We start from the raw sequence: 57,671 nt of genomic DNA, 5'->3' as shown, positions 1-57,671 counted from the left end.
GATATGATAATTACTTTAGCGCTGCTATCGGCTTTGGCTATTTCAGTGGCCAGCATGCCGCCAAACGATAGGCCTACCACTATTGGCGAAGCTTCTGGTATCAGTGCTTTCAACCGCAACGCATAAGCTTCTAGCGATTCTTTCTCCTTTGGCTCAAGCCACTGAATAAATATAGGCTCGCAGAACGACAAATCCAGAAAAGAAAAAGCCCTTTCATCAGCACCTAAACCAGATATAAAATAAACTTTCTGCATAATAAATGCTTTTTACCACATAGGCATATAGGCACATAGAATTATCCTATAAATCCATTTAATCATTCAAAATCACAGTTCAGACGATACCACTACCAAATAGTAATTTTTCTTCCCTTTCTGCAACAATATGTATTTGCCTTGTAATAAATCTTCGCTCGTTAGTGTCGCTTTTTCTGCACCCACTTTTACTTTATTAATACTCAAGCCACCAGCTTGCAACATTTTCTTGGCTTCGCCTTTACTAGGAAAAACCGCCGATTCTGCTAGAAAGCTTACAAAATCATACCCTGCTTCGATTTGTCCTTTGCTAATGTTCACGGTTGGAACGCCATCCATTACCTGTAGTAATTGACTTTCATTCAGCGATTGTAATATTTCAGCGGTATCGTTATTGAATAATATTTCACTCGCTTTTACGGCAAACTCATAATCCACGAGCGAATGAACAAAACAAGTCACTTCTTTTGCTAATCTTGATTGCAAAATGCGTAAATGTGGCGCTGCTTCATGCTGTGCCGTTAAGTCTTCTATGGTGGCTTTATCTAGTAGTGTAAATAATTTGATCCAGTTTTTGGCATCTTCATCGCTGGCATTTAGCCAAAACTGGTAAAACTGGTAAGGACTTGTTTTATTGGCATCTAGCCACACATTGCCTTTCTCGCTTTTGCCAAACTTACCGCCATCTGCTTTTTTTACCAGTGGACAAGTAAAGGCAAATGCTTCGCCACCTGCTTTTCTACGAATCAATTCTGTACCTGTGGTAATATTGCCCCATTGGTCGCTACCGCCCATTTGTAGCTTACAGTTTTTGTTTTGGTACAGCCAGTAAAAGTCGTAGCCCTGTATTAGCTGATACGTAAATTCAGTAAAACTCATCCCACTATCACCTTCAAGGCGCTTCTTCACGCTGTCCTTGGCCATCATATAGTTGACGGTAATGTGCTTGCCAGCGTCTCGTATAAATTTTAAGAACGATATTTCTTTAAACCAATCGTAGTTGTTTACCATTTCGGCCTTGTTGGGCAAGCTATCATCAAAGTTTAAAAAGCGTGCTAATTGTTGTTTGATGCCCGCTTGATTATGGGCTAAAATTTCTGCACTCAACAAATTACGTTCTTCACTTTTACCGCTAGGGTCGCCTATCATACCAGTAGCACCGCCTACCAATGCATACGGTTTATGCCCGGCTTTTTGCAAGTGTACGAGCAATAAAATAGGTACCAAACTACCTATGTGCAAGCTGTCACTCGTAGGGTCAAAACCAATATAGGCACTCGTCATTTCCTTCGCCAATTGTTCTTCTGTGCCCGGCATTATATCTTGAATCATGCCCCGCCAACGTAGTTCTTCTATAAAAGTCATTACAAAAAATTTGTGGCAAAAGTAAGGATAGGATGGGAACGCTGATGATGCAGATTTTATTGATTGTTGCTGATGCGTGTGGTAGTTTTTATGTAGCCAGTCCCGATAACTATCGGGATTGTAATACTATGACGCTTCGGTTGTGTCACTCTACCGATAGCTATCGGTATGTACGTTCAGTGCGCTGTAGGGCTGTATCTCAGCGTAGGCATTCTCACAATGGAACAAAGAAAACAAAGTACACAACGTTTGTCATGCTGAGGCAAGAAGCATCTAACGAGCTTTAGTCGTTCACTAACACAGCCGCTGTTCTGTCTTTGACCAACAGCAGAAATTGATGTTGTTGGTATGCTAGCCCACATTTACCAGCCCTACATACCAACAACGGCGAAAAATTTGCTTGATTTATCTGGCTTTTTACACAGTTCGTTTTGTTGGCAGTATTTCTTTGTCAATACTTTTTATTTTCTTCAATTAGCAATTCTTCAACGTCGTTTAAATTTTTTAGTCTAGGTGATTTTAATTTATAATCTCTAATGTCTTGTAAAGCACCACGTAAAGAATTTTTTGGATTACTATCATTCTTTAAGTCTGCTATTGCTGATACATACTCATCTATAGCCTCATCTTTCTCTTGAATTAAGTGTACTAATGCAATATTGAATTTCACAAAGCATAAGTTTGGATTATAGGTAAGTGCTTTTTTGCTAAGTTCAACACACTTATCTAACTCACCTCTCTCAAACGCTTTCCAAGCAAGGTTTCCATAAAGCATCCCTTTGTCATTTTCAGCAGTTGTTTCTTCAACAACTGCAACAACTTCAATCATAATATTGATTCCACTCATTGCTGATGGGTTACGAAGTCCTAAATAAAATGAATTACCATAATTATTGTCAATAGATTGTACAGCTTGTTTTGCATTTTGGAGACTTACATCTTGGTAAAGTCTCCACTTACTATCTTCTTTATTTACAAATGCGTCTCTATACTCAGTTGGAAGTACGATAACATCAACAGAACCTGAACCAGAAGGAACATCTATTGCAGATGCTGCTGCTGCTGCTAAACCACCAGAAGCAACTGCTGCACCGACTTGTAGCCCAAGTTTTAATAACTTAGTTCCGTCAGTCCCTGGTGATGTGGTAAAACTATAATACCATCTTCTTGTATTTTTGGGTAAGTCTATTTTAATTGTAGTTCTTGAAACTCCACCCATATACGACCTCGCTCCACCATTTAGTGCATAAGCTCTTTGTTCAATTAGAGTAACAGTTTTCAAGTTTTGTGAAAAGCAGTTACAAGTCAAGAATAGTAAAACCTGTAACAATAAAATCTTTCTCATATAGTTTTATTTTTTATTTTTTCAATATTGCCCACAACACAAAAATAGACGCTACCATCAATAATATCAACTAAAATTTTGCTATTCATTATTAAGGTATTAACGTTATACTTCTGTATTGTAGGTTACTTACAGCGCACTATTTCCCTCAAAAAACCACTTCTCTATTTTCAGCCTCCCGTTGAACCTATACAACAGCCTTCCGCATGTTGCAAGAAGCCGTTGTACCTATTCAATAGTCAGTTTCAAGTTGCAGGAAGCCGTTGTACCTGTACAACAGGCTTTTTAAAGTTGCAAGAAAGTATTGTAGGGATACAACGCGCTGCCGCTAATTGTGGGAAGTAATTGTACCGATACAACAGGCTGCCAATATTTGTGCGCTTGTTGTATAAAGACATTGTTCGTACTGCTTAATGACTAGCCACATATTTCGTGGCTCTTTGGCATTTATTGCTTTGTAATGGCTGCTTTAAATACCTTTTCAAGGTTGTCGAAACCTTTAATGGCATGGCTCGGTAGTTTTTCACCTTTATCGCCAAACACATAAAGGGCTGTTTCTTTTTCTATAGTTATGCCGCTTTCGTCAATATTGCCGTTGGCATTTGTAATAGCATTGAGGTTTAGCTGTAAATATTTTGCCATAAAGTGGTACACAGCTATGCGTTTGTTAATGCCAAAATCGTGTTTCTCATTGGGCAAATGCACATTTTCTACCAAGTTTGTTTTGCCATACAAACCATACATTTTTTGGAGATAAGGGAAGTCGTGTTCGGGGGTTTTATCGGTCCAGTCGCCGCCGTCGCTTACTAATAGTTGCGGTCTTGGCGCAGCCATCGCAGCAATTTCTACATTGTCGGTTCTGCCACCACAATCATGTATAGGCATGCCGCTCTCGCAAGGGCAACCTCCATAAAAGTAGGAGCTAATGGCCACTACAGGAGCCGATACTTTAATGCGATTGTCAAGGGCAGTCATTAACACCGTGTGGCTCCCTGCACCACTACCGCCCGTAATGGCTACGCGGTTGGTATCGGCATCTTTTAGCGAGAGGAGATAATCTAGTATGCGAATGCTGCCAAGGGCTTGTATAGTGAGTGATAAACTTCTGCGGTGGTCTTCTAGTTTAAATTGTAATTGCGATTCGCCCCAGGCAAAAAGATCGTAGCTAAAAGCCATGGCACCCATTTTGGCTAATGCTGCACAGCGGTATTGACAATCTGGTCGGTAGCGTTGTTTTTCCCAATGACCATCGGGGTTTAGAATCACTGGTATTTTACCTATATAGTTAACAGGTTTGTACAAAGAGCCATTGATAAATAGACCTGGTAAAATTTCTATGGCAATATTCTGAACGGTATAGCCGTTGAAAGTTCTAATGTCTGTAACAATCGGTTTGCTATTTGGCGCTGCGGGCAATGGAGAAAGCTGAATGGCTTTCCATAAATCTGCTTTGAGTATTTGCTTGCGTTGTTCCCATTCTGCTAGGTTGTGGTATTGCGCTGCAATGCGGTCTAGTTCGGCCCAGCCTTCTTCTGGCAGCCAGCGGTAGTACTCGTAGTTGCTAAGCTTGTATACCTTGTCTTTTTCTTTTTTCACCTTCATATCTAAAGGTGCGAGCACGTTACTCAAAGTGGTTTCTACATCGTTTCGGTAGCGCCATTCGGCATAAGCCACATATTTACCTGCCACAAGCGAATCGGCGTATTTAATTTTTACACCAAAGCGTTGCTCAATTGTCGTTAATACTTCTTTTAAGGGCTTTTTATAGGCGCCGTCGGTATTGTATTGGGCATGTAATAATTGGGTAGTAAGCGCCAAGATGAGCAGACTTAGTGAACGAACAAGTAGGTTCTTTATGACCTTAGAATAAACTCGCATCGGAAACATCATAGTAGTAAAATTGGTGGTTACATAAACATATCTGTACGATATATTGTAGCCAAATGTATCGCACTTGGTGTATGATTGACACGCATCATTTTTAAATGGCTATCGCCCAAAAAGGCGGCTCAAGAAACTGCTATTTGTAGTTGTTTCTGATTTTGTGCGAATAAAGTCTTTAAATTCAGCAATATTGGTGGCAAAAGTCCAGTCTTTAATGCCTTCGTACCATACTTTGTCGGTGCTTTTAAGGCCTTTTAATTGTATTTCTTGCAATGTATATGGACCTTTAATGAACTTGTCTCTTTTAAGCACATAAATCTTCTCCATAATCTGGACTATCTAATAAGCAGTTGTGAAATAGGGGGTTACAACGACTGCTAATATAGACATTATCTTAACAATTCTATAGCTTTTTTCACTGCATCATCATTGGCATTACTCGCTTGGTAATAACCTTCACCTCTAAAAAGTTGTCGGGCCACTAGGGCTTTAAAGCGATGTAAAATATCAGCTTTAGCCTTGGCATCGAGGGTATTTAACGCAATGGTATCTTTGGCCACATAGCGCGCAATGGCCTGAAAATCTTTATCGGTAGGTATAAAGTTTTGGCTTACATCTGTGCTATTGCTATACTTGCTTAAAGCCGCTTTATTATTGATAAAATAGTGATAAGCATAATTAGCCAATGAATTTTTATAATACATTTTAATAATTGGGGCTGGCAATTTTGCGGTATCGTAAGGTATAAACACATCGGGTGTAATACCGCCACCGCCATACACAATATGGCCTTTTGGTGTTTTGTAAGCTTTACCTTGTTGTTTAGTAGAATCTTCTTTTACCACTTCACCATCTTCAAAACGTTTGAATAGTTCAGCATCGTAATCATGTTTGCTTTTATTACTATAAGGCTTCTGTAAGCAGCGGCCAAGCGGCGTGTAATAACGAGCAATGGTTAGGCGAACAGCGCTACCGTCGCTAAGGCCAAATTGTTGTTGTACCAAGCCTTTACCAAAGGTTCTACGGCCTACTATGGTGGCTCTGTCCCAATCTTGCAAAGCACCACTTAATACTTCACTAGCACTCGCACTTGTTTCGTCTACCAATACTATTAATTTACCTTTTTCAAACAAGCCATCTCGCTTGCACTTGTACTCAAAGCGCGGTGTATTATTGCCTTGCGTATACACAATAAGTTTGTCTTCGCTTAAAAATTCGTCGGCTATAGCTGTGGCTTCGCTTAATAAACCGCCACCGTTACCTCGTAAGTCCAATATCAAACCCGATAAGCTATCTTTTTGTAGCTTTTCTAGGTTTTGCATAAATTCTTCATACGTTCTATCGGCAAATTTATTGATACGAATGTAACCCGTATGTGGTGCAATAATATAAGCCGCATCGATTGAAGGGACAGCAATACTGCCTCGTTTAATGGTAATAACTTTGGTGACTTTGTCACGCAAGACGGTTATGTTTACTGGCGAGCCTGCTTCGCCACGGAGTTGCTTGCGGATAAAATCGGGTGTTACATTTTTACCTACTAAAACAGCGGTATCGTTCGCTTTGAGAATTTTATCGCCTACCAAAAGGCCTGCTTTATCACTAGGGCCATCTTTAATAACATTGGTAACATTTACCGTATCATCAAACTGTTGAAACTCAACACCAATACCTTGAAAGTTGCCAGCTAATTGTTCGTTTACTTGCGATAAATTGGTTGCAGGAATATAGGTTGAGTGTGGGTCTAAATGGGCCAATACATCTTCAATAACGGCTTGGTTAATGCTATCGAATTTTACATCGTCTACATATTTGGCTTTCACCAAATCCATCACTTCTTGAACACTCGATTTTTTAGAAAGTTGAAATAAGTCTCTACCACTGGTTTTACTTTTCAATTCGTAGCCAATCATCATACCTACAATCATCACCACCGCTAATAAAAGCGGTAACCACACCTGTAATTTTTTACTTGCCATAAATATTGCCTTTGTATTTAGCTATACAAGCCACGAATATATTAAGTTTGGAGTTCAGAGTTTGAAGTTTAAGATGAAGAGATTAAGCGCTCAAGGTTCAAGCAACTATTCATTGAATGCTTTAAACTCTTTAACGTCATTGAACTATCTAACCTTTTTGCCATATATCAAATGAAAAATTTCAAATTATAAACCTATCTTATGATACAATTAATAGCAGACAGTGGTTCTACCAAATGTGAGTGGTGCATACTAGATAAGGGTAAAAAGAAAATGATTAGTACGCAAGGTATTAGTCCCTACTTTTTAAATGCAGACCAAATTGTGGCCTTGTTGCAAAAAGAATTGTTGCCTAAACTGAAAAAAGTTAAGATAGAATTGGTGCATTTTTATGGTACAGGGTTAAGCAATACGGCAAATGTGAAAATTGTAAAGAAAGCATTAAGTCAACTATTTGTTGACGCTGAAATTAATATAGAACACGATTTACTAGCCGCGGCAAGAGCACTTTGTGGTAGCAATAAAGGCATTGCTTGTATATTGGGTACAGGCTCTAATTCTTGCTATTATAATGGCAAAAAAATCATGAAAAATAGTCCAGGTTTGGGCTATATACTAGGTGACGAAGGCAGTGGCGCTTATTTGGGTAAAAAAGTAGTACAATATTATTTGTATAACACTTTTGATGAAGACTTGAAAGCGCGGTTTGACAAGCGTTTTAACATAACGAAAGATGCTATTTTAGATAATGTGTATAAGCAGCCGTTGGCCAATAGATATTTGGCTGGTTTTGCCATTTTTTTGGCAGAAAATAGAGGCCACTATATGATTGAAAATATTATTGAAGATGGGCTGAATGATTTCTTTTTTAATCATTTATACAAGTATGGCGAAAGTTGGACACAGCCTATCAATTTTGTAGGTAGTATTGCATTTGGTTTTAAAGATGTATTGAAAGATTTGTGCAATACGTATGAGCTAGAATTGGGCACCATTCTTAAACAACCAATGGACGGATTAATTCAATTTCATTCTTAACTTGCTAATTAAAGTACATAATGCGGTTTGTTGCCGTTTGTAGATAATATTTTATTTTATCCATGCAAATTGCTGCAAATTTGTGATACTGATTCATGAAATACGCATAATTAGTTGAGTAAGTATGAAAAAATTTATAAAAGTAACGGAACAATCATCGAACTACCATCATCTAGAAAAGATGAGCGTTGAAGAGCTATTGATTAATATAAATAAAGAAGATCAAACAGTACCATTGGCGGTAGAAAAAGCCATTCCACAAATAGAAAAGTTGGCTTCTGTGATAAGTGATAAAATGCTGAGTGGGGGTAGATTGTTTTATATAGGTGCTGGTACAAGCGGTCGTTTGGGTATTGTAGACGCTAGTGAATGTCCACCAACCTATGGTGTACCTTATGGCTTGGTAATAGGTATTATTGCGGGCGGCGAAAAAGCCATTACACAAGCGGTGGAATTTGCAGAAGATAGTACCAAACAAGGGTGGGCCGATTTGCAAAAACATTTTGTAAACGATAAAGACGTTGTGATTGGCTTGGCTGCAAGCGGTACTACACCATATGTTATCAGTGCATTGGAAGAATGCAGAAAGCGGGGTATTATTACTGGTAGTATTAGCTGTAACCCCAATTCGCCAGTAAGTGATGCGGCAGATTATCCTGTAGAAGTAGTTGTGGGACCAGAATTTGTAACCGGTAGCACACGCATGAAAAGTGGTACTGCACAGAAATTAGTACTGAACATGATTTCTACCAGCGTCATGATACAACTTGGTAGGGTAGAAGATAATAAGATGGTGAACATGCAATTAAGCAACGTAAAGCTTGTAGATAGAGGCGTAAAAATGCTGATGGAACAACTGGGTTTAGGCGATTATGAAACTGCCAAAGATTTATTATTAAAACATGGTACAGTAAAAAAAGCTGTAGATGAATACAAAGCCAATTAGCTAATTGGATAATGTGATATTGGTAAAAGTTGAATTTATTTTTTTCTTCATTACAAGATTACATCTTCTAATTATCAAATTATTACATAGAGACAATGCATTATTTAGAACCTTTTTTCAACTGGCGTCACATATATAATTCTGAGGAAGATAAATTATCGCCTTTTTTTGGTGTGGTTCATAGTGAGTTTGAATTTTCCCAAACGGTTTATAACTATTATATCCATCCACAGTGGGATGATTTTGGTAGTAATACCTTGTATTTACGGATTATTTATGTTGATTATGAACTGCATTTTGCAGTCATTGAGATGATTGGAGAGTGGAACGACGCTATTGAGAACGATATCATGCAACTTAAACGAGAAGTGATTGATAAATTAAGCGAACAAGCCATCACGAAGTTTGTGCTGATAGCAGAAAATATCCTCAATTTTCACAGTGGTGATAAAGATTATTACGAAGAATGGTTTGAAAATGTAACAGATGAAAATGGTTGGATTGTAGCCGTAAATATGCCTGAGCAAAGCCAATATGATTTTAAAAAACGCAAATTAAATTACTACATAGAATTAATGGATTTACCAGAATGGCGCACTTTTAAGCCCTATCACTTATACAAGAAAATAGATGATATGTTAATGCGGCGCTTAGATTGAGCTAAAAATAATTAGTATTTGGTGGTAACAAATAATTTCTAGTTACTAGTTTATTTCTTCTAAAGGTATTTCTACGGTAACCTTGCAGCCTTTGCCCATCGATGAAACTACCTCAAATTTGCCCAAGAAAAGTTCTGTTCTGCGCTTCATATTGGCCATACCAATACCTGTTGAAGATTGATGTATGTTAAAGCCCATGCCATTGTCAATGATTTCCATTCTTAGTTTCTCGTTTTTAATTGTACCCACAATTTCTATTACGGTAGCTTCGGCATATTTAAAAATATTTTTAAGCTGCTCTTGTACGATTCTATATAAATTAATTTGAAACTCTTGTTTACTAGGTTGCGCTTTAAACTTATCGTCAAATAGAATATGAATTTGGTACTTTTCTTCTATGTTAAATGTTTGCACCAAGGTCGTTATAGCGAGTTCCAAAGTAGTATCATTAAAAAATGAGGGCGCCAATCTGTGTGATAGATTACGAATTTCTCTCGACGCGAGCGTAATAGCTTCTACGCCATTATCATACCAAACTAGCTCTTTAGGGCCAAGTGCCTTTTTAAGCATTTTTAAGGATAGTTGGCTTGATGTTAATATTTGGCAAACATTATCGTGTAGTTCGCCGCCAATTTCGTAACGTTCATTTTCTTGGGCCTTAATGATGGCTTTTGTAAGGTTTTGTTCTTCTAATATTTTTTCAGTAACATCTCTCTGAATAGCTACCCAGTGTGTGTGCCATCCATTTTCATCCGCTACAGGGCTAATATTGATATTCACCCAAAATTCAGTGCCATCTTTGCGATAATTCAATAAAGTCGCTTCGCATGCTTCCCATTTTTTTAAAGATGCTTTGAGCTTATCTAATTCTTTCCTATCAGATTTTGGACCTTGCAAAATTCTTGGATTTTTACCCAACATTTCACTTGCCGTATAGCCTGTCATTTTTGTAAAAGCATCGTTTACATATACAATTCTTGGATCAGACGATGTCAATGATTCAGTTTCTGAAACCACTACAGCATCGTTTGTATTTGTAATTACCGATTCAAGAAGCTTTAAGCGCAGTTCTTCTTGCTTACGTAAAGTAATATCCCGTGTAGCACCTACCATTCTTATGGCTCTACCTGCTTTGTTTCTTATCACGAAGCCTTTACTGACGACGTATGCGTATTCGCCATTTGCTTTTTTTAATCGATACTGCTCTTCCCAATTTGTTTGGTCACTTTTAACTATTGTGTAATAACTACTTCTTAGTTTTTCTAGGTCATCGGGGTGCGTGTTAGAAAGTTTAAATGCGATATTTTTTTCAATTGTTTTAGTATCAAAACCAAAAATACTTTGCCAGCCTTCACCCCAAATCATATATCCAGTCGCTAAATCCCAGTCCCAAATAGCATCTGAGGTAGCTTTGGTGGCTAAGTTGTAACGTTCGTTACTTTCTTTTAATGCTTGTGTACGTTCGTAGCTTTCTAGTATAATTTTTAAAATATTACTTGCTCTGTTGATGGTATTTTCTTCAAGTGCGCTTGGCGTTTTTACCTGTTGATAATAAGCAGCAAACGTGGCAATGACCGCTTCTTTTTGGTTAAAAATTGGATGGCTCCAACAGGCTTTCAAACCATGTTCTTCTGCCAAAACTTTATAATTAATCCATCGAGGATCATTTGCGATATCTGATACAATCACATTTTTCTTGGTAAAAGCAGCAGTACCACAAGAGCCTGTATTTTCGCCTATAGTTACCCCATTGATAGCGTTAATATAAGCTTCTGGTAAACTAGGTGTAGATAGATTAAAAAGTTGATTACCCCTAAGTTGTAAGATAGAGCAAGTCATACCAGGATGAAGCACTTCAATACCTAATAAATAAATACTCAAAACTTCTTCTAATGATTTGTCACCTGCTTCGTTAATAGCCAATATATTACGCTCTAGTTTTTCTAATTCACTATAATATTGATATTGGCTAATATCTCTTTTTGCACCCACCATTCTAGTGGCTTTACCATATTTATCTCTTATTATATATGCTCTATTTATAATCTGAATATAGGTTTTATCTGCTTTTAAAAATCGATAACTTTCTTCCCAAAAGTTTTCTTCGCTTGAAATAGTATCGAGTACTTTTTTATTAACACGATCAACATCTCTTGGGTGCACAAGCGCCATATTGAGTTGGTAGGTAGGTATAATACTTTTATTATCGTATCCTAGTATCGTTTTAAAACCGTCACCCCAAAATATTTCACCTGTAATTAAATTCCAATCCCATATGGCTTCAGATGTAGCTTTGGTTACATGGTTAAAGCGTTCATTACTTTCACGCAATTGTTCTTGATTTTTAATCCGTTCTGTAATATCTCTTACGATTAAAGCATTTAAATCATTACCATTGGCATCGGTGAAAGTTGAAGAAGATACTTCTGCTTCAAACTTATTGCCGTCTTTACGTATATGTGTTAAAATACTTTTGGCATAGCCAAGTTTTTCTCGTTCTTTTAAAAAAATATCTAGTCTTGTATCCGATATATCTACAGTACCTTTTCTACCTGCTTTGCATACTTCTGCTTTTGTCATTTGTAACATTTTACAACCACTTGGGTTAACATCTATAATGCCACCAGTTTTTTTGGTAATAAAAATGCCATCTACGCTATTTTCGAAAAGCGATCGATATTTTGCTTCGCTCTCGGCAATAGCTTTCTGAATTTTGATTTTTTCGGTAACATCATTAATGAGGACCAATGATGATTTTTTACCTTTATAGTTAAGATTATGTGCGGTAATATCGACTAGAATAATCTCGCTATTTTTCTTTTTGTGCTTCACACCTTGTACAATATAGTAGCCTTTATTATCTTGTATTTTAAAGGTGGATTTTGCTAAGGTAATGTCTTCATTTGGTATTAAATCAAGAATACTTAATTCTAATAATTCTTTATGCGTATAGCCAAAAAGCTTGCCTGATTGGATATTAGCATCAGTAATTTTCCATGTTTCAAAATCCCAAATAAGCATTGGTGAGGGATTTGCCTCGAATAGATTTTGGTAGTCTTTTTTAGATGCTTCAAGTGCTTCTTCTTGTTTCTTTTTTTCAGTTACATCTCTACCTACACAGTATAAGATATCTTTTTCAGCCTGATAACTACCCGTCCAACTAATATTGATAAGACTGCTATCTTTTTTGATATATTTATTTTCAAAATGGATCAATTTGCCTGTCTCTCTTACTTTGGGTGCTTCTGCAACTGTTTTTGCTAGTTCTTCAGGGGGTAAAAAGACGGCGATACTTTTACCTATCATCTCTTCTGGCTTATAGCCTAATATTTTCTCTGATGCCGCATTTACGTCTATAAAAACTGCATTTCCGTCTAGCGAGCAAATAATATCTGGGCTTGCTGCCAATATATTTTCAAGCCTGGTTTTCGTACTTTCAAGCGTATGCAGATTATTGGTTTCTAAAGTAATGTCTTTTGCAAAACAGGCTATATTTTCTATCTCACCTTTATCGTTTTTTATCGGATTAATGGATACTAAAGCATATTCGTACGTATTGTTAAATGGGTTTAAAATTTTCTCTTTAAACGATAGCGAGTTGCCTTTTAATACTTCTGGTATTAGACCTGTCCACCTAGCTAGTCGCTCATTTCTAGCTTCTAACACAGCTTCATTGTCTGATTGATAGCCTTCTGCAAGTTGTTTCATTTTGTCGTAATAGGCTTCATTGGCTACCAATACTTGCATCTTTGTATTCATTAACCATACCAAATCATTCGTGCCATTTATTAAGGCCTCTTGATTGGTTTTGATTGCATTAATGGCTTCATTTTGTAATACTCGTTGTGTTATGTCTTGAAAAAAGCCTTTTACTTTAACAATTTCGCCTGCATCATTTTTTACTGCTTTTCCCTTTGATAATGCATATAATATGTCACCATTTGCTTTGAATAAACGTCTTTCTATTGAAAATGGAACCCCAAATTCTATCGTTTCTTGTAAAGCTTTTTTTGCAATTTCTATGTCGTCTGGGTGAGTAATAGAAAACTGGTCTCTTTTGCCCGGGTCAAAAGATTGTGGTTCGTAACCACAAATAATATATACTTCATCTGACCACCATATTTTTCCACTGGCAACATCTATTTCCCACCTGCCTATCTTTAATTTTTGTTCAATTTCTTGAACATCATCTTCTAGTGCAGTCAATTCTTCTTGTAGTTGACGATAGTTATCTTTTAGAGCAATTTTCTCTGTTTCATCAGTTAAAGAAATCAATACTAAGTTTGATTGAGAGCCTACAGATCCTATAATTGGTGTAATGGTAAATGAAAAAATATGTTGCGATAAACTGTTTTGGAATATATTAAGAACGCTAAAACATTGTTCTACTAAATTTACAGATGTTTTAGTAAAAAGGCATTCGTCTATGAGTTGCTTTAATTTTGTAACTGTGTGAGCATTAATATCTGATAGCCCAAAGTTGGGTGTATTGAATAAAGCTTTGTGTATAATACTTTCTTCTTTGGTGCCTAATAATTCCAAATAAGCTTTATTAACAACTTCTACAATAGCTTCTTGCTCACTGACTTGTAATAAAATAGTAGGCTGAGGAGAAAAACGAAGTACTTTTCTAAAGGATAAGATTTCAGGCATTGGTAAGCATTTAGTAAGTTTAGGCTACTATCTTTCTAAAACTATAAAATCTTTAAACCGATAATCAGCTATAAACTAGGTAAAGGGTTAATACAAATATAAAAATAAAAACTGAGATAATATGGTGCTTTTGTTTTACACTAAATTTCTGTTTTTAGCACTCGCAAATTTTCTTTTTATTGAGTAATTATATTTATTTTTTACAATATATTTTAAATTTCATTTTTTTTCTTCATAAAATTTTTGCTACTACGCCTAAATATGCTTAAAGAGATATTCGGCTGATAGACTTTGGAAATAATATGTACATAAATAATTATCACTGATGTAAATAAATGGAGTACAAAACATCTATTTATTTAAAGTCGTTAAACACGGTATTTATTAGCTAGTCCCACTGTATCGATAGTTATTGCGTTATCCATTTTTTAGTCATCCATTTTCTTATTGGTTCGTCATACCATTTTAAGCAAGCATAGGCAATACTAATAGCGGTAACAATTACCAATAATGCATATGGCCATGTTTGGCTTATTGTTAATTTATGCTGTACTACCCAACCTGTATAAATATATATCAATGGATAATGAGTGATGTAAATTGGGTAAGAAATATTGCCTAAAAATTTACAGATCTGGCTTGTTTTTTTACCCGATAAAGTACTACTTGCACCAAGCCACACAATAATTGGTAGGAATATAATAATACTTCCTGCATCGTAAAGACCATTCAGCCATAAATATTTGTCCCCGCCAATTCTGGGAAAAGCAAGTACCGCGATGATAAGTAAGCTACACCATAAAAAGCCATTATTAAGGTTGCTTGGCTTGGTTATTTTTTGTAATAATAAACCCACGAAAAATGGGTAAAGTAGTCTAGCAAAACCAATATGCAATTGTTCAGCAGTAAGGGACCAGCCTCCAACTATGTCTCCATGAGGGCTAGTTACTGCTGTATGTAATAAAAATATACCCGAAGAAACTACCAAAATGGTTAATAAGGTTTTTGAAAAATGTCTTATCACCAAAGCATATAAAATATTGCCAACGTATTCAAAAAATAGCGACCAGCCTGGTCCATTCAAGGGGTGCATTTCTTGCCAGCCCCTGATATCCATCGAAGTGGGCACAGGTATCAGCGTGCAGCCAATTAACATGATTAGCAACATTTGCCAAACAGGAACTTGATGAATCATGGGAAACATGTCAAAACCCTGAAAATAAAAAAGTGCTGCACCGATTACCGAGCCCATCACTACCATTGGCTGTAAACGTATTAATCTTCTTTTAAAAAAGTCTTTGGTAGAAAGTATTTCCCACCTATCGTTATAGGCATAGCCAATTACAAAGCCAGATAGTACAAAGAAAAAATCAACTGCTAAGTAGCCATGATTAATGATTTGGGTTAAATGACTTGTAGCATGTGCTTCAAACAAATGAAATATTATTACCATTATGGCAGCAACACCACGTAGGCCGTCTAATATTGGGTAATGCGGCTTGGCAAGCAGGTTAGTGTTTTGCATGCAATAAAACTAGGCGCAAAAAATGACTATTCAAAAGACAGTATTTCCGCAAAGGCTTGCTGGAAATAAGTTTTGATGTACCATGGGTTTGGTTATATCTGAAGTGTGATAAGTATCCAAATGAATAGTATAATTTTATATTTAATTGTATTAGGTTACTTACAACAGTAAATCGTCAGCTTCCCTATGATAAAAAATACCAAGCTTAGGCAGCATAAGTAGGGGGTATTTACTCTTGAGTGATTATACACTTTGCAATTGTGATATTTAACTTTGGATTGTTAAGTTTTGGTTACATTTGCTATATCAAGCCCCCTTAAAGAATCCTAAAATATGTCTTCCCTATTTTCATCGCAAATAGATGTAAATAATCTTGCATCTAAAGCCGTCCCTCAAACCACCTTACCTAATTTTTTAGAAAGTGAAACAGATTCTAGCAATTGCGCCGTTTTATACCAGTCAGTTATTCAAAATATTGCGGTAGGTATTGTCAAACACAGCCCTGATGGGCAAATTGTTTTGTGTAATAATATGGCTTTAGAAATGCTAGGTTTATCAGAAGATGAATTGTATGGCAAAACATCAATTGATCCAAGTTGGAATGTAATACATGAAGATGGTAGCAATTTTCCTGGTATTCAACACCCTTCATCGGTAGCAATTGCTACAAAACGAGCTGTTAAAGATGTAGTAATGGGTGTTTATTGTCGAAAAACAAAAAATAGGGTGTGGCTAATGGTCAATGCAGAGCCGCAATTTGATGTTTATGGCTCGTTATTGCATGTATTGGTAACTTTTACAGATATCACTGCTTATAAAAAAGTAAAAGATGAGTTAAGAATAAAAAATCAAATGCTAGAGAACTTTAGTCAAAACTCTATTGATATGTTTGGCATTATGGATGTTACTGGGCGATATCATTACGTAAGCAAGGCTGCCATGGTAATATCTGGCTATACGCAACAAGAGCTGCTACAGGTTAACGCGTTAGATTTAGCACCCAAAAAAACAAAAGACTTTATTAAGCAATTGCTGTTGGATATGCCTGTGGTAGGTAGAGTTGAAAATATGATTGGGAAAATTATTTGCAAAGATGATACAGTCAAGTACATTTCTTGGTCTTTTCAATGGGATGCAAATTCTGAATTGATTTATGTAAACGGACGTGATAAAACACAGCAAGTGAAAGATACAAGGGCTTTAGAAGCGATGCGTATAGCTGAGGAGCAACAAAAAAGACATTTAATTTTTGAAGTAGAAGAACAAAAACGTCATACTATTGGCTATGAATTACATGAAAATGTAGGGCAGATAATTGCGACTGTTAAAATGTATTTAGATAGCTATGATAAAACTGCCAATGATAGAACCTTACAAGAATCTAAAGATTTGCTGACTGTTTGTATCGATGAATTAAGAACCATTACTTATATCAACTCAATTCCTAATTTCAAAGAAGTTGGTTTTGCAAATGCCATAGATATATTAATGCAGTTGCAGTTTAAAAAGCAAGCAGTAGTTCATGCATTAGATATTGCTATTGATGAAGCAGCTATTAGTGAAATCAATAGAATAAATATTTATAGGCTGATACAATTATGGCTTAGTCATATTGCACAACGCGAAGGTTTATTATCTGTATTGATAGGCATTCATACTTCAGAAGATATGCTGACACTTCAGATAACCGATGAAGTTGGTAAGGCACAAAATTATACAGACTATTTAAGCCCAGATTTGATGCCAATTAAGGAGAGACTCAATATTATTGGTGGTACGATGACGCTGCATCCATCTGCGGATAACAAGTGTTTTACTATTGCTTTCTTGTTGAAAAAAGAATTGTATTAACCAAATAAATTACTGCTTAAATATCTATCGCCACGGTCGCAGCAAATAAATACTATTGTACCACTTTCTAATTCTTGCGCAAGTTTTATAGCAGCCCAAGCAGCGCCTCCACTACTCATACCGCCAAAAATACCTTCTTCCTTTGCGAGTCTTCTAGCAGTATTAGTGGCGTCTTCTTCCGATACATCAATGGTTCTATCTACTCTACTAGCATCAAATATTTTTGGTAAATATTCTACTGTCCACCGTCTAATACCCGGTATAGAAGCGTTTTCTGTAGGCTGGCAGCCTACTATTTGAATATCAGGATTTTGTTCTTTTAAAAACATAGACGTACCCATGATAGTACCTGTAGTACCCATACTGCTTACAAAATGCGTAATCTGTCCATCAGTATCTCGCCAAAGCTCTGGGCCAGTGGTTTTATAGTGGGCTAAATAGTTGTCTGGATTGGCAAATTGATTTAATAAAAAATACTCGCCACTTGCAGCTTTTTCTTCGGCATAATCACGGCAAGTTTCAATATTATCTAGTAAAGTTACCTTAGCGCCAAAAGCTTCCATAGTAAGGGTGCGTTCTCTTGTAGAATTTGATGGCATCACCAGCTCAATAGGAATTTTGTACATACTTGCAATCATGGCTAATGCAATACCTGTATTACCACTTGTTGCTTCTATTAATTTGCTGTTACTATTTATATCGCCACGTTCTATGGCACTGCGTATCATGTTTAGTGCCGCACGGTCTTTTACACTACCACCAGGGTTATTACCTTCTAGCTTCGCAAATATTGTGACGTTTGGGTTGGGATTAATGTATTGTAATGCCGCCATGGGCGTGTTACCTACTAAATCTATAATGCTTGTCATTGTTGCTTGTTTTGTATCAATTACACTTAAGTTGGTAGGGTAGTGGTGCAATATAAATACAATACATTCAACTGTTTTTACTGAAAGTGGAATACTTATTTAAGTAGCCCTTTGAGAGTATTTTCTCTATTTTCATAATTCATATTTCTTAGCCAGCAACCCGCTCAGCCCGTAAGTAATTAAAATAATACTTACAGAGCTGATGGGCATTAAAATGGCAGCCACCAATGGTGATAGCGTACCTAGCAAAGCAAAGTAGAGGCCAACGATATTATACATTAATGATAATACAAAACTTGCGATAATTATTTTTTTACTGCCTTTGGCAAAATTGATAAACGCTGGTAATCTAGAAAATTGGCTAGCATCTAAAATACCATCTGAAGCAGGCGTAAAATTATTATTGCCCTCAGTAATAGCGATGCCTACATTGCTTTGTTTTAAAGCGCCTGCATCGTTTAAGCCATCGCCTATCATTAGCACTTTTTCTTTTTTTACGCTTTGCAAATGTTGTATGTAAGCTAATTTGTCATCAGGTTTTTGGTTGAATACAATCTCATTGTCTTCACTCAAAATACCTTGGAGGTTTTGCAATTCTGCATTATTATCGCCACTGATAATAGATACAGGAAAACTTGATTTAAGCGTTTGTAACAGTTTTTTCAACCCAAAGCGGTAGCTGTTTACAATTGAAAAATGCCCAACAATAGCGTTCTCAATTTTTATAAATAAAGTAGCCGCATCGTAGTGGTGTGTGCCTGCATATTGTACAAAATTGGCAGAGCCAAGCAGTATGTGTTTATCATTTATCCAACCCTCAATACCTTTGCCCACAATATTTTTAAAATGTGTTACTGGCTGGTATTCATTTAGGTGAAAATAAGTGAGCACAGCTTTACTTAAAGGATGATTTGATTGCGCCAATAGCGATGCTACCGCCATTTCATCATCAGATGATAGTTTGTAACCTGTATAACTTACACGTACTTGTTTGTTTTGTGTAAGCGTACCTGTTTTGTCAAATACAATATGGTTTATACTTGCTAAATCTTCTATCACTTTTGGGTGGCGGATATAGAATTTGTTACGTGTTAAAATGCGTAAAATATTGCCATTGGTAAAGGTTGCTGATAGCAATAAAGCACATGGGCAAGCAACAATTAAAACAGTGGTTAAAGCGTTCCACATCAATTGTGTTTGGCCTTGTAAAAACCAATATAATGCAGCACTACTACTTAATGTAAGCAATACAATGGTAAAGTATTTACTCACAACGTCTATAAACGATTGTTGCTGTTTTTCTTGTTTAAATACATCTTTGTTCCACAAACTTGTAAGATAGCTTTGAGCCACTTCTTTCACTATTACTAGTTCTATTCTTTCGCCTAATTGTTTACCGCCAGCATACACAATTTCGCCTACTTCTTTTGGTACAGGTACACTTTCGCCACTCACAAAACTGTAATCTATTGAAGCTTGGCCTTTAGATAAAATTGCATCTGCAGGTACAATTTCGTTGTCATACACTTGTATTATATCATCTACTTTTAGCTCGTTTATTGGTACAGAAACAAAGCCATTGTTACGTTGTACATTTACCGCAATTGGAAAAAAAGAAGTAAAATCTCGCTCAAACGAAATAGATTGGTAAGTACGTTGTTGTACTAAGCGGCCAAGCAGCATGAAAAATACAATACCACTCATGCTATCTAAATAGCCACCACCATGATTGATAAAAATTTCATACATACTTCTACCAAAAGTGATGGCTATCGCCAAAGCTATAGGGGCATCTATATTTAGATATTTTTTTCGTAAACCTTGCCATGCTAACACAAAAAAATCGGTAGCACAGTAACATAAAACTGGTAATGATAAAATCACAGTTACATACCTAAACGTGCCTGCCATTTGTGCCTCTATAAAATGCCCAATGGCAAAATATTCAGGCAGGCTCATCATCATGATATTCGCAAAACAAAATCCTGCAATACCTATTTTATACAATTGTTGTTTGTTAAGGGATTTAGGGTTGGCTTGGTTTAGGTTTTGCAGGCTAATGTGGGGTTCGTATCCTATGGAAGTAAAGGTTTCTACCACCTTTCTTAAAGTTGTTTTTTCGTTGCTAAATACTACAAAAGCTTCTTTCTTCACAAAGTTTACCCTACAAGAAATAATGCCCTCGTTAATGCGGTTACTATTTTCTAATAGCCAAAGGCAGCTACTGCAGTGCATTTGCGGCAAATACAGCGTAACATTGGTTTGTTTGCCATCAGTAAAGTCTACTAATTTTTGTACAATAGCAGCATCCTCTAAAAATGAAAATTTATCAGCTCGAACAGTTATTTTTTGTGCAATACCAGGGTTCGTATTTAAGTCATAGTAGCTACACAAACCTTTGCTGTTCAATATTTCGTACACCATTTTGCAGCCTTCGCAGCAGAAATTATGGTCGTGTGCAACAACGGGTTTGCTGTTACAAGTATCACCACAATGGTAGCAAACCGTAGCCAACTTATTTTGTACCATGTAAATGATTTAGGTAACTAGATAATTTATCTTGATTTGCTAAGGTGTTTGTTGCTTTGGCAAAGCAGGTGCAGGTTCTGTTCCATATCGCAAGCGTTGTGTGCCATTCGGTTTTTTCTGGAAAAAATGAATCTTTAAATATAAAAATAACGGAGTGAATAGGATGGCTTTTATGCAATTTTAAAGCGGTTGCTTCGCATTCTATTTCATCAATCAAGTGCTTTATAAGTACTTCTTTTTTCTGTGTTAAATATTGTAGTTCTTGAATATTAACCGAAGGTGTAAAATCTGGATTGTCTTTCGTATTAAATACTAATTGTACTGATGGGAAAACGAGTTTTACTTCATAGTTTCTAAGCGATTCAAACTCATGCTGTAAATTTTCTACAAGCTCAAATAACAATGAAAAGCGATGACCATTTGGGTCTTTTTCATTGTATTTGTGAAGTTCGGCAAATTGGTCGGCAATAAATGGATATAATTTTTGCCCAATTTTAGCAATCGAATTTTCAGCAGTAGAAGCATGGGTACACATATCAGATACTTTTATGCAAATCTGATGTGATACAGCCAAGGCATCTATGACCGTTACAGAATTAAAACATGATTTTTATCATGTTTTAATAGGAGAGATTAGCGGTTTTAGACAACTTATCGTAATTGATAATTTTTATCTTTTTGCCAACTAGTTCGATGATTTTGCTGGTGTTAAATTCTGACAATAATCGGATGGTACTTTCAGTAGAAGTGCCTACAAAGTCAGCAATTTCTTCACGGCTAAGTTGTACATTAATGGTTTGCCCATCTTTTTCGTAGCCATAGGTTGCTTTTAAAAATAGTAATGCTTCGGCTACACGCTCACGTACATTTTTTTGCGATAGCGACACAATATGGTCTTCTGCAGTTTTTAAATCATCACTAATTTTTTTAAACAAGGCAAAGCATAATTTATTATTTCTCATAGCCAAGTTCATAAAGTAAGACTTATCTACAATGCAAATATTGCTATCTTCTAAAGCGATGGCATTACAGTGGTAACGATCGTTTGAGAGTAATGAACGATAACCAATAATATCACCACCTTTTACCAAACGCAAAATTTGCTCTTTGCCATCTGGTCCAGAGGTTGACAATTTTATTTTACCATTGCTCACACAAAATAAACCTAGCGGCAATGCATTTTCAGAGAAAATAACCTGCCCTTTTTTGAAAGTAGTGCAAGACTTATTAAGATTCAGTTCCTCTAAATTTTCTTTATCTAAAATTGAAAAAAATGAATGTGTAGCTTTTGCACACACAGCACAAGACGGTAAAAATTCGTTTTGATTCAATCTCATGGGACAACTTTTAACAATTGGTTAAATAAAATTAACAAATTATACTGCACAGAATACACCGAATTTAACGAATGCCGATATATTATTCACAAAAAGTTGCAGTTGTACCGCTACTATTTTCAGCCTTTTCCTGCAATCACAATTACAATTTCACCTTTAACAGTTTTTGCTTTAAAATGCGCTGCCACATCTTGCAGTGTACCTCTTTTATTTTCTTCAAATAGTTTGGTTAATTCTCTTGTTACACAGCATTGTCTTTCTGAACCAAAGTATACAGCAAATTCTTCTAAAGATTTTACCAGCCGCATGGGGCTTTCGTAAATAATGATGGTTCTGTCTTCTAAAGCGAGCTGCTTTAATTTGGTTTGTCTCCCCTTTTTTAAGGGCAAAAAACCTTCAAATACAAAACTATCTGTAGGTAGGCCACTATTTACCAAAGCGGGTACAAAAGCGGTTGCGCCAGGTAAACATTCTACTTTTATATCATGCTTAATGCATTCTCTAACTAAGAAAAAAGCAGGGTCGCTAATGGCAGGGGTTCCAGCATCGGTAATTAATGCAAATACTTTGCCTGCTTGCATTTGGTCTACCAAATGAGTAGCTACTTTATGCTCATTATGCTGATGGTAAGGCGATAATGGCTTTTTGATATTGTAGTGGTTTAACAACCTTGATGATGTTCTTGTATCCTCACATAAAATGACATCTACACTTTGCAATACTTCTATTGCACGAAATGTGATGTCTTTTAAATTACCCAAAGGTGTAGGAACGAGGTATAACATAATCTTTTCGTCAACCGTCGACTGACGACCGACCACCGCGTTTAAACTGTCGACGGTAAACGGTGGACGGTTGACTAAGCGATGGTTTCTATCTCAAAATATTCCATTACAGCGTTTGCCAATAATTTTTTACTAGCTTCTTCTGCAATCGCTTTTGCTGCTGCTTCACTCTCAGCTTCTATTTGTAAAGTAATGTGTTTGCCCACACGTACATCTTGTACAGAGGTTAAACCAAGGTTTGATAAACCGCTTAACACAGCTTTACCTTGTGGGTCTAACAAATTTTTTAAAGGCATTACCTTAATTTGAATATTGTATATCATGATTTTGATGGTTTGAAAACTAACGATACAATTACGTAGGCTGCAAATGTAATAGGTACAGCCATCCAATTGAAAAATAATGCTGCCACAATTGATACAATAGCGATGATAATGAATGGTACAAAGCTTTTTACTGTGGCATTTTTAAATTTTAAAGCTAGCATGGGCAAGGTAGAAACCATTAAATAGCTAATCACAAATACAACTGCGTACCAAAACCATTTGTTAACTAATAAATTAATAATCCATTCTGCCTGATTAGGATACCAAAATATTAATGGAAAAGCCGCTACCAATAATCCCGCCGCAGGTATTGGCACGCCTTTAAAACCATAAGATTGTTCGGTATCAATATTAAACCTTGCTAAGCGATACGCACCTGCACAAGGTAAAATGAAGGCTGGCATCAGCCACAGTGTATTAATATCTAAGCCATTTGGCTGCTGCGCAAAACTTAAACGCAAAAACTGGTACACAATCATGCCAGGCGCCACACCAAAGCTTACTACATCGGCCAAGCTATCTAGTTGCTTACCTAATTCAGATGGTACTTTTAGCAATCGTGCCACAAAACCATCAAAAAAATCTACCACAGCAGCAATCGCTATAAATAAGCTAGCCATCACTATTTTTTCTGGAATTATCACCAAACTGTTATCTGTAGAAATGGTTAAGCCCGTTTGCACCGCTGCAATAATAGCCAAGCAACCAAAAAAGAGGTTTAATAACGTGAAAATGTTGGGGATTTGCGCAACTAGACGACCGCTTACCGACGACTGTTGACCGCCATTGTTAAGTGCATTCATGAACCTAATGTTTTTATAAGGGCTTGTACCATGGCAATCAATTTTTCGTACTTATCATACTTTTCTCGAAAAATTAATTCATCAATGTAGCCTCTTTGTTTTGATAAATAGAAACAAGCTATTACCTCTAAAGCAGAACGATTGGCTATTACTAAAAATCGCCTAAACTCAATGTTAGACTGTAAAGTTGATCCTTCTGCAATATTTAAAACTACCGAATCGGCAGCTTTTTTTATTTGTGACGTGAGAATGAACAATTCATCTTTTGGAAACAACTTTGTCATATCTGATACTTCACCAGATAATGCTAAAGAAAGTTGCCAAATTTTTAAATTCTCAAACTTAAATGCCATTCTTGTTTAGTTAGAAATCTCGGTTGACGGTTAGCGGTTAACGGTTGACTTCATTACTCTCTCAATCTCCTCTACCGTAATTGGTATATTTTTCATTAAGTCAATATGGCCGCTCTTAGTAATCCACAAGTTGTTTTCTATGCGAATCCCCATTTGTTCTTCTTCTATGTAAATGCCCGGCTCTACGGTAAATACCATACCTGCTTTTATGGGTTCGGTACGTGTGCCTAAGTCGTGCACATCTATACCTAAGTGGTGAGATATACCGTGGTACAAATACTTTCTGTAAGCCATATTGTCTTTGTCTTCGTTTTTTACATCTGTCTTGGTAAGCAAACCAATTTTTATAAATTGTTTGGTAGCTTCATCGCCTATTTTATCGGTATAGTCTAATATGGTAATACCAGGTTTTAAAAGGCTTTTAGCATAATTATGTAAGTGCAAGCAAGCATTGTACACTTCTTTTTGTCGCTTGCTAAACTTACCATTCACAGGTATGGTTCTTGTTAAATCTGCACAATAGCCGCCATATTCTGCACCAAAATCCATCAGTATCAATTCACCATCTTTACATACTTGATTATTGCTTACATAATGCAACGTTCTAGCTCTATCGCCACTAGCAATAATGCTGCCGTAAGCCTCGCTAGTAGCACGATTGCGCAAAAACTCATGCATAATTTCTGCTTCAATTTCGTATTCCATCACACCTGGTTTTACGAACCTGCACACACGTTCAAATGTTTTTTGCGTAATATCTATCGCCGTTTGTAATACCTCAACTTCTTCCTTAGTTTTAATACCGCGTAATGCCTTCATCAACTTAGCAGCACGCAAGTAATTGTGCAATGGGTAGCGACTTTTCATTTCATCTATAAAGCGATAATCACGGCTGCGCACAAGGCTTGCCTTTCTATCGTTCTCGTTGCTATCTAGGTAAATATTATCTGCTAAATGCACCCAAGTTTGTAGCAAAGCGTCAATACTATCCAACCAAATAATGGTTTGTATACCAGAAATAGCCGTGGCTTCATTTGCACGAAGCCGCTTGCCATCCCATTTTTCTTTTAGCTCATTTGGGCGCACCAATACTAGCACTTCTCGGTATTTTTCATCGTAGTAATCAGGGTATAAAATCACCATGCTATCTTCTTGTTCTACACCACTTAGCCAGTATAAGTCGCTGTTTTGTTTAAACTTATGAATGGCATCCCCATTGCTAGGAAACTCATCGTTGCTTACAAAAATGGCAATGCTATTAGGCTGCATTTCTTTTGCAAAGCGCTTACGATTATTAATAAAAATATTCGGATTGAGTGGTAGATATTTCATATACAACAGTTTAGAGGTTGCAATATACGTAGAGACGCCATGCGTGGCGTCTCTACGTATTAAATGTTTGGCGTCTCTGCCCTTTATTTCTTCAAGCCTTAATAATGCCAAGCTTCATGTTGGTGGCAGGTTTTAGTCTTTCGTTAATTTTTTAAGCATTGTTTTGCACTTGTAATAATTGTATAATCCAATCAAGCAATATTTCATATTACCTCTTCCAAACACAGAAAGATTGATTGCCATGCATTCATTGTCAAAAAGTAATGTAAAGCTTCTGTCAAATGCCCAAATGGAAGAACTTGTCTTGCCAATTAAAAATTGCGACTTTGAATTGTCAATTTTTTATTTTGGGATAATAGTGTTGTAAAATCTTTGTTGAAAGTTCAATGTTAGATTCTTTATTGCAGCCCTTTACTATATAAAGTTTATCAATAAAATAGCCGTTAATACTTACAAATATTGTCAACAAAATAAGAAAGCTAGCAACTTGAAATGGATAGTGTTTATAAAATGTATTTATCAGAAGAAAATAAAAAAAAGCAATTGTCCCAATGCAACCAGCAAATGATGAGAAGTTTATCCATAGCAATTGACCAAACGTTCCTTTATAAATAAGCCGCTCATTTTTAATACTCTTTTCTAAGTCAATTTTTGCTGCCATAAAAAATTATAGGCAACGTTCGGCTTGCTGCTGTGCTGGCATATTACATTCGACAGCACGGAACAAATGCCGGTAGTTGCTTTATACTTTGTTGTTCTATTTTGTAACTGGCCTTGCAGATAAATATTCTTTAATTGTCTCAATAATAAGTTGCAATAGTTTTATGTCTATAAATGCAAATGGTGCGATAAATAAAACTGATAATAAAACTATCTCAAAATTATTGTCATTTGCCAAGCCCAAACTATTATTTTTTTCTGTTTGTTTCTTCAATTTTCTTGTCCAGAGAAAAGCTGTACCAATTATTGAAAATATAAATACGTCAATAAAAATAGGTGGAAGAGGATAACATCTAAAGGCTCTTTCATTTAAAGCCCCATACTGAATTATTATTGTCTTATCAGCTAACCAGTCAACAAAACAAGTCCTAACAAGATAGATAAGAGTCGTCAAGAAAATAATCCAATAATATGTCTTTAAAAGTTTTATAGTTTTCATTGTAACAGCCACTAACGCTAAGTTTTAGCACAGAAAATAAATTTAAAAAGCCTGTCAAATTTTAGAGAATTTCTCCCACATTAAATTGTTTGGGTGAGTCTGTGTGCAATTACAGGCAACGCAAGTATATATGATATTAGGCGCACTATCAAATATTTTCTTGCTGCTGATTATTAATGTATTAGTCTTCGCCTTTTTGTATGGTCGTTGTTACAATCCAATCTATTCGCCATTTGTATTGTCGGGTACTCACCAGTCTTCGCCTAGGTACCTGTCTTCACCTATCAATATTGTTTTCAAGTGTTTCGTGAGGGCACGTTACTCTGCTGAGGCAAATTCCATGAATCATTTTAAAATGGCGTTCAGCCTATTTTTTCCAAACAAGTCTTACTGTATGCGAACTGTAGTTCCTATTTTCCTAACGCTAGTTTACTTTATGGTAACTGTAGTTCCCGTATACGAACTGTAGTTCCTGTTTTGTAAACAACAGTTTGCTTTTTGGTACCTGTAGTTTCTGTACAAGAACACTAGTTCGTAAAAATGAACAGGAGTTCGCTACAGCGAACTCCTGTTACCTCATGGCAGTATTTTATTAGTGAATTATTTACTATTTGGCCGCTGTTGGTATGTCGGGTGAGCTTATGTTAAAGGATACCAACAGCTTACAACGTCCTGTGTCAGAAAAATTCAACAACCAATTCCACATCCCTTTAGGCGGATTATCCCAGTGGGATACGGTTATGTTAAACAGCGTAATAATGCCATTTTATGGCAAGGTTTCTAATAAAGCCATTACCAAAGTAGCCGCATTTTTTGCAGCCATCTCATAAAAGTGTTTTACATCGGTTGCGGCTTTGCTATTGGCATTATCGCTTAAACTTCTAATTACTAAAAACGGTGTTTGCTGTTGCCAACACACTTGCGCCACAGCAGCGCCTTCCATTTCGGTAGCGGCAGCATGTAGTTGGTAGCGTAATTGGTGGTTCAGTTTTTCAGAAGACACAAATACATCGCCTGTAACAATAATGCCGCTTTTAATAATGGGCAAAAAACTATCGCTACCACGTTGTACTTTTTCTAAACGCACTGTTTTAGCCACAGCCATTGCTTTGCTTACCAAGCCAGCGTCGCAAGTAAAATATAAAGGATTGGGCTGCATGGTTGCAGGATGTTTGGTAGGATTGTACACCATACCAGAATCGGTAACGGCGCCAAAATCGTGATAGGTAAGGGTAGTGCCAATTACAATATCGCCAGGCTGTAAGGTACTATCTACACCACCTGCAATGCCAGAAAATACAATGCTTTGTGGCTTAAAGTGTTCTAGCATTAACGTAGTAGCAATGGCTGCGTTTACTTTGCCAATACCTGTTTGTGCTACTACTACCTGCTTGCCATGCAGTAAGCCTTTGGTAAAATGTATTTGCTGAATAACGGTATCGGATGGCTGTGCCAATTGCTGTTTTAGTAATACCAATTCCGGTGGAAAAGCTCCTAAAATACCAATTACTTTCTGCGCCATAGCACTAGCAATACACAATATTAACCCTAACAATAATGACGTTAACTGTTTCATTCCTATAATTTAAAAAATAAGTGCTGCAATAGCAAATGCATCAATAAGCCACATGGCCAATGTTATGTTTTTGAATTTACCTGCTGCTATTTGCAAAGTAGTATAACTCAAAAAGCCCCAAATAATGCCTTGTGTAATAGAATACGTAAACGGTATTAGCACCATCGCAATAAATGATGGCACAGCTTCTTCCATAGCTAGCCAATTAATTTTTACCACTGGCTTCATCATAAACACGCCTACTAACACCAAGGCAGGTGCGGTGGAAATAGCTGGTACGGCACTAATTAATGGCGATAAAAACAAAAAAGGTAAAAACAAAATAGCACCTATAATGGCGGTAACACCTGTTCGTCCACCAGCTTCAATACCCACCGCAGATTCTATATACGCTGTGCCAGGACTGCTGCCAAGTAAGCCTGCAATAGTGGTAGAAAAAGCATCCACCAATAGCGATTGTTTCAAGTTGCGAGGCTCGCCAGAAGCATCCATTAAATCAGCCGCTTCTGAAAGACCTACAAAAGTGGAAAGGCTATCGAACAAATCGGTAAATACAAATGCAAATATCACAGGCAGCATGCTGTATTGTAAGGAATGCAGTACATCAAGCTTAAAGAGTAAACTAAAATCGGGCATAGCTACAATACCATTAAAATGAATAATGGTATTTGCGCCACCCCAATATCTACCAATTGGCCAAGCCAACAAACTGGTAGCAATAATGCCAATGATGATACCGCCTTTTACTTTTTTTATAAGCAAGATGGCTGTCATGGCAAGCCCAATCAAAAAGGTTATAACAGGTGCAGACAATGTGCCGATGCCAACAATGGTAGCAGGATTAGCCACAATAAACTTCGCATTTACAAAACCAATGAGGGTAATAAACAAGCCAATGCCAGCAGCAATGGCATAGCGCAAAGTTTTAGGAATGGCTTTTACTATGTAGGTGCGAATATTAAAAACTGATAGGATGAAAAAGATAATACCTGACCAAAACACTGCACCTAAAGCCACAGTATAACTCATTTTTAAAGTAAGTACTGCGGTAAAAGTAAAAAAGGCATTTAAACCCATACCCGGCGCTACTAGAATAGGATTACGTGCATACAAACCCATGAGCAAACTGCTGAAAAAAGATACCAATACGGTGGCTGTAAGTACCGCAGAAAAAGACATACCTGCTTGGCTTAAAATAGATGGATTAACAACAATAATATAAGCTGTTGCCAAAAATGAGGAAATGCCTGCTAGTATTTCTGTAGAGAGTGATACTGGTTTTTGATTGGTTAAAGCTTGAGATTGCATAGCAGTAAGGTGGTTTGCTCAAAGATAAGAGCGAAGGGCTTACGTTACAATGGGCAAAGCTGAAGGCAGTATCTAGCCGATGCAGTAAGTACTTCGTAAACTCAGCATAAACTTGCAACGAAGAAAGATAGTAGTATCCCGATAGCTATCGGGACTGGTTACATAAAACAAAACAACCTCAAATTCAACGACTTTGAGGTTGTGCATTTACAAAAGATGCGCTTATAAAAATTTCAATACTTCAGCGCCCATGGCGACAGTTCCTAAGATTTTGTCAGCAGGTGTCGTTGCATCGGCAATATCACGCGTTCTGTAACCTTCTTTCAAAACTTTGTCAACTGTGCTGATAACAAGTTCAGACTCTGCTTTAAGACCAAAAGAAATATCTAACAACAACGCAGCAGATAAAATAGACGCTAAAGGATTGGCAACACCTTTACCTGTAATGTCGTGTGCAGAACCATGAATAGGCTCGTAAACACCTGTACCATCACCAATAGAAGCAGACGCTAGCATACCCATAGAACCTGCAATTTGAGAGGCTTCGTCGGTCAAGATATCACCAAATAAATTAGCAGTAACTACCACATCAAATTGTTTTGGATCTTTAATGAGCATCATCGCACAAGAGTCAACAAACTGATGGGTTACTTCAACCTCTGGATATTCTAAAGCTACCTTTTGTACCACTTCACGCCACAAACGGCTGGTTTCAATAACGTTGGCTTTGTCAACCGACATTAATTTTTTACCACGTGTCATAGCTGCATCAAAAGCTTTGCGAGCAATACGTTCTACTTCAAAGCGGCTGTATTCAGCAACGTCAAAAGCGGTGTCACCATTGTTTTTACGGCCTTTTTCGCCAAAATAAATATCGCCAGTTAACTCACGGAAGAACAAGATATCAGCACCTTTTAAAATTTCTGGTTTAATGCTAGAAGCACCTAGTAATTCATCGAATAATTTGATGGGGCGTATGTTGGCGTACAAGCCTAACTCTTTACGCATTTTCAATAAACCTTGTTCTGGGCGCACTTTGGCGGTAGGGTCGTTATCATATTTTGGATGACCAACAGCACCAAATAAAATAGCGTCAGACGCTTTCATTTTTACCAAGGTTTCATCTGGTAAAGGATTGCCAGTAGCTTCAATGGCAACGTGGCCAATTAAGGCTTCATCGTATGTAAAGTCATGGTTGAATTTAGCAGCTATTTTGTCTAAAACTTGCTTACCTACAGCAGTTACTTCCTGACCAATACCATCACCTGGGACGATTAAGATGTGTTTTTTCATTTTTTCTTTTGAGGCAAAGAGGCAAGGAGGCAGAAAGGCAATGAGTTGACCTTAGCGATTCTTATGTTCTCTTTTTATTTTAGTTTTTGAATAATCGTGTACAATATTTTATCTATCTCAATACTTAGGTTAAATACCTTATTAAAACTTTCTTGTGTAATATAATTTAGGTCTAAGGCAATTTGGATTTGTGTTTGCAATTCGTACAAAGAACCATTGGCTATTTGCAAAAAACGTTTATAATCGCCAGTTGAATTTCTGCCATAACCTTCAGCAATATTGCTTGGTATAGAAACGGCACAGTTACGTATTTGACTAGTTAAACCATAGATTTCTTCTTTCGGAAAAGCTTGACTTGTAAGGTAAATATCCTTTACTAAAGCCATTGCTTTTTGCCAAACAATTAAGTCTCTATATGATTTAATTGGTGTCATTTGTATACTGGTTTTTACTTTCTGCCTTATATCTTCCTGCCTTCTTGCCTTACACCTCTTTGCCTTCTAAATAATATTGAGCATTTTCTGAGTGGCTTTAATAGCTGCTACTGTTTGGTCGCTATCAAGGCCACGTGTTTTAAACTCTTTGCCATTGTGCAACCAAGTAATAATGGTTTCGCACAAGGCATCTGATTTACCACCGGGAGGAATCCGAACGGTATAATCTGTTAGTAGTGGCAACTCTAATTTTTTGAGTTTGTATATTTTTTGTAAGGCATTTACAAAGGCATCGTATTGACCATCGCCTTGTGCATGTTCTTCAAATATTTCGTTGTTAATGCTAATTTTTAGCGTTACAGATGGTCGTAAATCTTTTGAGTGTGTGAGTACATAATTCTCAATTAGCACTTTCTCTTCAATCGTGTTGCTATCTAAAATATCAGAAATGATGTACGGCAAATCAGCCTGCGTAACCATTTCTTTCCTATCGCCCAATTCTATAATGCGTTGGGTAACTTTCTTTAAATCGTCATCAGACAATTGAATGCCCAACTGCTGCAAGTTGTTCTCAATATTGGCTTTGCCGCTTGTTTTGCCCAAAGCATATTTTCGCTGACGACCAAAACGTTCAGGCATTAAATCGTTAAAGTACAAGTTGTTTTTCTTGTCACCATCTGCATGAATACCAGCAGTTTGGGTAAATACATTTTCGCCCACAATAGGCTGATTAGGCGATACTCGAAAACCAGAAAATGTTTCAACCAATTTGCTTACAGAATAGAGTGATTTTTCAACCACCGATGTTTTTACATTTTTTACAAAATCGTTCAATACCGCAACAGTGCTAGATAATGAGGCATTACCAGCTCTTTCACCCATACCATTTACAGTAAGATGCAAGCCATGAATACCAGCTTTTACTGCGGCTAAAACATTGGCCGTACCTAAATCATAATCATTATGACCATGAAAATCGAAGTGTTTATTTGGATATCTATTGACTATTTCACTTATAAATTCACTTACTTCTGAAGGAATTAAAACGCCTAAAGTATCGGGTAATAAAATACGCTTAACAGGTTGTTGCGTTAAAAAGTCAAGGTATTGAAAAACGTAGTCTTTAGAGTTACGCATACCATTGCTCCAATCTTCTAAATACACGTTGCAAGTAATGCCTTTGCTATTGGCCAATGCAATTACAGCAGCTATTTCATCAAAATGTTGCTGTGGTGTTTTCTTCAATTGGTGCGTTAAATGATTGAGCGAGCCTTTGGTTAACAAGTTCATCACTTTTGCACCAGCTTCTACCATCCAGTTAATAGAGGTTTCGCCATCAACAAAAGTGAGTACTTCTACTTTATCAATAAAGCCATTGGCGGCAGCCCAACTAGTAATTTTTTTTACGGCTAAAAATTCGCCTTCTGATACACGAGCAGAAGCGATTTCAATTCTATCTACTTTAACCTCGGTTAATAGTAATTGTGCAATTGTTAATTTTTCTGAGGCAGAAAAGGATACACCGCTCGTTTGTTCACCATCGCGTAGCGTGGTATCCATTATTTCTATGTGACGCTTAGAATTAGGCATTGTGGTAGATAAATGCTAAATAGAAGATAGTCATATTAGCAACAGTAAGTGTAACTATTGCTAATATGACTGTTATGTTTAGTATGCTGAATTGGCTGCGAAAGTTTTAATCTCGTCTTTCATGGCTTGTAGATAATCAATATCATCAAAACCATTGAGCATATTGTGTTTTTTGTAACCATTAATAGCAAAAGATTCAGACTCGCCAGTAGCCAAAATAGTAATGGTTTGTTCTGGTAAGTTTACTTCTAATTGTGCATTTGGATCTGCCTCAATAGCAGTGAATATTTTTACTAAAAACTCATCACTTACCGTAACTGGTAAAATGCCAATGTTTAAAGCGTTGCCTTTAAAAATATCAGCAAAAAAGCTAGATACTACGCAACGAAATCCGTAGTCGTAAATAGCCCAAGCAGCGTGTTCACGGCTGCTACCGCTACCAAAGTTTTTACCACCTACTAGTATTTTACCACTGTAAATGGGATTGTTTAATACGAAATCTTGCTTTGGTGTTTCGTCGTTATTGTAGCGCCAATCTCTAAAAAGATTATCGCCAAAACCTTCACGCTTAGTCGCTTTTAAGAAACGTGCAGGAATAATTTGGTCAGTATCTACGTTTTCTATTGGTAAAGGAACCGCAGAACTTGTAAGAATAGTGAATTTATCGTAAGCCATGATAATTTGAAATTTGTAGTTTAAAATTTAAATGATTTTACTCTCGCCTCTTTGCCTTTCTTGCCTTTTATAGCAACTCTCTAGGGTCAGTTACAACACCTGTAACAGCAGCAGCAGCAGCAACCAAAGGGCTAGCCAACAATGTTCTACTACCTGGTCCTTGACGACCTTCAAAGTTTCTGTTACTAGTGCTTACTGCATATTTACCAGCAGGAATTTTATCATCGTTCATAGCTAAACAAGCTGAACAACCCGGCTGACGCAACTGAAAACCCGCTTCAGTTAAAATATCTAAAATGCCTTCTTCTTTAATTTGTGCTTCTACAATATGGCTACCTGGTACTAACCAAGCGGTGATATTATCTGCTTTTTGTTTACCTTTTACAATACTTGCAAAAGCTCTAAAATCTTCAATACGACCATTGGTACAGCTACCTAAAAACACATAATCTACTGGTTTGCCAATGATTTTTTCGTTTTCAGCAAAGCCCATGTAGGCTAATGATTTTTTGTAAGAAGCTTCACCATCTTTTACTTCGGCAGCAGCAGGAATATTTTTGCTAATACCTGTACCTAAACCTGGGTTGGTTCCGTAAGTAATTTGTGGTTCTATTTGGTCAGCAGAGAAGGCTAATTCGTAATCAAATTGTGCATCTGCATCAGTTTTTAAGGTTTTCCAATATGCTACTGCTTTATCCCAAGCATCACCTTTTGGTGCTTTTTCTCTACCTTTTAAATAATTGAAAGTAGTTTCATCAGGTGCAATCATGCCACCACGAGCACCCATTTCTATAGATAAGTTACAAACCGTCATTCTTCCTTCCATGCTCATTTGCTCAAATACTTCACCTGCAAACTCGATAAAGTAACCTGTAGCACCGCTAGCAGAAATTTGAGATAAGATGAACAAAGGCACATCTTTTGGCGAAACGCCTTTGCCTAATTTGCCATTAATAGTAATGCGCATTTTTTTAGGCTTTGGCTGCATAATACATTGAGAAGACAATACCATTTCTACCTCAGAAGTACCAATACCAAACGCAATAGCACCAAAAGCACCGTGTGTAGAGGTGTGCGAATCGCCACAAACGATGGTCATGCCGGGTAACGTAATGCCATTTTCTGGTCCAATAACGTGTACAATACCGTTTTTAGGATTATTTAAACCCCAATGCGAAATGCCGTATTTAGCAGCATTGGTTTCTAATGCTTTTAATTGATTGGCAGACAATGGATCTTCAACGGGTAAGTGTTGATTGATAGTAGGGGTGTTGTGGTCAGCGGTAGCAAAGGTTCTATCAGGAAACATGACACCGATATTTCTTGTTTCTAAACCTAAAAAGGCAACCGGGCTGGTTACTTCGTGAATAAAATGACGGTCGATAAAAAACACATCTGGACCATCTTCAATCTTGCGAACCACGTGGGCATCCCACACTTTATCAAACAATGTACTAGCCATAAAGCTTCTGTTTATTTATTAAAAATAGTTTGTAAATATCTGTATTTTTTGTTTTTGGTAAGTAAATAGAACAAAAGCCTACGTATCGCTTCTATCATTTACAAATACCTTTTTCTTACTCGCTTTCAAAAGTAAAGTATTGAAGCATGATAAAAACATACTTATTTTGTCAATTATCAATACTTAATAGGTATTTATGGAAATAAGACATCTCAAATATTTTCTCATTTTGGCAGATGAATTGAGTTTTGTAAAAGCATCAGAGAAGTTATTTATCTCACAGCCACCTTTAAGCCGTCAGATAAAAGAATTAGAAGACGAGCTAGGGGCAAGATTATTTGACAGAAATAGTAAAAAAGTAGAACTAACAGAAGCGGGTAAATATTTTAAACAAGAAGTAACGCTGCTTTTAGACAATTTGGATAGAGTTAAACTGAAAACCCAAAAGATTGGCAATAATATCAGCGGTGAGTTTAGAATTGCCTATATCAGCTCAACGTTTTCTGGTGATATTGCTGAGTTAATTAAGTTTTTATCTAGCAAATATCCATTTGTAAACTTTAGTTTGTACGAAGTACCTACCGCAAGGCAAATAAGCGATTTAGAACAAGGTAAACTTGATCTTGGTATAATACGAGCGCCACTCAAATCGCCTAAAATTGCTACGCATTTGTGGTTTAGAGATAGCTTTTCGGTAGTATTTAACAAGCAATTGGTTCAGCTTGATACGGAAGAAGATATAGAGAAATTAAAGGAAGAGATTTTTGTATTTTTTAATAAAGATTATGCGCCGCATTATTACGAGTTATTGCTTGAAATATGCGCTGGTTACGGTTTTGTACCGAAAGTTGTTCATGAATCTAACAATATTTCATCTATTATTCAGTTGGTTAAAAATGGATTGGGGTCATCTATTGTGCCCACCAATATTTTAAAAAGTCACAACTATTCAGAGCTTGGTTTTATTGAACTTAAAAAGGGTAATTTATTCACCGATGTATTAATTGCTACACCAAAAGATGATGATTCTGAAATAGCAAAAGCAGCTATTGGCTTTTTGTTGCGGTAAATAAAAAAGCTCTCTTAAAATTTTAATTCTAAGAGAGCTTTTACTAGATTAATTAAGCATCAACTATTTAAATCAATTCAACTTTTTCCATGATGTCGCCAGCTTGTATTTGGTCAATAATTTCAACACCGTCTATTACTTTACCAAAGCAAGTGTGTACGCCATCTAAATGGCTTGTATTGTTACGGCTGTGGCAAATGAAAAACTGAGAACCGCCTGTGTCTTTGCCTCTGTGTGCCATAGACAAGACGCCGCGGTCGTGGTATTGTTTATAACCTTTTGTTTCACATTTAATTGAATAACCCGGCCCACCAGTACCATTGCCATTTGGGCAGCCGCCTTGTATCATAAAATCTGGAATTACCCTGTGAAATGTAAGGCCATTGTAAAAACCTTCATTGATTAGTTTTTTAAAATTCGCCACAGCAATTGGTGCTGCATCGTCGTACAATTCAAATGTTATCACACCTTTTGCGGTTGTAATAGTGCCTTTGGTTAATGTTATCTCGTTCATATAAAAATCAAATTAGCTAACGAAAGTAAAGGTTTAAAATGATTAGGTTAACGATACTGCAGCACTGACGTTTAGCAATAATAAAAAAGCCCACAGTTGCCTGCGGACTTTTTACCTCATCACATCACACAAATATTACTACGCTTCATTTCTAAACACCACAATATTGTCGAAAATATCTACCAAAACGGGCTTGGTTTTATCTATCATACCACCTAGTATTTTTTTACTTAGCTGATTGATGATTTCTTTTTGAATCAAGCGTTTTAATGGTCTTGCGCCAAATTGTGGGTCGTAACCATTTTCAGCTAAATAATCTAGTAAGTATTCTGAGAACTTTAACTCAATACCATTTTTAGCCACTAATTGTTTTAAACTTTCTAGTTGTATGGTAATAATGCCTTTGATTTCTTTTTTCATCAATGGCTGAAACATAATTACTTCATCTATTCTGTTTAAAAACTCTGGTCTGATGGTCTGTTTCAATAAATTCACTACTTCAATTTTGGTTCTTTCTACAACTTCCTCTCTATTGGCTTCAGTTACATTTTCAAATGCATCTTGAATAATGGTGCTACCCATATTACTTGTCATGATAATAATCGTATTTTTAAAATTCACCACCCTGCCTTTATTATCTGTCAATCGACCATCATCTAGCACTTGTAGCAACACATTGTACACATCTGGATGCGCTTTTTCAATTTCGTCTAATAATACCACGCTGTAAGGTTTTCTACGTACTGCTTCTGTCAGCTGACCACCTTCATCATAGCCAACATAGCCAGGAGGTGCACCTACCAAACGGCTAACTGTATGCTTTTCTTGGTACTCACTCATGTCTATACGGGTCATCATATTTTCATCGTCAAACAGGTAATCGGCTAAAGCTTTTGCCAACTCTGTTTTACCCACACCTGTAGTACCTAAGAAAATAAATGAACCAATTGGCTTTTTAGGATCTTGCAAACCTGCCCTGCTTCTTCTAATTGCATCTGCAATAGCAGTAATGGCTTCTTCTTGCCCAATTACTCTCTTGTGTAACTCATCTTCTAAATTCAAGAGTTTTTCTCGTTCGCTTTGTAGCATTTTGCTTAAAGGAATACCTGTCACTTTAGATATTGCTGCAGCTATATCTTCAGCATCTACTTCTTCTTTTAGCAAACGTTTTTCAGAGAAACTATCTAGTTGATTAGTGAGTTCAGTAATGGCTATTTCTTCGTTTTTTATTTTGCCGTAACGTATTTCTGCCACCTTGCCAAAGTCGCCATCACGTTCTGCACGTTCAGCTTCTGTTTTAAGGCTATCAATATTAGCTTTTGCTGTTTGTATTTTTTCTACAATCTCTTTCTCTTGTTTCCATTTGGCTTTAAGTGTATCACGTTCAACACTTAGTAAAGAAATATCTAATGACAAATCCTTCAATTGCGATTCATCTTTCTCGCGTTTGATGGCTTCTCTTTCAATTTCTAGTTGACGAATTTGACGTTCTAATTTATCCAATTCTTCAGGCATAGAATTCATTTCGAGTCTCAATTTTGCGGCGCTCTCATCTATCAAATCGATGGCTTTGTCGGGTAAAAAACGGTCGCTAATATAGCGGTGCGATAATTCAACAGCCGCAATAATGGCTTCGTCTTTTATGCGTACATGGTGGTGCGTTTCGTAACGGTCTTTGATGCCCCGTAAAATACTCACTGCATCGTCTACACTTGGTTCATCTATCAATACTTTTTGAAAACGACGTTCCAACGCTTTGTCTTTCTCAAAATATTTTTGATACTCGTTTAAAGTGGTTGCACCCACAGCCCTTAACTCACCACGAGCCAAGGCTGGCTTTAAAATATTGGCTGCATCCATAGCACCTTCACCACCACCCGCACCAACAAGCGTATGTATTTCATCAATAAACAAAATAATTTCGCCATCGCTTTCGCCTACTTCTTTTACCACGGCTTTTAAGCGTTCTTCAAATTCGCCTTTGTATTTAGCACCTGCTATTAGCAATCCCATATCTAAGGCAAAAATGATTTTGCTCTTCAAGTTCTCAGGTACATCCCCATTTACAATGCGCATGGCTATACCTTCAGCAATGGCGGTTTTACCTACACCTGGCTCGCCCACCAAAATGGGATTGTTTTTATTTCTTCTTGATAAAATATGTAACGTTCTACGTATTTCTTCATCACGACCAATCACAGGGTCTAGCTTGCCTTTACGTGCCAAATCGTTTAGATTTTTAGCATATTTCTGCAAAGCATTGTATTGGTTAGATGCTGTTTGTGAGTTAACCGTGCTGCCTTTTCTCAATTCTGTAATCGCTGCTATCAAACCTTTTTCGGTAAGGCCAGCATCTTTCAATAGTTTTGATGTATCATCATTAACCTGCAACAAGCCAATTAATAAATGTTCGACACTTACAAATTCATCTTTAAACTTAGCTATAGATGCAGCTGCTTTTAGCAATGCATTATTTAAATCTCTACTCAAGTTTTGAGCAGGTTCTGTGCCACTCGCTTTAGGTAGCTTTTTTAAACTTTCGTCTAATTTTAAGTCTATTAAGCTGGTGTTTACAGCGTTTTTCTTCAATAGGTAATCTATTGAACTGTCATCGTCATTTAGTAAAGCTTTTAGTAAATGATTGGTTTCAATGTTTGGGTTACCATTGTTAAACGCCACTTGTTGCGCTGCTTGAATGGTTTCCTGGGCTTTAATGGTATAATTATTTAAGTTCATAGTTGTAGATTTATTTGTCAGAACCTAGATTTAAAAAGCTTTACAGGATTAAAGGATTGCTATAAAAATTACGTTTGTCCTATAAATCAATAAAATCCTACAAAATCTTGGTTCAGACTTTTATCTTTAACGCAAACTCTAATCCAACAAATTAATTCGGAAAAAATGTCTGTAAATTGCAAATTAACCTGTCGCAAAGTCTTATCTGTATTGAGTTTCATGCTATTGTTTCAGTTTGCCCATGCGCAATACGACTTTAGTGGTATTGAGAAAAAGTTTGATGCTTTTAAAGATGATATCGGGAAAAATTTTGTTTGCCTGATTTACAAAGACGGTAAGATTATTTACAAAAAAGAAGTGGAAGGTTTTGACGCAAGGGCACAAGCGCATATTGGGCAAGCAAGCAGATGGTTTGTAGTGGCTTTGGTGATGAGTTATGTAGACCAAGGCAAAATAAACCTAGACGAAAAAGTGAGTACTTATTTGCCAATATTTGCCACTTATGGTAAAAAGTACATCACTGTTCGCAATTGCCTTACAGAAACGACGGGTATAAAATCTTGCAATCCTTCGGGCAAAACACTAGAAGAAAGGGTAGATGCCTATGCTAGCAAATGCGATATTAATACGAACCCTGGCGAAGCGTTTGATTATGAAAATATTGGTATTACCATTGCTGCACGTGTATGCGAAGTAGTTGCAAAACGTGGATTTGAGCAAATTATGAACGAGAAAATTTTTAGACCGTTGGCGATGCGTAATTCCAGTTTTTTTAGTGAATCTGGTAATGTTAATCCTGCTAATGGTGCATTAAGTGCTGCCGAAGATTATATTAATTTTATGAGCTTATTTTTAAATAAGGGGCAATTTAAAGGCAAGCAAATATTAAGTGAAAAAGCCATTGAGGAAATGACCAAAATACAGATTACGACTAGTATGATTAAGCAAGCGCCAAAGCCTGTGGTTGGATATAATTATGCCTTAGGTACCTGGGCTATCGAAGCCAAGGATACTAAAGCCACTGCTATTGCAAGTCCGAGTATGTATGGTATGTTTCCTTGGGTAGATATATGTAGAGGGTATGCAGCAGTCATTTTTCCTAAATCTGGCAATGGTGAAAGTAAAAAGGCTACTTTAATTAGTATTAAGCAGTTTATTGATGGGGTGATAGGTGATTGTCATTAAGTGAATGGTCATTAGTCATTTGTCAATAGTCCTATAGTAATTATAAAATTGGAAATCGGTTCTATCTAATGACCAATGACAATTGATTAATGACTCAAAAATACAATTATGAAATTAATTCCAAGTATCTGGTGTTTCTTATTAGTAAGTACCATTGTTATCGCTCAAAAAGATGCTAGTAAAATTGACAAATGGCTAGCTGAAAATGTAAAAGATCTTGGTGGTAGGGCAGTAATGGTGGTGTGGAAAGATGGTAAAATAGTATACAATCATGCAGAAAATAGCTTAACCAATCGTCAAAAAATGGTGGCTAAATTTTTGGCAAATAGGCAAGGTGGTAATGCCGAAGCAGCAACACAAGATTTTACAAGTACTACTCGTGCACGAATTGCAAGTTGTAGTAAATGGCTAAGTGCGGCCTTGGTAATGACTTTTATAGATGAAGGCAAGCTAAGCCTTGATGATACCATTGGTAAGTTTTTACCTGTAATGTCACAAAACGGTAAGGGCGGTATTAAAATTTGGCATTGCTTAAGCCATTTAACTGGTATTAAAGGCCTTGAAGGCAAAGATAGCTGGACAGAAATGACCCACTATAAAACCATGGACGAAGCCATGGCAAGCATTAGCAAGCAACCTGTAGAAGTTGAAGCCGGCAAAACCTTTCATTATGGTAATACTGGCTTGCAAATAGCCGCAGCAGTAATAGAAAAAATTGCAAAAAAAGACTTCGAAACTTTATTTCAAGAACGCATTGCAAAACCTTGTGGTATGGTACAAACTGACTTTGGGAAAGTAGCGGTACCACAAGCTGCTGGTGGCGCTTTTAGTACTGCAGAGGATTATATAAACTTTTTGGTAATGCTACTAAATGAAGGAAATTTTAATGGTAAGCAAATATTAACTGCTAAGTCTGTAGTCACTATGCAACACAATTATGCCAAAGGTGCTACCATAATGGGCTCACCAAAAGAAGCAGGCAATTTTGGATATGGCTTTGGAGAATGGACGATGGATGACAACAACCGCTCTATTGCTGTTACTAGCCCGGGCTTGTTTGGTACTTTTCCTTGGATAGATAACAAAAGACATTATGCTGCTATCTTGTTCTCTTTTAATCTTAATTCAAATGGAAGACATGAGCGCTATGTATCTTTAAAAACAACTGTAGACGAAGTATTTGGTCAATAATAACCACTAATTATCAACTAACTAACCACTATGTTTGAACACAAAACCCAACCTTTATTATCTAAAAGCAAGTATTATAACCGCTTATATCGTAGTATGGCCTTATTTTTTGGGCTATTAATTGTTTGTTTAGCCATAGGCGTATTTGGCTATCATTTTTTTGCACAATTAGAATGGTTAGATAGTCTACACAACGCATCAATGATATTGAGTGGGATGGGACCTGTAGCAGAAATTAAAACCGTAAGCGGAAAATTATTTAGTAGTTTTTATGCCTTGTTTAGTGGTGTAGCTTTTATCACTAATATTGGTTTGTTACTTACGCCTGTGGTGCATCGCTTTTTTCATAAAATGCATGTAGAAAATAACTAATGCTATTGTTTTAATAAGAACTAGCTAGAAAATAGTGCTTTTAATTTTCGCTTTGATTTGATAATTATCAATAGCATCATGTTTTTTTGTTAATTTTCTATGACAAATTTGGGGTAAATAAAAGCGATTATAAAAATCGTATTTATAATCGCTTAACTAATAAGTGATTCCGCAGGGACTCGAACCCTGAACCCGCTGATTAAGAGTCAGCTGCTCTACCAACTGAGCTACGAAATCTTTATTAGGGCTGTGTATATAACCCTTGATTAACCAAAAGGTTTAATTCATTTTTTCATGATCATGTCGCTCGCTTTTGATAGCTTGCGGTTTTAATGATTCGCATGAAAAAGTTTGCCGTTATAGTAGCTGGGGGTAGTGGTTTACGTATGGGTGTAGCTACGCCCAAGCAGTTTTTATTGTTGCATAACAAACCTTTGCTTTGGCATACAATAAATGCTTTTGCCAATGCTTTTGCTGATATACAAATCATACTTGTTTTGCCACAAGCGCATATATATTTTGGTAATAATATTGCCGAAATGTTTCCTGAGTCTGCTATACAAGTAGCTATCGGCGGTGATTCTCGTTTTCAGTCAGTAAAAAATGGATTAGCTTTTGTGCCAAATGATGCCGTTGTTTTTGTGCATGATGGGGTACGTTGTTTAATTACACCACAATTAATACAAGCATGTTATACGCAAGCATTGGCAAAAGGCAGTGCTATACCTGCGGTAGCAGCTACGGATAGTATTCGTATTGCTGATGGCGACAGTTCTGTAGTGGCTGATAGAAATAATGTACGCATTATTCAAACGCCACAAACTTTTAAAAGTGATTTGTTGCTGCCAGCATTTCATCAGCCTTACAAGGACGCTTTTACCGATGAAGCGACTGTGGTGGAAGCTTTCGGTGAAAGAGTATTTTTAATAGAAGGCGATTATACTAATCTAAAAATTACAAGACCTATCGATTTGCTAATAGCTGAAAAGATTTTGGAAGAACGTGCCTTTTAGTGTTTGAATAGTTTCAAAGGCCAAGGTAGTTTGTTAATGATGAGTGATTGGTAATATTCTATTTCTGTATTGCCAAACTGCTCATAAAACCTTGCAAATTGTGGAAAATCGCTACCTTCAAAATCAAGCCAATAATGGCCGCCAGAAAATTGCTCAATTACTTTATCCTTTAGTAAATGCGTAGCACCACAAGCTAGACTTTCTGGTAAATTACCATTTAAAATAAAGGTGATTCTATTTTTGAATATCCAATAAATGCTACCAGCAATTAATTGTTGTTGTGCGTTAAAAGCACCTATGGTAAAGCATTTGCCATCTTTTATTAATTGTGTTGCTAATTGTTCAAACTGCACATAGTCTGAGTTTTTAGCGCCAATCGTATCGTTAAATCGCTGCCGATGCATGGCAATAATATCGGTTGGAGAAATAGTTGTTTTTACTTCTACACCAAGTTCTATTGCCTTTTGAATATTGCGCTTTGCTGAGCGGTGGTAGTCGCCTCTTAAGGCAGTGTAAGGTTTTGTAATGTTTAGCAAATAATTTGTTCTAGTAACTGTTGGGTAAGCTGATATGGAATTAGCTGCGTTAAGATTTGTTTCTATATACCAAAAATTGGATGGAATTTTTTTGATAAACGCGTCTACAATATCAGGAGTTATTTCATGGATTGAAAATATGCCACTTTGCTGTGTCATGGCTGGCTGATAAATATAGTTGATGCCATATTTTTTTCTATATGGTAATGGCATTACAGTTAAGTAATCATTATTTACCAAAGCACACCATTGAGAGTTGCACATCAAATCTAAATAGGTACTAGTCGCATAAATCAATCCATTTGCGCTAGCATTAATACAAGCATCCCATAACTTGGTATTTATTTGCTGCCTTGTTACAAAATGTATTGCTTGCGCTGCTATCATTTTTACAGAGGTATGTATTTACTCAACTTGTGTAAACTTAGTTTTTGAACATCAATACTGAAAGAAATGGTCTTCAAAAAACTGCCTTCACCTAGCACCGATTTGTTGTAATCTCTATACACTTTACTGCTCAAAATGGGAAAGTAAACATTTACAATATCCTTTAGTAGCGGTAATTGCAAGCCTGCATCGTATAAAAAGCGATTACCAGTCGCATTGTCTTGCCAAGCTTCTGCATACGTACCAATATCAACAAAAATCTTAAGCGGAATATTGAAAGGAAGTATTTGTAATGGATTGATTTTATCTGGTAAATTACCATCAAAATTTACCGCCATTAACCAATTATCTGTTTTACCTACTTTACTACTCAATAAGTCTGTGCGCACTTTAAAAAAGCCATCGCGCTGCATAATCTGCTGGCTTGCAAGGCCTTGAAATTCGTTTCTGCCTATAAAATAATCGCTGTAAGTGTAATCTTCATTGCCTTTAGGGCCGCTTAAATTTAAATAGTAGCGGTCAGTTTGATAAGCTGTAATGTAGGTTTTACTTTGTAGGTAAAAGAATTTGCCTGCAAAAAAACGTGCATTAATACCGCCTTTATTGCGCACATAATTAAAGAAGTAATTGCCAGTAAAACCTGCTCTTAAAAAGTTGCTACCCTGATCGATAGTTAGGTTAGCAATAAATGGATACAAAGCTCTGTCGTTACTCCAGTTTATTTTTAGTTGGTTAATATATGATTGTTCCGCTTGTTTGCTTGCAATATCAATATTGCCACTTGGTGTAATAACTGTTGTAAAACGCAAAGCATCTTCACTTAGTAGAAACGTACGTAATTGAAAGCTTAATTTTTCAGTTGAACGGATGTCTTTATTGTATAGTGTGTATTTGACAGAAGGTACTATCCTTATTACATTTTGAAAAATTTTTGCTTGCTGGTTATCAGGTTGAAAATCACCCATCGTGTACTTGGCGATACTTGAAGAAAATTCCAGCCAGCTATGCTGTTTAAATATATTATAAGAAGCTCTACCAAATATATTAAAAGCCTTGCTACCAGTAGCGTACATAGGTGCTACTAAAAAATTAAACTTCTGTAATGGTATTTGATAATTGTGTATATAAGCGCCTACCATCAATTTATCGTATTGATTAACACCTAAAGCTGGGCCAATTGAAATTTGCTGTGCGTTATAATTTGGCTTTAAAGGCGGTAATACGTTAAAACTTATTACTCTTTTAGTTGTTGCAGATTGTTTTGTAATAGTATTTGTGGTAAATAATTGTTCGTATAAACTATCTATATTCTGCTGACTATTTGCTTCTATTGCTTGCTTGAAATCAGCAGGGTAGGGATGTTTAAACTGCCATTGCTGATAATATTCTTGCATGGCATTTTTAAAGATAATAGGTCCAAGTTGCTGCTCTAGTTGTTCCATCCATTTACTTGCTTTTGTATATACATACAAACCGTAATTTATACTCGTAAAGGCATCGCTCGTTTGGTCAATTGGTTGTTCTTTATGAATGTTTTGGTAGGCTTCAATTAATAAGTTTTCAGTGTTTGTTTCAGTGTATTGTTCGTTTTTTTTAAGAGGATATCTGGTAGTGGTATATTTCTTTTCGTAAAAAGTATTCATGCCTTCATCCATCCACGCATGGTCTCTCTCATTGCTTGCCAATGCGCCGTAAAACCAGTTATGACCAAGTTCATGCGCAATGGTAACATCTAATTCTCGCCCACCTGCTTGTGTGGTAATTAAAGTAATCGTTGGATATTCCATACCGCCACTCACCGTATTGTCTGCGCCGCTTACTATGCTTGCTATACTATAAGGATAATCCCCAATTTCATTACTATAAAAGTGTAATCCAGCTTTTGCGTAGTTAATACTTTTTTGCCATTTAATCACATTCCAAGGGGTGTAAAAACTATAAACATCCACTGTTTTCGTTTTTAAAACAACAGTATCTTTTTGTACTACAAATTGCTTGCTGGCAAACCATGCAAAATCGTGTGCATTCGTAAGTTTGTACTCCAATATTTTGATGTCTTTAGCACTTACTGGCGCTAAATATTCTAGTTGTTTTATTGGCTTTGTCGTTTTCTTTTTTATGGCTTTATCAAATAAAATATAATTGGCTTGTTTCGTTATCGGCTCACTAGCCAGTTGCTTCAATCTCTCTAACTCTTCTTCATTCTGTAATATACCAGATGCTGCTACTATATAGTTATTAGGCAAAGTAATTTTTACTTCATAGTTTCCAAATTCACTAAAAAATTCACCTTGGTCTAAATAAGGCATTTCGTGCCACCCTTTTGCATCGTACACTGCTGGCTTAGGATACCACTGTGTTACTTGATAGCTTTGCCCAACATGACCGCCACGAGAAAAATTGTAAGGTAACTGAACATGAAAAGGTGTTGTAATGCTGATAGATTTACCTGGTAATAAAGGTTCTGGCAACAATAATTTTGCAATATCAATATATAGTGGATGCGCTTCTAATTTGACTGCTTTGCCAGCTACCTTAAATGCCAACTGATTAATATAACCCTTATTACTATCTGCTGCAAAATAAAATTCAGTTCTACCTAATCGCAACATCTGTTCACTAAATGCCGATTTATCATTTTTGTAAGCATTTGGCCACAAGTGAAACCAAATAAAATGCAGCGTATCAGGTGAGTTATTCGTATATTCTAGCTGCTCAAAGGCATCCAAACTATGTTGTTTATCATTTAACAGTACCTCGATGGTATAATTAACTTGCTGCTGCCAATAATTATTTTTTTGCGCAGCAACAACTAACATATTACTGATAAGAACGATTACAACTAAAAGGTATCGTACGCAATGCATTTATGGTTTTATTAAACGTTGGTTAGCATGAATTTTTTCCAAAATTTGGTGTGCCACTTCCATAGCTAGTAAGCCATCAATTTCGCTAACGGTAGTAGGTTTATTGTTTACAATGGCATCTACAAAACTTTCCAATTCAAGTTTTATAGCACTTTCTTGTTGTACCTCTGGATTAGCAACTGCAATGGTTTTTTTACCGCTAGGCGTGTCTAAATCAAATGAGAAAACATTTGCATCGTTTGGCTGTTTTAGTTTGATGATTTCTGTTTTCTTTTCTAAGAAGTCAATACCTATATAAGCATCTTTTTGAAACAAACGCATTTTACGCATTTTCTTCATACTGATGCGACTACTTGTAAGATTGGCCACACAACCATTGTTAAATTCTATGCGAACATTGGCAATATCAGGCGTTTCAGTCATTACCGCTACGCCGCTTGCCTGTATATTTTTTACGCCACTTTTTACCATACTAAGTACAATATCGATGTCGTGAATCATCAAATCTAATATCACACTTACTTCAGTACCACGTGGATTAAACTGCGCCAAACGATGCACTTCAATAAACATTGGATTGATAGGCGTATTTTTTATAGCCAAATAGGCAGGGTTAAAACGTTCCACATGGCCTACTTGCATTTTTACATTGGCTTCACGCACCACATCTACCAAAGTTTTCGCTTCTTCCATAGTATTGGCCAATGGTTTTTCTACAAATACATGTTTACCTTTTCGCAGCGCTCTCATGCACACTTCAAAATGTCTATCGGTAGGTACAACTACATCAACAATGTCGCACGCATCAAATAATTTATCCTCATCCAAAAAACGTTTAAGGCCATATTCTTCGGCCACTTGCTTAGCCATCTCATTATTGGGGTCAAAAAAACCAACCAATTTCACGCCTTTTATTTCCTTCCAATTATTCAAATGATACTTTCCTAGGTGACCAACACCAAAAACACCAACATTCAGCATATCAAAAAATTTAGTTTGTAAATATAGCCATTGCAATAAGTGGTGGCTTTGTAATTTGTAAACAGTATGTTGGTAGCATTTTTTGAAAAATATTTTGTAATTATTTAAAAATAAGTTTGGCTCATCAATTTAGAACCCTTACTTTTGCAATCCAAATAAATCGCGAGATAGAGCAGCGGTAGCTCGTCGGGCTCATAACCCGAAGGTCAGAGGTTCGAACCCTCTTCTCGCAACAGACAAATAAGAGCCTCATTCGAGGCTTTTGTTTTTTACAAAACAAATTAGTTGATGCAAAAACACTAGAGCATTGAAATGTTTAAAGTGTATATTTTATATTCAGCATCTTTCAAAAAAATCTACGTTGGATTTACCGCCAATTTAGAAGAAAGATTACGGTCGCACAATGAATTAGGTGTAAAAGGCTGGACAATACAATATAGACCTTGGACACTTATACACAGCGAAAGCTTTGAAATAAAGAAAGATGCAATGGCTAGAGAAAAAGAACTCAAAACTGGAAAAGGTAGAGAATGGATACATGAGGTTCTTTTGAAAAACATATTGTAAGAGGGCTCATATCCGCCGCTGCGGACAGAGGTTCGAACCCTCTTCTCGCAACAGACAAATAAGAGCCTCGTTTGAGGCTTTTTTTATTATTGGATATTGGAACACGGATGACACGGATTATTAAGATGCTCACTGATTTTTCTGTGCGTATTTGTAGAACTTATGATTAATTTTATCTGTGATAATCCATTCAATTATGAAAATCTGTGTTCCTATCAAATAAAGTAACATGAAAGCAGGCTTTGTAAACATATTCGGCAAACCCAATGCAGGTAAAAGTACTTTGCTGAATGCCTTGATGGGTGAGAAAATGGCGATTGTTTCACCGAAGGTGCAAACAACAAGGCATCGTATAAAAGCTTTCTTGAATAAGCCAGACGAATACCAAATTATTTTTTCTGATACACCAGGTATTATTGAGGCGCGTTATAAGCTGCACGATAAAATGATGGGGGCTGTAAAAAGTGCACTCGAAGATGCAGATGTGGCACTTTTAATGGTAGATGCCAACGATAATTTTGAAGAATCTGACGCTATTTTCTCTGCATTGAAATTAAAAGTACCAAGCTTAGTTATTTTAAATAAAATTGATATTGCCAAAAATGGAAAAATAGCCGAGGCAGAAGCATTTTTTGCCACAAAATCATATTGCAAACAACTCATAAAAATCTCTGCACTAGAAAAACATCATTTGCAAAAACTATTAGATGTGATATTAACTTTCATGCCTGATGGTTTTCCGTTTTATAGTGAAGAAGATTTAAGCGATTTGCCAACACGTTTTTTTGTAAGTGAAATTATTCGGGAAAAAATATATGAATTGTTTGGCGACGAAATTCCTTACCACACGGCTGTATTGATAAATGAATACAAAGAAAAAGAGGCATTAACCAAAATACAAGCAGATATTGTGGTTAATAGAGATACTCAAAAAACCATCATTATTGGTGAGCGCGGTAAAATGATTAAGGAAATTGGCACTTTGGCAAGAAAAGATATAGAAGCATTTATACAACAAAAAGTATTTTTAGAACTGTTTGTAAAAGTGAAGCCTAAGTGGCGCGACAACGACATGCGGTTAAAAGAATATGGGTATCATTAAAATGTACGATGTAAGATGTTGGACGTTAGATGTATTGACCCACATTGTACATCCAATATCAAAAATTTAACAAAGAATCATGAGTTATACAGTAGCAATTGTAGGAAGACCAAACGTAGGTAAAAGCACGTTGTTTAATAGATTTCTAGAACAACGCAAAGCCATAGTAGATGATATTAGTGGCGTAACGAGAGACAGACAATATGGTATTGCTGAATGGAACGGTAAGCCTTTCAACTTAATAGATACAGGTGGTTTTGTGCCGCAAAGCGATGATATTTTTGAAGTGGAAATTCGCAAGCAAGTAAAAATTGCGGTGGAAGAAGCCAATGCTATTGTATTTATGGTAGATGTGGCTACCGGTATTACAGATTTGGATGATGCGATGGCAGATATGTTGCGCAGAAGTACCAAACCAGTGTATTTGGTGGTAAATAAAGTAGATAATGGGCAGTGTGAACTAGATGCAACCGAGTTTTATAGCCTTGGTTTTGAAACCATTTATACAGTAAGTAGTATTAGTGGTGCAGGTACAGGCGAATTACTAGATGCGATTGTGGCGCCTATTACACAAGCAGATATTGATGGTATTTTGGCGCAAGAGGAACTACCAAAATTTGCCATTATTGGCCAGCCAAACGTTGGTAAATCTTCTTTATTAAACGCTTTGGTAGGTGCAGAAAGGACCATTGTAAGCGATATTGCGGGTACTACACGTGATACTATTCACACACATTATAATTTATTTCAGAAAGAATTTATATTAATAGACACAGCGGGCTTACGTAAAAAAACCAAAGAAAAAGAAGATTTAGAGTTCTACTCAGTTATTCGCGCCATTCGTGCGGTAGATGAAGCAGATGTATGCTTGCTAGTAATTGATGCCGTAAATGGTATTACGGCACAAGACGTAAACATATTTAGTTTGGCAGCACGCAAGGGTAAAGGGATTGTGGTATTGGTGAATAAATGGGATCTCATGAATAAAGAAACCAATACAGCTCGTGATTATGAAGCCAAGTTGAAACAAAAAATAGCGCCATTTACCGATGTGCCTATTTTGTTTATTTCTGCAAAAGAGAAATTACGTATTCTAAAAGCCATAGAAATAGGCTTAGAAGTGTACGATAGTAAAAAACGTCGCATACCTACTTCTCAATTAAACGAAGTAATGCTAAAAGCCATCGAATCATACCATGCGCCAGTTGTACGTGGTCATGCAGTGAAGATTAAATTTGTTACACAAATACCTACACATGTGCCATCATTTGCATTTTTTACCAATTATCCAGATGATATCAAAGCACCTTATAGGAATTATTTAGAAAATCAGTTGCGTAGTAAATTCAATTTTAAGGGCGTACCTGTAAGAATATTTTTTAGAAAAAAATAAAAAAGTGCGTTAAAATTTGGCGGTTATGATCTGAACCCTATTTTTGCAACAAATTTTAAACCAAAATTACAATGAAAAAATTATTCGCAATGTTCGCTGTAGCAGTAGTATTTGCTGCTTGTGGTAGTGGTGCTTCTAAAGATGCTGCTGCTGATTCAACTAAATTAGCTGATTCTATCAAAGCTGCTGATTCAGCTAAAGCTAAAGCAATGGCTGCTGATACAACTAAAAAAGATACTAGCAAAATGGCTATGGATACTACAAAAAAATAATTTTGTAAGTACGAGCGAAAGCGTAATTCTTATTATAAATGCCCTACAAATTGTAGGGCATTTATTTTTGGAATAACATCTCGGTATTTTGAGTTATTGCCAATAACTGCAAAGTGAAGGATAGCTTATATTTTGCTTTGTAAAATTCTTCTTTACTATTACATTATTTGTAGTTATCGGTGTATTCTGTTTATTAGAATAAATATTGTTTCAGCTTGTTGCACTTGTAGGCGAATGCTTTAAAGAAATAATAAAATACTTGGCATGGTACTAGTATCTATATTGGAAATTGTTTTTTATGAAACACAATCACCATGAAGAAGCAGCGAAGCATCACGAAGAAGCTGCTAAACATCACAAACAAGCACATGTACACCACGTAGCTGGTGAGGATGAAAAAGCAGCTCATGAAGCACATGCCGCTAGAGGGCATCATGTAGTTGCACATCAACATGCTGACGATGCCGCTAAAAAGCATTCAGAAAAGCATCTTTAATTAAAGCGATGTATTTCTAAGGAACCACCATTTTGGTGGTTTTTTATTGTAATTTATTTAAGATGATTAGATCAAGTTGTAAATAAACGATATGAGTATTATCTCGCTATAGTATGCATCTACATTATCTCACCCATACACCTGCTACCCATAGCTCGCCATGTCTCGTTCTGCGCCAATAGCCAGGCATATAGCGGTAACCTACTCTTGGCTCAGTCCAGTAACCATTTACATACACGTATCTACCGCCTCGCCAAACCCATTCAGGTTCAATCCAAATTGCGGTAGGTCTTGGTGCAACTGGTCTTATAACCACAGGTGCTACTGGGCGTACTCGCACATAAAAACGCTGTGCGCTGGAATAATTACTTATTAGCAAACTGCTCACTAAAATACTCGCTAACAATACTATTTTTTTCATGATTTGTTGGTTTGTAATAGTTTTAAAATAGTAGCTGGCTATATGATGGTTTACCATTTATAAGGTTTAAACAGCTATTTGTTAAAAAAATAGGCGCAGATTATGAGGTAATTGTTACATTGTACAATCATTTTTTTACAACAAAAACCAATACTATATGCGTAAAGTATTTTTAAGTTTACTGCTAGTAGGCGCAACTATTAGTGGTATAGCACAAAGCAATGCAGCCTGGTTGCGTTATCCGGCTATTTCGCCCGATGGCAAAACCATTGCTTTTGGTTACAAAGGTGATATTTATAGAGTAGATGCGAGTGGTGGGGTAGCAGTACCACTTACCATTCACGAGGCACACGACATGATGCCAGTTTGGAGCCACGATGGTAAATACATTGCTTTTGCCAGCGACCGCTATGGTAATTTTGATGTATTTGTTATGCCAGCTACAGGCGGTACACCCACACGTATTACATATAACAGTGCAGGTGATTTTCCCTTTGACTTTTCTATAGATAATAAACAAATCATCTTTGGTAGTGCTAGAAATGTTCAATCAAGTAATGTGCGTTTTTACAGCCCAAGATTGTTTCAAAACCTTTACAGCGTAAGCGTTACAGGCGGTACACCTGTAATTATTTCTGGTGCAGGGATGGAAAGAGCACATTACAACAGTAAAGGTACTCAAATAGTATTTGAAGACAGAAAAGGCTACGAAGACCCTTGGCGTAAGCACCATACTTCATCTGTGACAAGAGATGTATGGGTAATGGATGTAGCCACTAAGCATTACAATAAAATAAGTAGTTTCGAAGGTGAAGATAGAGAGCCTGTATTTAGCAGCGATGATCAATATATATACTATTTAAGCGAGAAAAATGGTAATCAAAATATTTACAAAGCATCTTTACAACAAAAAATCGCTGAACAGCAATTAACGAGTTTTACAACCAATCCCGTTAGGCATTTAAGTGTAAGCAATACCAATACCCTTTGCTTTACACAAGACGGTGATATTTATACCCTTGCAAATGGCGGCTCGCCCAAAAAACTAAGTATACAGATATACAACGATGGTAGACAAAACGTAGAAAAAAATATACCTGTAAATGGTAATGTGGGTGAGTTTGCTTTATCGCCAAATGGTAAAGAAATTGCTTTTGTGACACGTGGTGAAGTATTTGTAACTAGTGTGGACGGCACACAAACCAAACGTATTACTAATACACCACAACAAGAACGCATGGTATCGTGGAGCGCAGATGGTAAAACCTTGATTTATGCGGCTGAGCGAAACGATAATTGGGATATTTATACTACTTCTATTGTACGAAAAGAAGAGCCATATTTTTATGCCGCCACGGTATTAAAAGAAGAACCATTAATAGCCACCGCTGCAGAAGAGTTTTTACCAAAATATTCGCCTGACGGTAAAGAAGTAGCGTATTTAGAAAATAGAAATGTGTTAAAAATATACAATATTGCTAGCAAGCAATCACGCACGTTAATACCTAAAGGTCATAATTATAGCTATGCTGACGGTGATTTAGATTTTAACTGGAGTCCTGATGGTAAATATTTGTTGGCCGATGATGACTATTTTGGTTTTGGGGGGTCGCATGCGGCAGTAATTAAAGCCGACGGTTCAGGTAAAATTGAGCACCCTATAAACAGTGGCTTTGGTGAAGATAATCCTAAATGGGCGATGGATGGAAAATTAATGACATGGGTAAATAATAAAGAAGGTCGCCGTTCTATTGCTTTTCAAGGCAACAGAGAATTAGATATTTATGGTGCTTTTTTAGACCAAGCTGCTTATGACCAATTCAAATTATCTAAAGATGATTATGCTTTATGGAAAGAAAAAGCAACGCCAGAAAAGAAAGATACTACTGCTAAAAAAGACTCTGAAAAAAAATGGGCGCCAGATTTTACAGATATTGATAACAGACGTGTGCGCTTAACCATTAATAGTTCTTCTATTAGCGATTATGCTGTTACGCCTGATGGTAGCAAAATTTATTACTTAGCAGCTTTTGAAAAAGGTTACGATTTGTGGGTAACCGAGCCACGCACGAGAGAAACTAAAATTTTAGCTAAATTAGGCGGAAGCCCGAGCGGTATACAAATGAGCAAAGATGGCAAAGCAGTATTTGTAACCAATAATGGTACTTTATTAAAAATAGATGAAAGTGGCAAGCCTACACCTATTAGTGTTGCAAGTGAAATGGTGCTAGATGCTGCCAAAGAAAGAGCCTATATTTTTGAGCATTGCTGGCGTCAGGTAAAAGAGAAGTTTTATGACCCAACTATTCATGGCATAGACTGGCAAATGTATAAAGATACTTACGCGAAGTTTTTGCCACACATCAGTAATAACTACGACTTTCAAGAACTATTAAGCGAAATGCTTGGCGAACTAAATGGCTCGCACACTGGTGGCAGATATAGCCCCCAAATGCAAAACCCAGATGTAACCGCAGCCCTTGGCTTGCTTTACGATGAAACCTATACAGGTAATGGCCTGAAAGTTACTGAAGTAATTGCTGGTGGCCCAGTAGATAAAGCAAGCAGTAAAATAAAAGCAGGCTGTATTATTGAAAAAATAGATGGTGAAACGCTAGTAAATACAGAAGATTGGGCAAAGTATCTTAACCGTAAAGTGGGTAAAAATACCTTGCTTTCTGTACTAGATACAAAAACTAATGCGCGTTTTGAAGAAACAGTAAAACCAATACTATTTGGTGAAGAGAGCGCTTTGATGTACAAACGCTGGACAAATATGATGTACAACCTGGTAGACAAACTAAGTGGTGGCAAAGTAGGCTATGTACACGTACAAGGTATGAACGATGGCAGCTACCGCACCACGATAGATGAAGTAATGGGCCGCAATAAAAATAAAGAAGCCCTTATTGTAGATACCCGCTTTAATGGTGGTGGCTGGCTACACAACGATTTAAATACCTTTTTAAGTGGTAAACAATATCTAAGCTTTGCACCACAAGGCAATCTTGTGCCACCTACCGAACCAATGGATAGATGGAGCAAACCGAGTTGTGTGGTAATGAGCGAGGGCAACTATAGCGATGCCTTTATCTTCCCTTATGTGTACAAGCAAAATGGAATAGGCAAGCTAATAGGTATGCCTGTGCCTGGAACTGGTACAGCTGTTTGGTGGGAAACACAAATAGACCCAACCATTGTATTTGGTATACCAATGGTAGCCACTATTGGTAAAGAAAATCGCCCAACGGAGAACCTACAAGTAGAACCTGATATGAAAGTGCCTTTGCCTTATGAAGACTTACTAAACGGCAAAGACACCCAAATAGAAGCAGCGGTTAAGGAAATGTTGAAAACGATTGGTAAATAATTTTAGGTCATGAGTGATAGGGCATCGGTTGAGGAGGCGGTAGTGAGTTGACAGATAGTACCGCAGACTTTCCAAGTTTTAAAAACTTGGAAAGTCTAAGTAATAAAAACGCCTGAAGCAATTTTGCTTAAGGCGTTTTTTGTTGATGCACTTATTTAAACTATGAAGCTCTACGAAAAGCCTTCAAGGGTTTACCTACAATTCAAAATTTAATGTATCTATATGTCCACGGCTGATGTGCTGTGGTTTGGTTACTGCGGGCTTGCTTGCCCCTATTGCTTGCACCTGATAGTCGCCTACTTTTACCCCTATAATGCTGTAACTACCTGTAGCATCGGTAGTGGCCGTTTTAGCAGTACCCACAACACTTACAATTGCACCCGCTACTGCCACACCATTTACAGTTACTTTGCCTTCTATACCACTGTGGCGCATACCTGTATTTTCTAAGGCACTATTTTGGGCAAAGCCTGTTACAAATGCTGGATGCGAGGTTTTAAAGCGTACCAAAAGGCGTTCCATTTGGGCAATATTGCCACGAATCAATTTAATCACATTGTTAAGTTGGGTATTGGCATTGTTAGCACCTGCATCTACCACTTGCGCCACCCCAATTTTACTGTCAAATGCTTGTGCATCTGCCAGTACGGCTGCAATAGCTGCAGGAGTAATATCGTACGTAGCAAAAATAGGGTCAGCCATAAGGGCAGGGGTAAATAGCGCTAAGGTAGCTTTAGTAAAAGGCAAAATATCTACATCTTTCATTAATACAATATCTCTTTCGCTAATATCTGTTTTTAGTAGTAGGGTATTGTTGTTTTCGTCTACCGCATAGGCATATGCAAGGCTACATATATCGCTGAGGCTATGGGCTACGGTTGTTTTAAGTTGGGTTTTAGTTCGACTTTCAGCGGTTCCAGATGCTTCTTTGTCTTTAGCAAGTGCAGCAATGGCAGTACGATTGGTAAAAAACGAAGCTGCTGCTTTTGCAAATGGGGCATAGCTGCTATAAATGGTAGCGTTGCTCTCTAAAAATACCGCTAAGCGGTTTACACGATTCATTTCTCTGCTTTGGGTTACTGATAACATGGTAGTTTAGTGTTTAATGATAAATATTTTTTCGACGCTATAAATATCTAAGGTAAATATATGTTATTATTTACTACTTCTCAAAGCATAATTTTAACAGTAAGTTATCTATAAACGATATCACGCTTGTAAAGTTTGTGTATTGCTTTAAGATGTGTGTTATTGCTAGTTGATTGTCTGTTATTGATAATGCAAAGGGTGTTATTGCTAGTTGATTACCTGTTATTGGTGATGCAAAGGGTGTTATTAGTAGTTGATTGGCTGTTATTGATAATGCAAAAGGTGTAATTGGTAGTTGATTGTCTGTTATTGATGTTTGAAAAAGTGTTATAAGTGTTGAATGAGGAGTTATTGGAAATATTCAAAGCGGGCTAATAAATATAAGAAAATAATTTTTAGTGTAAAGATTGGTTTTGTATATTGCAGATAGATGTGATGGGTGTAGGGAATGTGTTTGTAAAAAATTAATACTAAATACGTAATCCTTTGCGACTGTCGTACACATACTTTTAATGGGCAGGTGTATTGATTAGAAGTTGGTGTGGAATTTTGCAAGTTTTATTAACTTAAAAATATAAATAGGTAATAATTAAATAATGAATACAACATTTAAAATAAGTAGTCTTTTTGCATTTATTATGTTGCTTTTATCTTGTAATCAAACAGCATCAAGCCAAATTAATAATCAAACCATTACTAAAATAGAACTGCTAATGTAAGCTCCCCTGAATCTCGCTCATTTAAAAGTTGACAAAAATGTTAACTTTAAATGACCGATAT

47 protein-coding genes and 2 tRNA genes (1 of these 49 running past the window's edge) are annotated in these 57,671 nt (G+C 36.6%); 16 read left to right on the top strand and 33 right to left on the bottom strand.

Going from position 1 to position 57,671, the window contains the following annotated elements; genetic code table 11:
- The 6 genes from ACFOW1_RS06105 to ACFOW1_RS06080 all read right to left on the bottom strand — a co-directional run.
- Positions 1 to 254, bottom strand: the start of a protein-coding gene (locus ACFOW1_RS06105; RefSeq protein WP_379012931.1) for an alpha/beta hydrolase. It extends 394 nt beyond the left edge of the window; the window shows 254 of its 648 coding nt (coding positions 1–254); it begins with the start codon at positions 252 to 254; its stop codon lies off the left edge, out of view.
- Between the two features lie 72 nt (positions 255 to 326).
- A complete protein-coding gene (gene tyrS / locus ACFOW1_RS06100; RefSeq protein ID WP_379012930.1) occupies positions 327 to 1,619 on the bottom strand; it encodes a tyrosine--tRNA ligase in 1,293 nt (430 codons plus the stop codon).
- Positions 1,620 to 2,070: 451 nt separating this feature from the next.
- Positions 2,071 to 2,964, bottom strand: coding sequence for a hypothetical protein (locus tag ACFOW1_RS06095; RefSeq protein WP_379012928.1), 894 nt, complete (start codon positions 2,962 to 2,964; stop codon positions 2,071 to 2,073).
- 447 nt (positions 2,965 to 3,411) lie between these two features.
- A complete protein-coding gene (locus ACFOW1_RS06090) occupies positions 3,412 to 4,782 on the bottom strand; it encodes a DUF4974 domain-containing protein (RefSeq protein WP_379012926.1) in 1,371 nt (456 codons plus the stop codon).
- 171 nt (positions 4,783 to 4,953) lie between these two features.
- Positions 4,954 to 5,175 (bottom strand): GYF domain-containing protein, encoded by a 222-nt coding sequence (locus ACFOW1_RS06085; protein ID WP_379012924.1) that lies wholly within the window; start codon positions 5,173 to 5,175, stop codon positions 4,954 to 4,956.
- A 62-nt stretch (positions 5,176 to 5,237) separates the two neighbouring features.
- Positions 5,238 to 6,827 carry a S41 family peptidase gene (locus tag ACFOW1_RS06080; RefSeq protein ID WP_379012923.1) on the bottom strand — a complete coding sequence of 530 codons (1,590 nt, stop codon included), beginning with the start codon at positions 6,825 to 6,827 and terminating at the stop codon, positions 5,238 to 5,240.
- Between the two features lie 201 nt (positions 6,828 to 7,028).
- On the opposite strand from ACFOW1_RS06080, the gene ACFOW1_RS06075 reads away from it, so the two are divergent.
- The 3 genes from ACFOW1_RS06075 to ACFOW1_RS06065 all read left to right on the top strand — a co-directional run bounded on the left by ACFOW1_RS06075 (position 7,029) and on the right by ACFOW1_RS06065 (position 9,470).
- Positions 7,029 to 7,865: a BadF/BadG/BcrA/BcrD ATPase family protein gene (locus tag ACFOW1_RS06075; RefSeq protein ID WP_379012922.1), complete on the top strand. Its 837-nt coding sequence runs from the start codon at positions 7,029 to 7,031 to the stop codon at positions 7,863 to 7,865.
- A gap of 124 nt (positions 7,866 to 7,989) precedes the next feature.
- Positions 7,990 to 8,811, top strand: coding sequence for an N-acetylmuramic acid 6-phosphate etherase (murQ, locus tag ACFOW1_RS06070; RefSeq protein ID WP_379012920.1), 822 nt, complete (start codon positions 7,990 to 7,992; stop codon positions 8,809 to 8,811).
- Positions 8,812 to 8,906: 95 nt separating this feature from the next.
- A complete protein-coding gene (locus ACFOW1_RS06065; RefSeq protein ID WP_379012919.1) occupies positions 8,907 to 9,470 on the top strand; it encodes a hypothetical protein in 564 nt (187 codons plus the stop codon).
- Between the two features lie 45 nt (positions 9,471 to 9,515).
- Here ACFOW1_RS06065 and ACFOW1_RS06060 read toward each other — a convergent pair whose 3' ends face one another.
- On the bottom strand, positions 9,516 to 14,123 hold the full coding sequence (locus ACFOW1_RS06060) for a PAS domain S-box protein (protein WP_379012918.1): 4,608 nt from the start codon (positions 14,121 to 14,123) through the stop codon (positions 9,516 to 9,518).
- Positions 14,124 to 14,532: 409 nt separating this feature from the next.
- Positions 14,533 to 15,648 carry an acyltransferase family protein gene (locus ACFOW1_RS06055; protein WP_379012916.1) on the bottom strand — a complete coding sequence of 372 codons (1,116 nt, stop codon included), beginning with the start codon at positions 15,646 to 15,648 and terminating at the stop codon, positions 14,533 to 14,535.
- A 333-nt stretch (positions 15,649 to 15,981) separates the two neighbouring features.
- Here ACFOW1_RS06055 and ACFOW1_RS06050 point away from each other — a divergent pair, with 333 nt between their 5' ends.
- Positions 15,982 to 17,499, top strand: a complete 1,518-nt coding sequence (locus ACFOW1_RS06050) for a PAS domain-containing sensor histidine kinase (RefSeq protein ID WP_379012914.1) — start codon at positions 15,982 to 15,984, stop codon at positions 17,497 to 17,499.
- Here the strand turns inward: ACFOW1_RS06050 and cysM are convergent.
- The 17 genes from cysM to leuC all read right to left on the bottom strand — a co-directional run bounded on the left by cysM (position 17,496) and on the right by leuC (position 35,330).
- Positions 17,496 to 18,368, bottom strand: coding sequence for a cysteine synthase CysM (gene cysM, locus ACFOW1_RS06045; protein WP_379012912.1), 873 nt, complete (start codon positions 18,366 to 18,368; stop codon positions 17,496 to 17,498). The genes ACFOW1_RS06050 and cysM overlap by 4 nt on opposite strands.
- Before the next feature lie 132 nt (positions 18,369 to 18,500).
- On the bottom strand, positions 18,501 to 20,897 hold the full coding sequence (locus tag ACFOW1_RS06040) for a heavy metal translocating P-type ATPase (RefSeq protein WP_379012911.1): 2,397 nt from the start codon (positions 20,895 to 20,897) through the stop codon (positions 18,501 to 18,503).
- Positions 20,884 to 21,432: a hypothetical protein gene (locus ACFOW1_RS06035; RefSeq protein WP_379012909.1), complete on the bottom strand. Its 549-nt coding sequence runs from the start codon at positions 21,430 to 21,432 to the stop codon at positions 20,884 to 20,886. The genes ACFOW1_RS06040 and ACFOW1_RS06035 overlap by 14 nt, the downstream gene beginning before the upstream one ends.
- A gap of 85 nt (positions 21,433 to 21,517) precedes the next feature.
- Entirely contained in the window at positions 21,518 to 22,234 is a 717-nt protein-coding gene (locus ACFOW1_RS06030) for a Crp/Fnr family transcriptional regulator (RefSeq protein WP_379012907.1), read from the bottom strand.
- A 119-nt stretch (positions 22,235 to 22,353) separates the two neighbouring features.
- On the bottom strand, positions 22,354 to 23,019 hold the full coding sequence (rsmI, locus tag ACFOW1_RS06025; RefSeq protein ID WP_379012906.1) for a 16S rRNA (cytidine(1402)-2'-O)-methyltransferase: 666 nt from the start codon (positions 23,017 to 23,019) through the stop codon (positions 22,354 to 22,356).
- Positions 23,020 to 23,093: 74 nt separating this feature from the next.
- A complete protein-coding gene (purS, locus tag ACFOW1_RS06020) occupies positions 23,094 to 23,342 on the bottom strand; it encodes a phosphoribosylformylglycinamidine synthase subunit PurS (protein ID WP_379012905.1) in 249 nt (82 codons plus the stop codon).
- A complete protein-coding gene (gene pssA, locus ACFOW1_RS06015; RefSeq protein ID WP_379012903.1) occupies positions 23,339 to 24,148 on the bottom strand; it encodes a CDP-diacylglycerol--serine O-phosphatidyltransferase in 810 nt (269 codons plus the stop codon). Before pssA ends, purS begins: the two co-directional genes overlap by 4 nt.
- A complete protein-coding gene (locus ACFOW1_RS06010) occupies positions 24,145 to 24,501 on the bottom strand; it encodes a four helix bundle protein (protein ID WP_379012902.1) in 357 nt (118 codons plus the stop codon). The genes pssA and ACFOW1_RS06010 overlap by 4 nt, the downstream gene beginning before the upstream one ends.
- A 30-nt stretch (positions 24,502 to 24,531) precedes the next feature.
- Positions 24,532 to 25,833, bottom strand: a complete 1,302-nt coding sequence (locus tag ACFOW1_RS06005) for an aminopeptidase P family protein (protein ID WP_379012901.1) — start codon at positions 25,831 to 25,833, stop codon at positions 24,532 to 24,534.
- Between the two features lie 757 nt (positions 25,834 to 26,590).
- Positions 26,591 to 27,004, bottom strand: a complete 414-nt coding sequence (locus tag ACFOW1_RS06000) for a hypothetical protein (protein WP_379012899.1) — start codon at positions 27,002 to 27,004, stop codon at positions 26,591 to 26,593.
- 754 nt (positions 27,005 to 27,758) lie between these two features.
- Positions 27,759 to 28,568: a 5'-methylthioadenosine/adenosylhomocysteine nucleosidase gene (locus ACFOW1_RS05995; protein WP_379012897.1), complete on the bottom strand. Its 810-nt coding sequence runs from the start codon at positions 28,566 to 28,568 to the stop codon at positions 27,759 to 27,761.
- 9 nt (positions 28,569 to 28,577) lie between these two features.
- Positions 28,578 to 29,876, bottom strand: a complete 1,299-nt coding sequence (locus tag ACFOW1_RS05990) for an NCS2 family permease (protein ID WP_379012895.1) — start codon at positions 29,874 to 29,876, stop codon at positions 28,578 to 28,580.
- 222 nt (positions 29,877 to 30,098) lie between these two features.
- Positions 30,099 to 31,169 (bottom strand): 3-isopropylmalate dehydrogenase, encoded by a 1,071-nt coding sequence (gene leuB, locus ACFOW1_RS05985; protein ID WP_379012893.1) that lies wholly within the window; start codon positions 31,167 to 31,169, stop codon positions 30,099 to 30,101.
- A gap of 74 nt (positions 31,170 to 31,243) precedes the next feature.
- Positions 31,244 to 31,603: a four helix bundle protein gene (locus ACFOW1_RS05980; RefSeq protein WP_379012891.1), complete on the bottom strand. Its 360-nt coding sequence runs from the start codon at positions 31,601 to 31,603 to the stop codon at positions 31,244 to 31,246.
- 66 nt (positions 31,604 to 31,669) lie between these two features.
- Entirely contained in the window at positions 31,670 to 33,193 is a 1,524-nt protein-coding gene (locus tag ACFOW1_RS05975) for an alpha-isopropylmalate synthase regulatory domain-containing protein (protein WP_379012890.1), read from the bottom strand.
- A 78-nt stretch (positions 33,194 to 33,271) separates the two neighbouring features.
- Entirely contained in the window at positions 33,272 to 33,868 is a 597-nt protein-coding gene (leuD, locus tag ACFOW1_RS05970; protein WP_379012888.1) for a 3-isopropylmalate dehydratase small subunit, read from the bottom strand.
- A gap of 67 nt (positions 33,869 to 33,935) precedes the next feature.
- Entirely contained in the window at positions 33,936 to 35,330 is a 1,395-nt protein-coding gene (gene leuC, locus ACFOW1_RS05965; protein WP_379012886.1) for a 3-isopropylmalate dehydratase large subunit, read from the bottom strand.
- Between the two features lie 196 nt (positions 35,331 to 35,526).
- On the opposite strand from leuC, the gene ACFOW1_RS05960 reads away from it, so the two are divergent.
- On the top strand, positions 35,527 to 36,399 hold the full coding sequence (locus ACFOW1_RS05960) for a LysR family transcriptional regulator (protein ID WP_379012885.1): 873 nt from the start codon (positions 35,527 to 35,529) through the stop codon (positions 36,397 to 36,399).
- A gap of 67 nt (positions 36,400 to 36,466) precedes the next feature.
- On the opposite strand, the gene ACFOW1_RS05955 is transcribed toward ACFOW1_RS05960, so the two are convergent.
- Positions 36,467 to 36,913, bottom strand: a complete 447-nt coding sequence (locus ACFOW1_RS05955; RefSeq protein WP_379012883.1) for a peptidylprolyl isomerase — start codon at positions 36,911 to 36,913, stop codon at positions 36,467 to 36,469.
- 138 nt (positions 36,914 to 37,051) lie between these two features.
- Entirely contained in the window at positions 37,052 to 39,649 is a 2,598-nt protein-coding gene (clpB, locus tag ACFOW1_RS05950) for an ATP-dependent chaperone ClpB (protein ID WP_379012882.1), read from the bottom strand.
- A gap of 165 nt (positions 39,650 to 39,814) precedes the next feature.
- Between clpB and ACFOW1_RS05945 the strand changes: the two genes are divergently transcribed.
- The 3 genes from ACFOW1_RS05945 to ACFOW1_RS05935 all read left to right on the top strand — a co-directional run bounded on the left by ACFOW1_RS05945 (position 39,815) and on the right by ACFOW1_RS05935 (position 42,397).
- A complete protein-coding gene (locus ACFOW1_RS05945; RefSeq protein ID WP_379012880.1) occupies positions 39,815 to 40,834 on the top strand; it encodes a serine hydrolase domain-containing protein in 1,020 nt (339 codons plus the stop codon).
- A gap of 108 nt (positions 40,835 to 40,942) precedes the next feature.
- A complete protein-coding gene (locus ACFOW1_RS05940; RefSeq protein ID WP_379012879.1) occupies positions 40,943 to 42,025 on the top strand; it encodes a serine hydrolase domain-containing protein in 1,083 nt (360 codons plus the stop codon).
- 30 nt (positions 42,026 to 42,055) lie between these two features.
- Complete coding sequence (locus tag ACFOW1_RS05935; protein ID WP_379012878.1) at positions 42,056 to 42,397, top strand: hypothetical protein; 342 nt, start codon at positions 42,056 to 42,058, stop codon at positions 42,395 to 42,397.
- Between the two features lie 164 nt (positions 42,398 to 42,561).
- Here the strand turns inward: ACFOW1_RS05935 and ACFOW1_RS05930 are convergent.
- Positions 42,562 to 42,634, bottom strand: a tRNA-Lys gene (locus ACFOW1_RS05930).
- 104 nt (positions 42,635 to 42,738) lie between these two features.
- Between ACFOW1_RS05930 and ACFOW1_RS05925 the strand changes: the two genes are divergently transcribed.
- Entirely contained in the window at positions 42,739 to 43,410 is a 672-nt protein-coding gene (locus tag ACFOW1_RS05925) for a 2-C-methyl-D-erythritol 4-phosphate cytidylyltransferase (RefSeq protein WP_379012876.1), read from the top strand.
- On the opposite strand, the gene ACFOW1_RS05920 is transcribed toward ACFOW1_RS05925, so the two are convergent.
- From ACFOW1_RS05920 to ACFOW1_RS05910, 3 genes are read right to left on the bottom strand one after another with little or no spacing between them, the layout of a single operon-like run.
- Positions 43,407 to 44,333, bottom strand: a complete 927-nt coding sequence (locus tag ACFOW1_RS05920; RefSeq protein WP_379012874.1) for a hypothetical protein — start codon at positions 44,331 to 44,333, stop codon at positions 43,407 to 43,409. The genes ACFOW1_RS05925 and ACFOW1_RS05920 overlap by 4 nt on opposite strands.
- A gap of 2 nt (positions 44,334 to 44,335) precedes the next feature.
- Positions 44,336 to 47,152: a M1 family metallopeptidase gene (locus ACFOW1_RS05915; protein WP_379012872.1), complete on the bottom strand. Its 2,817-nt coding sequence runs from the start codon at positions 47,150 to 47,152 to the stop codon at positions 44,336 to 44,338.
- Positions 47,153 to 47,200: 48 nt separating this feature from the next.
- Positions 47,201 to 48,181: a Gfo/Idh/MocA family protein gene (locus ACFOW1_RS05910; RefSeq protein ID WP_379012870.1), complete on the bottom strand. Its 981-nt coding sequence runs from the start codon at positions 48,179 to 48,181 to the stop codon at positions 47,201 to 47,203.
- Positions 48,182 to 48,342: 161 nt separating this feature from the next.
- On the opposite strand from ACFOW1_RS05910, the gene ACFOW1_RS05905 reads away from it, so the two are divergent.
- From ACFOW1_RS05905 to ACFOW1_RS05880, 6 genes are all read left to right on the top strand, one after another.
- Positions 48,343 to 48,414: transfer RNA gene (locus ACFOW1_RS05905), tRNA-Met, on the top strand.
- Positions 48,415 to 48,493: 79 nt separating this feature from the next.
- Entirely contained in the window at positions 48,494 to 48,748 is a 255-nt protein-coding gene (locus ACFOW1_RS05900) for a GIY-YIG nuclease family protein (protein WP_379012868.1), read from the top strand.
- A gap of 229 nt (positions 48,749 to 48,977) precedes the next feature.
- Positions 48,978 to 49,850 (top strand): GTPase Era, encoded by an 873-nt coding sequence (gene era, locus ACFOW1_RS05895; RefSeq protein WP_379012866.1) that lies wholly within the window; start codon positions 48,978 to 48,980, stop codon positions 49,848 to 49,850.
- Positions 49,851 to 49,929: 79 nt separating this feature from the next.
- The gene (der, locus tag ACFOW1_RS05890; RefSeq protein ID WP_379012864.1) at positions 49,930 to 51,243 is read left to right on the top strand and encodes a ribosome biogenesis GTPase Der; all 1,314 of its coding nucleotides are present in this window, start codon (positions 49,930 to 49,932) and stop codon (positions 51,241 to 51,243) included.
- Between the two features lie 71 nt (positions 51,244 to 51,314).
- The gene (locus ACFOW1_RS05885) at positions 51,315 to 51,515 is read left to right on the top strand and encodes a hypothetical protein (RefSeq protein ID WP_379012862.1); all 201 of its coding nucleotides are present in this window, start codon (positions 51,315 to 51,317) and stop codon (positions 51,513 to 51,515) included.
- 298 nt (positions 51,516 to 51,813) lie between these two features.
- Entirely contained in the window at positions 51,814 to 52,011 is a 198-nt protein-coding gene (locus tag ACFOW1_RS05880) for a hypothetical protein (RefSeq protein ID WP_379012860.1), read from the top strand.
- 124 nt (positions 52,012 to 52,135) lie between these two features.
- Here the strand turns inward: ACFOW1_RS05880 and ACFOW1_RS05875 are convergent, their stop codons facing one another.
- The gene (locus tag ACFOW1_RS05875) at positions 52,136 to 52,432 is read right to left on the bottom strand and encodes a hypothetical protein (RefSeq protein WP_379012858.1); all 297 of its coding nucleotides are present in this window, start codon (positions 52,430 to 52,432) and stop codon (positions 52,136 to 52,138) included.
- A 157-nt stretch (positions 52,433 to 52,589) separates the two neighbouring features.
- On the opposite strand from ACFOW1_RS05875, the gene ACFOW1_RS05870 reads away from it, so the two are divergent.
- Complete coding sequence (locus tag ACFOW1_RS05870) at positions 52,590 to 55,802, top strand: S41 family peptidase (RefSeq protein WP_379012856.1); 3,213 nt, start codon at positions 52,590 to 52,592, stop codon at positions 55,800 to 55,802.
- A gap of 195 nt (positions 55,803 to 55,997) precedes the next feature.
- Here ACFOW1_RS05870 and ACFOW1_RS05865 read toward each other — a convergent pair whose 3' ends face one another.
- A complete protein-coding gene (locus tag ACFOW1_RS05865) occupies positions 55,998 to 56,891 on the bottom strand; it encodes a carboxypeptidase regulatory-like domain-containing protein (RefSeq protein WP_379012855.1) in 894 nt (297 codons plus the stop codon).
- Positions 56,892 to 57,671: the final 780 nt, after the last annotated feature.

This window comes from Parasediminibacterium paludis (assembly GCF_042651445.1).
Lineage (GTDB): Bacteria > Bacteroidota > Bacteroidia > Chitinophagales > Chitinophagaceae > Parasediminibacterium > Parasediminibacterium paludis.
The sequence above is the reverse complement of the archived record's forward strand: the minus strand, read 5'-3'. Positions and strand labels throughout refer to the sequence as shown.

Excerpts from the sequence above, each read along its gene's own strand:
- tyrS (WP_379012930.1), bottom strand. The coding sequence starts at position 1,619 with ATGACTTTTATAGAAGAACTACGTTGGCGGGGCATGATTCAAGATATA.
- ACFOW1_RS06095 (WP_379012928.1), bottom strand. The coding sequence starts at position 2,964 with ATGAGAAAGATTTTATTGTTACAGGTTTTACTATTCTTGACTTGTAAC.
- ACFOW1_RS06085 (WP_379012924.1), bottom strand. The coding sequence starts at position 5,175 with ATGGAGAAGATTTATGTGCTTAAAAGAGACAAGTTCATTAAAGGTCCA.
- ACFOW1_RS06080 (WP_379012923.1), bottom strand. The coding sequence starts at position 6,827 with ATGGCAAGTAAAAAATTACAGGTGTGGTTACCGCTTTTATTAGCGGTG.
- ACFOW1_RS06075 (WP_379012922.1), top strand. The coding sequence starts at position 7,029 with ATGATACAATTAATAGCAGACAGTGGTTCTACCAAATGTGAGTGGTGC.
- murQ (WP_379012920.1), top strand. The coding sequence starts at position 7,990 with ATGAAAAAATTTATAAAAGTAACGGAACAATCATCGAACTACCATCAT.
- ACFOW1_RS06065 (WP_379012919.1), top strand. The coding sequence starts at position 8,907 with ATGCATTATTTAGAACCTTTTTTCAACTGGCGTCACATATATAATTCT.
- ACFOW1_RS06060 (WP_379012918.1), bottom strand. The coding sequence starts at position 14,123 with ATGCCTGAAATCTTATCCTTTAGAAAAGTACTTCGTTTTTCTCCTCAG.
- ACFOW1_RS06055 (WP_379012916.1), bottom strand. The coding sequence starts at position 15,648 with ATGCAAAACACTAACCTGCTTGCCAAGCCGCATTACCCAATATTAGAC.
- ACFOW1_RS06050 (WP_379012914.1), top strand. The coding sequence starts at position 15,982 with ATGTCTTCCCTATTTTCATCGCAAATAGATGTAAATAATCTTGCATCT.
- cysM (WP_379012912.1), bottom strand. The coding sequence starts at position 18,368 with ATGACAAGCATTATAGATTTAGTAGGTAACACGCCCATGGCGGCATTA.
- ACFOW1_RS06040 (WP_379012911.1), bottom strand. The coding sequence starts at position 20,897 with ATGGTACAAAATAAGTTGGCTACGGTTTGCTACCATTGTGGTGATACT.
- ACFOW1_RS06035 (WP_379012909.1), bottom strand. The coding sequence starts at position 21,432 with ATGTGTACCCATGCTTCTACTGCTGAAAATTCGATTGCTAAAATTGGG.
- ACFOW1_RS06030 (WP_379012907.1), bottom strand. The coding sequence starts at position 22,234 with ATGAGATTGAATCAAAACGAATTTTTACCGTCTTGTGCTGTGTGTGCA.
- rsmI (WP_379012906.1), bottom strand. The coding sequence starts at position 23,019 with ATGTTATACCTCGTTCCTACACCTTTGGGTAATTTAAAAGACATCACA.
- purS (WP_379012905.1), bottom strand. The coding sequence starts at position 23,342 with ATGATATACAATATTCAAATTAAGGTAATGCCTTTAAAAAATTTGTTA.
- pssA (WP_379012903.1), bottom strand. The coding sequence starts at position 24,148 with ATGAATGCACTTAACAATGGCGGTCAACAGTCGTCGGTAAGCGGTCGT.
- ACFOW1_RS06010 (WP_379012902.1), bottom strand. The coding sequence starts at position 24,501 with ATGGCATTTAAGTTTGAGAATTTAAAAATTTGGCAACTTTCTTTAGCA.
- ACFOW1_RS06005 (WP_379012901.1), bottom strand. The coding sequence starts at position 25,833 with ATGAAATATCTACCACTCAATCCGAATATTTTTATTAATAATCGTAAG.
- ACFOW1_RS05995 (WP_379012897.1), bottom strand. The coding sequence starts at position 28,568 with ATGAAACAGTTAACGTCATTATTGTTAGGGTTAATATTGTGTATTGCT.
- ACFOW1_RS05990 (WP_379012895.1), bottom strand. The coding sequence starts at position 29,876 with ATGCAATCTCAAGCTTTAACCAATCAAAAACCAGTATCACTCTCTACA.
- leuB (WP_379012893.1), bottom strand. The coding sequence starts at position 31,169 with ATGAAAAAACACATCTTAATCGTCCCAGGTGATGGTATTGGTCAGGAA.
- ACFOW1_RS05980 (WP_379012891.1), bottom strand. The coding sequence starts at position 31,603 with ATGACACCAATTAAATCATATAGAGACTTAATTGTTTGGCAAAAAGCA.
- ACFOW1_RS05975 (WP_379012890.1), bottom strand. The coding sequence starts at position 33,193 with ATGCCTAATTCTAAGCGTCACATAGAAATAATGGATACCACGCTACGC.
- leuD (WP_379012888.1), bottom strand. The coding sequence starts at position 33,868 with ATGGCTTACGATAAATTCACTATTCTTACAAGTTCTGCGGTTCCTTTA.
- leuC (WP_379012886.1), bottom strand. The coding sequence starts at position 35,330 with ATGGCTAGTACATTGTTTGATAAAGTGTGGGATGCCCACGTGGTTCGC.
- ACFOW1_RS05960 (WP_379012885.1), top strand. The coding sequence starts at position 35,527 with ATGGAAATAAGACATCTCAAATATTTTCTCATTTTGGCAGATGAATTG.
- ACFOW1_RS05955 (WP_379012883.1), bottom strand. The coding sequence starts at position 36,913 with ATGAACGAGATAACATTAACCAAAGGCACTATTACAACCGCAAAAGGT.
- clpB (WP_379012882.1), bottom strand. The coding sequence starts at position 39,649 with ATGAACTTAAATAATTATACCATTAAAGCCCAGGAAACCATTCAAGCA.
- ACFOW1_RS05945 (WP_379012880.1), top strand. The coding sequence starts at position 39,815 with ATGTCTGTAAATTGCAAATTAACCTGTCGCAAAGTCTTATCTGTATTG.
- ACFOW1_RS05940 (WP_379012879.1), top strand. The coding sequence starts at position 40,943 with ATGAAATTAATTCCAAGTATCTGGTGTTTCTTATTAGTAAGTACCATT.
- ACFOW1_RS05935 (WP_379012878.1), top strand. The coding sequence starts at position 42,056 with ATGTTTGAACACAAAACCCAACCTTTATTATCTAAAAGCAAGTATTAT.
- ACFOW1_RS05925 (WP_379012876.1), top strand. The coding sequence starts at position 42,739 with ATGAAAAAGTTTGCCGTTATAGTAGCTGGGGGTAGTGGTTTACGTATG.
- ACFOW1_RS05920 (WP_379012874.1), bottom strand. The coding sequence starts at position 44,333 with ATGATAGCAGCGCAAGCAATACATTTTGTAACAAGGCAGCAAATAAAT.
- ACFOW1_RS05915 (WP_379012872.1), bottom strand. The coding sequence starts at position 47,152 with ATGTTAGTTGTTGCTGCGCAAAAAAATAATTATTGGCAGCAGCAAGTT.
- ACFOW1_RS05910 (WP_379012870.1), bottom strand. The coding sequence starts at position 48,181 with ATGCTGAATGTTGGTGTTTTTGGTGTTGGTCACCTAGGAAAGTATCAT.
- ACFOW1_RS05900 (WP_379012868.1), top strand. The coding sequence starts at position 48,494 with ATGTTTAAAGTGTATATTTTATATTCAGCATCTTTCAAAAAAATCTAC.
- era (WP_379012866.1), top strand. The coding sequence starts at position 48,978 with ATGAAAGCAGGCTTTGTAAACATATTCGGCAAACCCAATGCAGGTAAA.
- der (WP_379012864.1), top strand. The coding sequence starts at position 49,930 with ATGAGTTATACAGTAGCAATTGTAGGAAGACCAAACGTAGGTAAAAGC.
- ACFOW1_RS05885 (WP_379012862.1), top strand. The coding sequence starts at position 51,315 with ATGAAAAAATTATTCGCAATGTTCGCTGTAGCAGTAGTATTTGCTGCT.
- ACFOW1_RS05880 (WP_379012860.1), top strand. The coding sequence starts at position 51,814 with ATGAAACACAATCACCATGAAGAAGCAGCGAAGCATCACGAAGAAGCT.
- ACFOW1_RS05875 (WP_379012858.1), bottom strand. The coding sequence starts at position 52,432 with ATGAAAAAAATAGTATTGTTAGCGAGTATTTTAGTGAGCAGTTTGCTA.
- ACFOW1_RS05870 (WP_379012856.1), top strand. The coding sequence starts at position 52,590 with ATGCGTAAAGTATTTTTAAGTTTACTGCTAGTAGGCGCAACTATTAGT.
- ACFOW1_RS05865 (WP_379012855.1), bottom strand. The coding sequence starts at position 56,891 with ATGTTATCAGTAACCCAAAGCAGAGAAATGAATCGTGTAAACCGCTTA.